The sequence below is a fragment of the Proteus mirabilis ATCC 29906 genome (genome assembly GCF_000160755.1).
Lineage (GTDB): Bacteria > Pseudomonadota > Gammaproteobacteria > Enterobacterales > Enterobacteriaceae > Proteus > Proteus mirabilis.
Window position 1 is genome coordinate 48,939 of record NZ_GG668576.1, and the last position, 57,671, is coordinate 106,609.

56 protein-coding genes, 1 pseudogene and 1 other annotated feature (1 of these 58 only partly in view) are annotated in these 57,671 nt (G+C 38.1%); of the genes and pseudogenes, 33 read left to right on the forward strand and 24 right to left on the reverse strand.

Annotated features, from left to right (window positions below; translation table 11 throughout):
• The first annotated feature begins 133 nt into the window (after positions 1–133).
• Positions 134–871 (forward strand): phosphatase, encoded by a 738-nt coding sequence (locus tag HMPREF0693_RS00260; RefSeq protein ID WP_004242553.1) that lies wholly within the window; start codon positions 134–136, stop codon positions 869–871.
• An 86-nt stretch (positions 872–957) separates the two neighbouring features.
• Here HMPREF0693_RS00260 and cyaB read toward each other — a convergent pair whose 3' ends face one another.
• The 3 genes from cyaB to HMPREF0693_RS00275 all read right to left on the reverse strand — a co-directional run bounded on the left by cyaB (position 958) and on the right by HMPREF0693_RS00275 (position 3,098).
• Positions 958–1,506, reverse strand: coding sequence for a class IV adenylate cyclase (gene cyaB / locus HMPREF0693_RS00265; RefSeq protein WP_004242554.1), 549 nt, complete (start codon positions 1,504–1,506; stop codon positions 958–960).
• Positions 1,507–1,957: 451 nt separating this feature from the next.
• Positions 1,958–2,353, reverse strand: a complete 396-nt coding sequence (locus HMPREF0693_RS00270; protein ID WP_004242555.1) for a DUF2628 domain-containing protein — start codon at positions 2,351–2,353, stop codon at positions 1,958–1,960.
• Positions 2,354–2,663: 310 nt separating this feature from the next.
• Positions 2,664–3,098: a universal stress protein gene (locus HMPREF0693_RS00275; protein WP_004242557.1), complete on the reverse strand. Its 435-nt coding sequence runs from the start codon at positions 3,096–3,098 to the stop codon at positions 2,664–2,666.
• 638 nt (positions 3,099–3,736) lie between these two features.
• On the opposite strand from HMPREF0693_RS00275, the gene ftnA reads away from it, so the two are divergent.
• From ftnA to HMPREF0693_RS00295, 4 genes are all read left to right on the forward strand, one after another.
• Positions 3,737–4,240, forward strand: a complete 504-nt coding sequence (ftnA, locus tag HMPREF0693_RS00280; protein WP_004242561.1) for a non-heme ferritin — start codon at positions 3,737–3,739, stop codon at positions 4,238–4,240.
• A 532-nt stretch (positions 4,241–4,772) separates the two neighbouring features.
• Positions 4,773–5,165: a copper homeostasis periplasmic binding protein CopC gene (copC, locus tag HMPREF0693_RS00285; RefSeq protein ID WP_004242563.1), complete on the forward strand. Its 393-nt coding sequence runs from the start codon at positions 4,773–4,775 to the stop codon at positions 5,163–5,165.
• The gene (gene copD, locus HMPREF0693_RS00290; protein WP_004242564.1) at positions 5,165–6,064 is read left to right on the forward strand and encodes a copper homeostasis membrane protein CopD; all 900 of its coding nucleotides are present in this window, start codon (positions 5,165–5,167) and stop codon (positions 6,062–6,064) included. The genes copC and copD overlap by 1 nt, the downstream gene beginning before the upstream one ends.
• 47 nt (positions 6,065–6,111) lie before the next feature.
• Positions 6,112–6,453 carry a YebY family protein gene (locus HMPREF0693_RS00295; RefSeq protein ID WP_004242565.1) on the forward strand — a complete coding sequence of 114 codons (342 nt, stop codon included), beginning with the start codon at positions 6,112–6,114 and terminating at the stop codon, positions 6,451–6,453.
• 300 nt (positions 6,454–6,753) lie between these two features.
• Here HMPREF0693_RS00295 and HMPREF0693_RS00300 read toward each other — a convergent pair whose 3' ends face one another.
• The 3 genes from HMPREF0693_RS00300 to HMPREF0693_RS00310 form a co-directional block, all read right to left on the reverse strand.
• A complete protein-coding gene (locus HMPREF0693_RS00300) occupies positions 6,754–6,996 on the reverse strand; it encodes a DUF1480 family protein (protein ID WP_004242567.1) in 243 nt (80 codons plus the stop codon).
• A 212-nt stretch (positions 6,997–7,208) separates the two neighbouring features.
• Positions 7,209–9,527 carry a PqiB family protein gene (locus HMPREF0693_RS00305; protein WP_004242568.1) on the reverse strand — a complete coding sequence of 773 codons (2,319 nt, stop codon included), beginning with the start codon at positions 9,525–9,527 and terminating at the stop codon, positions 7,209–7,211.
• A complete protein-coding gene (locus HMPREF0693_RS00310) occupies positions 9,469–10,725 on the reverse strand; it encodes a membrane integrity lipid transport subunit YebS (protein WP_004242569.1) in 1,257 nt (418 codons plus the stop codon). Before HMPREF0693_RS00310 ends, HMPREF0693_RS00305 begins: the two co-directional genes overlap by 59 nt.
• Before the next feature lie 277 nt (positions 10,726–11,002).
• Here HMPREF0693_RS00310 and HMPREF0693_RS00315 point away from each other — a divergent pair, with 277 nt between their 5' ends.
• The 5 genes from HMPREF0693_RS00315 (at position 11,003) to htpX (ending at position 17,883) form a co-directional block, all read left to right on the forward strand.
• Positions 11,003–11,500 carry a GAF domain-containing protein gene (locus HMPREF0693_RS00315; protein WP_004242571.1) on the forward strand — a complete coding sequence of 166 codons (498 nt, stop codon included), beginning with the start codon at positions 11,003–11,005 and terminating at the stop codon, positions 11,498–11,500.
• 95 nt (positions 11,501–11,595) lie between these two features.
• A complete protein-coding gene (proQ, locus tag HMPREF0693_RS00320; protein WP_004242572.1) occupies positions 11,596–12,288 on the forward strand; it encodes an RNA chaperone ProQ in 693 nt (230 codons plus the stop codon).
• A 19-nt stretch (positions 12,289–12,307) separates the two neighbouring features.
• A complete protein-coding gene (prc, locus tag HMPREF0693_RS00325; protein ID WP_004242574.1) occupies positions 12,308–14,368 on the forward strand; it encodes a carboxy terminal-processing peptidase in 2,061 nt (686 codons plus the stop codon).
• A 904-nt stretch (positions 14,369–15,272) separates the two neighbouring features.
• On the forward strand, positions 15,273–16,625 hold the full coding sequence (locus HMPREF0693_RS00335; RefSeq protein ID WP_004242576.1) for an OprD family outer membrane porin: 1,353 nt from the start codon (positions 15,273–15,275) through the stop codon (positions 16,623–16,625).
• A 379-nt stretch (positions 16,626–17,004) separates the two neighbouring features.
• On the forward strand, positions 17,005–17,883 hold the full coding sequence (htpX, locus tag HMPREF0693_RS00340) for a protease HtpX (protein WP_004242578.1): 879 nt from the start codon (positions 17,005–17,007) through the stop codon (positions 17,881–17,883).
• A 324-nt stretch (positions 17,884–18,207) separates the two neighbouring features.
• On the opposite strand, the gene HMPREF0693_RS00345 is transcribed toward htpX, so the two are convergent.
• From HMPREF0693_RS00345 to hxpB, 3 genes are all read right to left on the reverse strand, one after another.
• A complete protein-coding gene (locus HMPREF0693_RS00345) occupies positions 18,208–19,599 on the reverse strand; it encodes an L-cystine transporter (RefSeq protein WP_004242579.1) in 1,392 nt (463 codons plus the stop codon).
• A gap of 241 nt (positions 19,600–19,840) precedes the next feature.
• Complete coding sequence (locus HMPREF0693_RS00350) at positions 19,841–20,407, reverse strand: metal-dependent hydrolase (RefSeq protein ID WP_004242580.1); 567 nt, start codon at positions 20,405–20,407, stop codon at positions 19,841–19,843.
• Positions 20,408–20,664: 257 nt separating this feature from the next.
• A complete protein-coding gene (gene hxpB / locus HMPREF0693_RS00355) occupies positions 20,665–21,333 on the reverse strand; it encodes a hexitol phosphatase HxpB (RefSeq protein WP_004242581.1) in 669 nt (222 codons plus the stop codon).
• A gap of 185 nt (positions 21,334–21,518) precedes the next feature.
• Between hxpB and HMPREF0693_RS00360 the strand changes: the two genes are divergently transcribed.
• Positions 21,519–22,073 (forward strand): YniB family protein, encoded by a 555-nt coding sequence (locus HMPREF0693_RS00360; RefSeq protein ID WP_004242582.1) that lies wholly within the window; start codon positions 21,519–21,521, stop codon positions 22,071–22,073.
• Positions 22,074–22,166: 93 nt separating this feature from the next.
• Here HMPREF0693_RS00360 and HMPREF0693_RS00365 read toward each other — a convergent pair whose 3' ends face one another.
• The 5 genes and pseudogenes from HMPREF0693_RS00365 to HMPREF0693_RS00385 form a co-directional block, all read right to left on the reverse strand.
• Positions 22,167–23,039, reverse strand: a complete 873-nt coding sequence (locus HMPREF0693_RS00365; protein ID WP_004242583.1) for a fructosamine kinase family protein — start codon at positions 23,037–23,039, stop codon at positions 22,167–22,169.
• Between the two features lie 150 nt (positions 23,040–23,189).
• Positions 23,190–24,047, reverse strand: a complete 858-nt coding sequence (locus HMPREF0693_RS00370; RefSeq protein WP_004242584.1) for a metal ABC transporter permease — start codon at positions 24,045–24,047, stop codon at positions 23,190–23,192.
• Entirely contained in the window at positions 24,044–24,955 is a 912-nt protein-coding gene (locus HMPREF0693_RS00375) for a metal ABC transporter permease (RefSeq protein WP_004242585.1), read from the reverse strand. The genes HMPREF0693_RS00370 and HMPREF0693_RS00375 overlap by 4 nt, the downstream gene beginning before the upstream one ends.
• A gap of 2 nt (positions 24,956–24,957) precedes the next feature.
• Positions 24,958–25,846 (reverse strand): annotated as a pseudogene (locus HMPREF0693_RS00380) (manganese/iron ABC transporter ATP-binding protein).
• Positions 25,843–26,751 (reverse strand): metal ABC transporter substrate-binding protein, encoded by a 909-nt coding sequence (locus HMPREF0693_RS00385; protein ID WP_004242594.1) that lies wholly within the window; start codon positions 26,749–26,751, stop codon positions 25,843–25,845. Before HMPREF0693_RS00385 ends, HMPREF0693_RS00380 begins: the two are co-directional and overlap by 4 nt.
• A gap of 390 nt (positions 26,752–27,141) precedes the next feature.
• On the opposite strand from HMPREF0693_RS00385, the gene HMPREF0693_RS00390 reads away from it, so the two are divergent.
• Positions 27,142–27,843 (forward strand): transglycosylase SLT domain-containing protein, encoded by a 702-nt coding sequence (locus HMPREF0693_RS00390; protein ID WP_004242595.1) that lies wholly within the window; start codon positions 27,142–27,144, stop codon positions 27,841–27,843.
• Here the strand turns inward: HMPREF0693_RS00390 and HMPREF0693_RS00395 are convergent.
• Together HMPREF0693_RS00395 and HMPREF0693_RS00400 are read right to left on the reverse strand one after the other, a co-directional pair.
• Complete coding sequence (locus tag HMPREF0693_RS00395) at positions 27,795–28,529, reverse strand: MarC family NAAT transporter (protein ID WP_004242597.1); 735 nt, start codon at positions 28,527–28,529, stop codon at positions 27,795–27,797. The two genes, HMPREF0693_RS00390 and HMPREF0693_RS00395, sit on opposite strands and share 49 nt — an antisense overlap.
• A 106-nt stretch (positions 28,530–28,635) precedes the next feature.
• The gene (locus tag HMPREF0693_RS00400) at positions 28,636–29,232 is read right to left on the reverse strand and encodes a GNAT family N-acetyltransferase (RefSeq protein ID WP_004242600.1); all 597 of its coding nucleotides are present in this window, start codon (positions 29,230–29,232) and stop codon (positions 28,636–28,638) included.
• Between the two features lie 266 nt (positions 29,233–29,498).
• On the opposite strand from HMPREF0693_RS00400, the gene HMPREF0693_RS00405 reads away from it, so the two are divergent.
• Both HMPREF0693_RS00405 and HMPREF0693_RS00410 read left to right on the forward strand, forming a co-directional pair.
• Positions 29,499–29,846, forward strand: a complete 348-nt coding sequence (locus HMPREF0693_RS00405) for a tRNA-binding protein (RefSeq protein ID WP_004242601.1) — start codon at positions 29,499–29,501, stop codon at positions 29,844–29,846.
• Between the two features lie 91 nt (positions 29,847–29,937).
• Entirely contained in the window at positions 29,938–30,624 is a 687-nt protein-coding gene (locus HMPREF0693_RS00410; RefSeq protein WP_012367831.1) for a helix-turn-helix transcriptional regulator, read from the forward strand.
• 5 nt (positions 30,625–30,629) lie between these two features.
• Here HMPREF0693_RS00410 and HMPREF0693_RS00415 read toward each other — a convergent pair whose 3' ends face one another.
• Complete coding sequence (locus HMPREF0693_RS00415; protein WP_004242604.1) at positions 30,630–31,085, reverse strand: PACE efflux transporter; 456 nt, start codon at positions 31,083–31,085, stop codon at positions 30,630–30,632.
• A gap of 449 nt (positions 31,086–31,534) precedes the next feature.
• Between HMPREF0693_RS00415 and thrS the strand changes: the two genes are divergently transcribed.
• The 19 genes from thrS to lplA all read left to right on the forward strand — a co-directional run bounded on the left by thrS (position 31,535) and on the right by lplA (position 50,057).
• Entirely contained in the window at positions 31,535–33,463 is a 1,929-nt protein-coding gene (thrS, locus tag HMPREF0693_RS00420) for a threonine--tRNA ligase (protein WP_004242605.1), read from the forward strand.
• A 3-nt stretch (positions 33,464–33,466) separates the two neighbouring features.
• Entirely contained in the window at positions 33,467–34,006 is a 540-nt protein-coding gene (gene infC / locus HMPREF0693_RS18390) for a translation initiation factor IF-3 (protein ID WP_012367833.1), read from the forward strand.
• Between the two features lie 94 nt (positions 34,007–34,100).
• The gene (rpmI, locus tag HMPREF0693_RS00430; protein ID WP_004242608.1) at positions 34,101–34,298 is read left to right on the forward strand and encodes a 50S ribosomal protein L35; all 198 of its coding nucleotides are present in this window, start codon (positions 34,101–34,103) and stop codon (positions 34,296–34,298) included.
• A gap of 43 nt (positions 34,299–34,341) precedes the next feature.
• Complete coding sequence (gene rplT / locus HMPREF0693_RS00435) at positions 34,342–34,698, forward strand: 50S ribosomal protein L20 (protein WP_004242609.1); 357 nt, start codon at positions 34,342–34,344, stop codon at positions 34,696–34,698.
• A gap of 99 nt (positions 34,699–34,797) precedes the next feature.
• Positions 34,798–34,920 (forward strand) — a sequence feature (Phe leader region).
• Positions 34,799–34,846 (forward strand): pheST operon leader peptide PheM, encoded by a 48-nt coding sequence (pheM, locus tag HMPREF0693_RS19770; RefSeq protein ID WP_120655563.1) that lies wholly within the window; start codon positions 34,799–34,801, stop codon positions 34,844–34,846. Its footprint overlaps the feature before it by 48 nt.
• 102 nt (positions 34,921–35,022) lie before the next feature.
• Positions 35,023–36,006 (forward strand): phenylalanine--tRNA ligase subunit alpha, encoded by a 984-nt coding sequence (gene pheS / locus HMPREF0693_RS00440; protein ID WP_004242610.1) that lies wholly within the window; start codon positions 35,023–35,025, stop codon positions 36,004–36,006.
• Between the two features lie 14 nt (positions 36,007–36,020).
• Positions 36,021–38,408: a phenylalanine--tRNA ligase subunit beta gene (pheT, locus tag HMPREF0693_RS00445; RefSeq protein ID WP_004242611.1), complete on the forward strand. Its 2,388-nt coding sequence runs from the start codon at positions 36,021–36,023 to the stop codon at positions 38,406–38,408.
• A 4-nt stretch (positions 38,409–38,412) separates the two neighbouring features.
• Complete coding sequence (ihfA, locus tag HMPREF0693_RS00450; RefSeq protein ID WP_004242612.1) at positions 38,413–38,709, forward strand: integration host factor subunit alpha; 297 nt, start codon at positions 38,413–38,415, stop codon at positions 38,707–38,709.
• A 282-nt stretch (positions 38,710–38,991) separates the two neighbouring features.
• Positions 38,992–40,026, forward strand: a complete 1,035-nt coding sequence (gene btuC / locus HMPREF0693_RS00455; RefSeq protein WP_004242613.1) for a vitamin B12 ABC transporter permease BtuC — start codon at positions 38,992–38,994, stop codon at positions 40,024–40,026.
• A 1-nt stretch (position 40,027) separates the two neighbouring features.
• Positions 40,028–40,777, forward strand: a complete 750-nt coding sequence (locus tag HMPREF0693_RS00460) for a vitamin B12 ABC transporter ATP-binding protein BtuD (protein ID WP_004242614.1) — start codon at positions 40,028–40,030, stop codon at positions 40,775–40,777.
• Between the two features lie 134 nt (positions 40,778–40,911).
• On the forward strand, positions 40,912–42,057 hold the full coding sequence (gene arnB / locus HMPREF0693_RS00465; RefSeq protein WP_004242616.1) for a UDP-4-amino-4-deoxy-L-arabinose aminotransferase: 1,146 nt from the start codon (positions 40,912–40,914) through the stop codon (positions 42,055–42,057).
• Positions 42,057–43,037 carry an undecaprenyl-phosphate 4-deoxy-4-formamido-L-arabinose transferase gene (gene arnC, locus HMPREF0693_RS00470; protein ID WP_004242618.1) on the forward strand — a complete coding sequence of 327 codons (981 nt, stop codon included), beginning with the start codon at positions 42,057–42,059 and terminating at the stop codon, positions 43,035–43,037. The genes arnB and arnC overlap by 1 nt, the downstream gene beginning before the upstream one ends.
• Positions 43,037–45,019, forward strand: a complete 1,983-nt coding sequence (gene arnA, locus HMPREF0693_RS00475) for a bifunctional UDP-4-amino-4-deoxy-L-arabinose formyltransferase/UDP-glucuronic acid oxidase ArnA (protein ID WP_004242621.1) — start codon at positions 43,037–43,039, stop codon at positions 45,017–45,019. The genes arnC and arnA overlap by 1 nt, the downstream gene beginning before the upstream one ends.
• On the forward strand, positions 45,019–45,912 hold the full coding sequence (gene arnD, locus HMPREF0693_RS00480; RefSeq protein ID WP_004242622.1) for a 4-deoxy-4-formamido-L-arabinose-phosphoundecaprenol deformylase: 894 nt from the start codon (positions 45,019–45,021) through the stop codon (positions 45,910–45,912). Before arnA ends, arnD begins: the two co-directional genes overlap by 1 nt.
• A 7-nt stretch (positions 45,913–45,919) precedes the next feature.
• The gene (gene arnT, locus HMPREF0693_RS00485) at positions 45,920–47,581 is read left to right on the forward strand and encodes a lipid IV(A) 4-amino-4-deoxy-L-arabinosyltransferase (protein ID WP_004242623.1); all 1,662 of its coding nucleotides are present in this window, start codon (positions 45,920–45,922) and stop codon (positions 47,579–47,581) included.
• Entirely contained in the window at positions 47,581–47,922 is a 342-nt protein-coding gene (gene arnE, locus HMPREF0693_RS00490; RefSeq protein ID WP_004242624.1) for a 4-amino-4-deoxy-L-arabinose-phosphoundecaprenol flippase subunit ArnE, read from the forward strand. The genes arnT and arnE overlap by 1 nt, the downstream gene beginning before the upstream one ends.
• A complete protein-coding gene (gene arnF, locus HMPREF0693_RS00495; RefSeq protein WP_004242625.1) occupies positions 47,919–48,320 on the forward strand; it encodes a 4-amino-4-deoxy-L-arabinose-phosphoundecaprenol flippase subunit ArnF in 402 nt (133 codons plus the stop codon). Before arnE ends, arnF begins: the two co-directional genes overlap by 4 nt.
• A 148-nt stretch (positions 48,321–48,468) precedes the next feature.
• Positions 48,469–48,960, forward strand: coding sequence for an NlpC/P60 family protein (locus HMPREF0693_RS00500; RefSeq protein WP_012367837.1), 492 nt, complete (start codon positions 48,469–48,471; stop codon positions 48,958–48,960).
• Positions 48,961–49,037: 77 nt separating this feature from the next.
• Positions 49,038–50,057, forward strand: a complete 1,020-nt coding sequence (lplA, locus tag HMPREF0693_RS00505) for a lipoate--protein ligase (protein WP_004242627.1) — start codon at positions 49,038–49,040, stop codon at positions 50,055–50,057.
• 116 nt (positions 50,058–50,173) lie between these two features.
• On the opposite strand, the gene HMPREF0693_RS00510 is transcribed toward lplA, so the two are convergent.
• The 7 genes from HMPREF0693_RS00510 to alsS form a co-directional block, all read right to left on the reverse strand.
• Positions 50,174–50,542, reverse strand: a complete 369-nt coding sequence (locus HMPREF0693_RS00510; RefSeq protein ID WP_004242629.1) for a helix-turn-helix domain-containing protein — start codon at positions 50,540–50,542, stop codon at positions 50,174–50,176.
• A 580-nt stretch (positions 50,543–51,122) separates the two neighbouring features.
• Positions 51,123–52,325, reverse strand: coding sequence for an L-2-hydroxyglutarate oxidase (lhgO, locus tag HMPREF0693_RS00515; RefSeq protein WP_004242630.1), 1,203 nt, complete (start codon positions 52,323–52,325; stop codon positions 51,123–51,125).
• A 17-nt stretch (positions 52,326–52,342) separates the two neighbouring features.
• Positions 52,343–53,056, reverse strand: a complete 714-nt coding sequence (locus HMPREF0693_RS00520) for a FadR/GntR family transcriptional regulator (RefSeq protein WP_004242631.1) — start codon at positions 53,054–53,056, stop codon at positions 52,343–52,345.
• Positions 53,057–55,024 (reverse strand): TRAP transporter permease, encoded by a 1,968-nt coding sequence (locus tag HMPREF0693_RS00525; protein WP_004242632.1) that lies wholly within the window; start codon positions 55,022–55,024, stop codon positions 53,057–53,059. It abuts the gene before it with no gap.
• Positions 55,025–55,036: 12 nt separating this feature from the next.
• Entirely contained in the window at positions 55,037–56,071 is a 1,035-nt protein-coding gene (locus tag HMPREF0693_RS00530) for a TAXI family TRAP transporter solute-binding subunit (RefSeq protein WP_004242633.1), read from the reverse strand.
• 405 nt (positions 56,072–56,476) lie between these two features.
• The gene (locus HMPREF0693_RS00535) at positions 56,477–56,989 is read right to left on the reverse strand and encodes a DedA family protein (protein WP_004242635.1); all 513 of its coding nucleotides are present in this window, start codon (positions 56,987–56,989) and stop codon (positions 56,477–56,479) included.
• A gap of 168 nt (positions 56,990–57,157) precedes the next feature.
• Positions 57,158–57,671 carry the end of an acetolactate synthase AlsS gene (alsS, locus tag HMPREF0693_RS00540; RefSeq protein WP_004242636.1) on the reverse strand. 1,166 nt of this gene lie beyond the right edge of the window, so only the last 514 of its 1,680 coding nucleotides appear in the window; its start codon lies off the right edge, out of view; its stop codon occupies positions 57,158–57,160.

Below are 57,671 nucleotides of genomic sequence, written 5' to 3' on the forward strand. Positions count from 1 at the left end.
CTCGCCGAGGTGATTCAGACATCAGTCTGAACGCAGTAGGGATCCACGTCCTTTAGGGCGTGGAGGATGTCAACTTTAGAAAAAAAAGGCTATTGTGTCAGTTGTTATAGTATGCCAGAAAAAGGGGAGCTTTATGTATCCAGTTGATTTACATGCACATACCATTGCGAGTACACATGCTTATAGTACGGTTAGCGAATATTTTCAACAAGCTAAAAAGAAAGGGATTAAGCTATTTGCGATTACAGATCATGGTCCCGATATGGATGACGCTCCTCATGAATGGCATTTTTCAAATTTGCCGGTGATCCCCAGAATGGTCGATGGTGTTGGTATTCTTTATGGCATCGAAGCAAATATCAAAAATATAAAAGGTGAAATCGACTGTACTGAGAAGATGAGTAAAAAATTAGATATTGTACTCGCTGGTTTTCATGATCCTGTTATGGGATCACTAGGTATGGTTGATAATACTAAAGCGCTTATTGCAACAATAAGTAGTGGTTTAGTACAGGTGATCACCCATCCGGGAAACCCTAAATATCCTATAGATATTAAGGAAGTCGCAAAGGTTGCTGCTGAGTTCAATGTTGCATTAGAAATGAATAATTCTTCTTTTATACATTCTCGAGTAGGAAGTGAGAAAAACTGCATTGAAATAGCAAAAGCGGTGCTTGATGCCGGAGGTTTAATTGCGCTAGGCTCCGATTCACATATTGCATCATCTTTGGGGAATTTTGAGCGAGTATTAGAAGTATTGGCGGAGATCCAATTTCCACAACAGAAGATATTGAATACATCACCAAGAAAGGTGCTTGATTTTTTACAAGCTCATGGCAAAAAAGAGATCACAGCGTTTCAACATTTTTGAGATAGTGAAAAAGCTTAAAAGCTAGCATTATTAAATGTTAGCTTTTTTCAAGTATCTTATTTGCTCGAGATTGTGCATCGTGTTAGTTAAGCTAACTTGCTTAAAAGTATTGTTTTATAGTTATGATGCTCTTGCTCACTATCATTAAAGCCAAATTGATATGCTAAGTTATGTAACTGTTGTTTATAGTCAGCAAGTTTACTCTCATCATCAGTCATAATAGCAAATTCAGCAAAGTAACCAAGATTGTCTAATTTATCGATAGTGATATGAAATTGCTCTAGAAAGTAGATTTGACGGGATTTTGTATAGTTTAAAATACAGTGATAACCTAATGTTTTAAACATCGAAACCGTTTTTTCTGCATCTTCTATTTTTACTGCTTCACATTGGGCTTGTTCTGGGCCTTTTACAATTAATAAATTGATACCAGAGGGGACCATTTTTCTTACGCACAAACTTATAGAGGGAGCAGGGAAAGGTGTATTGGGATGTTCTAAATACCAATCTGTTTCATCATTTTTCGATATAAATAAAGTTGCTCCAGCGAGTTGTAATGCATCAATAAAATCTTGAGGTCGTTTTAAGTGGTATTTCAATTCTGCTTCAAATTTACCTTGAAAGTGTTCAGACATCTCTTTTCCTTATCAATTGATTATTCAATATAGCATTATTTATTGTTTGTTGTTCATATTAAAGAATAACCCTAAGATTTAACTGGGTTATAAATATTGTTATTAAATTTAAAATATAGCAAATGATAAATTGAATATTGTATAAATAGTGATAAGTGTTTTTTATGTGTTATTTTTTAGTGAAATTATTTATTTTATAAAAATAATTTATGTTTTTGATTTAGGGCCAAATCTTGTATTTTATTTAATATTAAAGTGAAATTCTTAACTAATTAAATGATCACAAATCGCTGGGTAAATTTTTCATATGTGAGAAGGGCGAGGGAAAAGGTGAAAAATGAGGATTAAGCCATAAAAAAAGGGCTACTGATGAGCCCTTTTAGGTAGCAAAAAACACTGATTTTCTGCTAATTTGATTAATGTTAATTTAACTTAACTTATTGATCTATTTTCAGAATACACCGGTGAACGGGTTCCAACCTTGATCATTTTTCTTTTCTTTTAAGTAGTAAGCATAATTAGCTGTCGCCGCCCATAAGAAGTTGAGCACAATACTGACTACATTGAGAATTGAAGGGCTTAGGGAAAGTCCTTCCACGATAAAACTTACCACAATGATAATAGCAACATTAATCCCGAATAAAGTTAATGCTTTACGCCATAAACCAAGGATAAGAAAATAAATAAAGCCAAAGAAGAAAGCCCAGATATTCATCCCAATTAGAATACGCTTACCGAAAGTCAGTGCTTTATATGCAGCCTTGTATTCTGGAGATTTAGGAGAACCATATTTTTCGAAGAAATCAAAACGCTCTTCCCATTTGGCAGAATATTCTTTATTCATCATAATTCCTGTTAGAGGGTCATTTAATTGTAGTCATAAAAAAACGCATTTTTACATAAAGTAACTTTGCAAACAATATAAATTTATTAACATTTTATTAATATATTGTTTTGTATAATAAATATTATCTTACACGCGATATGAGTTTATTTTCATAAAATTCTTATTGTTAAAATGTTTATTTCTTTTTTATAGGAAGAATAAGATTTTGAGACAATAAAATTTTATTCTAAAGAGATTATTTAGATAAAAAAATAAGAAATCAGGTTATTGGCGTAACCTGACTTCTGATAGGAAAAATCTTGGCGTTGAGTTATCGAACAACTAAAACAGAAGATTCTGCATAGCTAACAACGGAAGAAGCTGTCGAGCCTAGTAAGTAGGTTTTCATTCCAGGGTTACGTGAGCCTATCACAATCAGATCAGCTTGGATTTTTTTTGCGGTCTCTAAAATACGGTCGCGTGGGTTACCTACGGAAATATAAGATTGAGATGTACTATTGGGAATTTCAATATGAGATAAACTATCATTTAACGTAGATAATGCAATTTCAATACGCTGCTTATCATTGGCAAGACGGTCTTGGTTGCCAAAAGCAAATCCGACAAAGGACTCATAGCTAGGAATAACAGATAAAAAGTGGATATTTAGTTTATCGGCCATCGCTAATGCTTTGAGATGAGTGACAACTTTATCCAATAAACCAAGCTCAGTAAAATCGATGGGAACTAATACAGTTTTTGTCATAGTGGCTCCTCATTAACCTTTTATATGTTGGGGGCTTTAGCGGGTTGTTATTATATGCACCAAAAATCAGTCGCCTCTTAATATTATCAGTACAAATAGAAAACGGTATAAAAAAATAGAAATATTTTCATTTTTGAGATATTCATATTTATTTTATGTAAAAAGGTTGATCTATCATAAGATTGCTATTGATGGTAGAAAACGTAATAAAAAAGATAATAATAAAGGAAAATATCTTGATGTTTTTAGTAAATATCGATATTCCATATGACAAATTATATTTAATATAAATTAGAGTGTGCAGTTTTAGAGCGTTACTAAATTTAATAGAAGACTATAAAAAGTGAATTTATTTGTTTTTAATAAAATTTATTTTTGAAGAAATGAGTGTAACTAAAAATATCCTTTACATACAATGGGTTGTGTGTAGTTAATATTTATTTTGGCCATAATGGTTAATGATAATCAATTCCATTAATTATTATTTGTTTTTAAGTCACCATAAATGAGATTGGTTTTTATTTTTATTCTCTCTAAAAGTATAAAATATATAAAAAGTATATTTAAATTTACTATATTTTTATTTTTAGCTGTGCATAATATTCATAATGTTAATTTTCATGGTTAGGAAGTAAAATATGTTACATCAAGATATGATCAATAAACTCAATGAACAGCTGAATCTTGAGTTTTATTCAGCTAACCTTTACCTGCAGATGAGCGCTTGGTGCGATGATAAAGGATTTGATGGCGCTGCCAAATTTTTAAAAGCACATTCCCGTGAAGAAATGGAGCATATGCAACGCTTATTTGATTATTTAAGTGATACAGGTGCTATGCCTTTGCTAGGGACTATTGAAGCACCACCCGCTGAATTTTTATCTTTATCTGATTTATTTACTAAAACTTATGAGCACGAGAAGTTTATTACAGCTGAAATTAATAAACTAGCTCACTTAGCAATGACAACACAAGATTACTCAACATTTAACTTCTTACAATGGTATGTTGCTGAACAACATGAAGAAGAGAAGTTATTTAAATCTATTCTGGATAAACTTGCTATGGTCGGTGATGGTGGTAAGGCATTGTTCTTGTTAGATAAAGACTTAAGTGCTCTTTCTACATCCGCACATATTTAAATAATAAGAATAACTATACTGCTGTTTTAACCTGGTTGGCTAAGTGCATATAAGCATTGCTCAGATTAACATAACAAGCTCTACTGTAATCGCACAGTAGAGCTTTTTTTATCGACCCAGTTAGTGCAATATTGCATATCCATATAACTATTTTATATAGACGTAATCGATTTTTTATTTTTCTACTCCTTTAATTTAATCATTTCTTAAGCTTTGCTGATTATTATTTTGTCTATTTTCTGTTCTTTCTATTCTCTAGTTTGAGTCGTCGATTTATAGCCTATTTTAGTTTGGCTTTTAGATTATTTGGTTATGTATTGAACTGTGTAGTGTGTCAATTAAAGTATTATATTTTTGTTAAGTGTAAAAAGGGTGATATTTGAAACAAAAATGGCGCTAAATAAGTTATATTTTGAGTGCTAGTTCACAACCTTTTATTTCAACGATAAAGAAGCGCAGATATTAAAGTCAATTTGCTATAAAATCTTCTTTATCATAAATAGAAAAATCACCTGTAATTTAAGAGGTTATTATGTCATTAAACACACTTAAGACATCATGGGGCAAATTATCCGCCATCGCTGTTTTATTTTTAGGCATGTCATGCCAACAAGCCTTAGCACACGCACATCTAAAATCACAATTACCTGCAGAGGGTGCGGCTATTGAACAAGCGCAAGCACCAAAAGTGATTACACTCGATTTCTCTGAAGGGATTGAGTTGGCCTTTAGTAAAGTAAAAGTCACTGATAAAGAGGGTAAAGAAATTACTGTCGGTAAATTAAGTCTTGATCCCGTTAACAATACAAAATTGTTATTGCCATTAGAAGGTGAATTAGCAGAAGGGAACTACTCTGTAGATTGGAGTGTTGTTTCTGTCGATGGGCACAAAACAAAAGGTTCTTATCAATTTAGTGTAAAATAATGACTCCTGAAGACGTTTATATTTTATGCCGAATTTTTCATTTTGTGGCAGTCATGTTCATGTTCGGACTGAGCTGTTCGGCTGCCATTCTCGCTAAAGAAAAGTTTGTTCCTCTTATTCAAGTACGCTTACGCCCAGCATTGGCGATTAGCACTATCACTGTATTTGTTTCCACTTATTTATGGATGATAGTGCAATCAGGCATTATGGGAGATGGCTGGCAAGATGCTTGGTCGCTAACGATATGGCAAGCTGTATTGGGAACCTCTTTTGGCCAAATTTGGCAATGGCAATTAGTTTTATCCTCTCTCGCATTAATCGCTCTCTTTATTCATCAACGTAGTATTAGAAATATTAGTCTGTTACTTATCTCAACATTGATGCTTGTGCTGCATGCTTTTATTGGCCATAGTGCCATGTTTACAGGTAGTGAAGCCGTAATTTATAAACTAAATCAGAGTATCCATCTTATTAGTGGAGCGTATTGGTTTGGTGGTTTATGGCCTTTTGTTGTGTGCTTACAGTTTTTGCGTAATAAAGATGAATTAGCTGATGGCATGATCAAGCCTATTATTGCCACCATGAAACGCTTTTCATTATTCGGTCACTTCGCTGTTTTATTGGTTATAGCTAGTGGGATTGTGAGTGCCATTATGTTACTCCCCGGTTGGCCTGCGACAACACAACTTTCCTCAGAGTACCAAAGTATGTTATGGCTAAAAATAGCCTTTGTTGCCTTGATGTTAGGATTGGCATTAGTGAATAGGTATGTATTAGTGCCTCATATCCGTAAGAAGAATAACTTTCAATGGTTGCTTATTAATAGTTGGTTTGAGTTATTACTTGGTACTATGGTTATTTTGACAGTGGCCATTTTTGCGATTAACTCACCTGTATAGATTGATATATACTTGTATTAATCTATTTTTTTAAGTGGAAGATAACCATGAAACGTTTTTTATTTGCGGGCATATTGATGCTTTTTTCTTTTCAAACTTTCAGTGCACCAATATCAACAGTCAGTAAGCTTCAGTTTGGTGATGCTTGGCCATTCACCCGTGAAGAAGTCATGCTAAATTGTCGTGCAGATGGTGCTTGGTTTGTGATTAATCCCGCAACTTTAGCTCAATATCCACTTAATAATATTGCCATGGAACAAATGAAAAGTGGCAAAGTTAATGCTCAACTGATTGATAGTATTCTACTTCCTGATCCCAATACACCTGATAAGAAAAAATCACTGGAAGCTATAGAAAGTGCATTTTTGTCTCTTTGTGAAAAAAACTAATCATTTGATTGAGTTGCAATAAAAAAAACACATTTGTTATTTGTTTGATTTAAAAGATAAAAAATGAGTTATTTGATTTTTTATAAAGAATATGAAGTGTGGTAGGGGTGTTTACTGGATCTTTACATATTGTTAGCTATTATTTAACAATAAGGTTGTGAAATAGATGTGGCATAAGCAGTTTTTTACACGCTATTTTCTCATTCAGTATCACTTTTTAGCGCACGGCTCGCAATGAGCCTTTTCCCTAAGCCAGGTAAATGATTTACCTGGCTTTTTTTACGATGCTTTAACATGCGATTAGGCTACTTTTAAAATCCAATGGTGGTTTTCTTTGTCATAGGCATGACGATAAAGCAGAATATTTTTATCTTTCAGTTGCGCAGGAATGCTGGTGTTTTCATCCCATCCATCTAATTGCATACAAAACTCTTTATCATAATCACATGGAATATGAACATAAGTGAGTTGGTTATCGGAAGAGTGTTTCAAAGTAACATCTTCAATTTCATAACAAGCAATTTTTAAGGTTGTTTTATTCATGCTATAGCTCCAAGGTTATGCGATGTTGTATTGTGCTTTCATAGTTTAAGCTTAAAAGTGAACAGCATGGTGAGCACTTTTTAATCGGACAGTTTTAAGCATAGTATAAATGGAAGTCATTTCCAAAGTATTTTTTAGCAATAAAAAAAACGGATCAAATTTTGTGATCCGTTTTAAATAAATGTGTTAAATAAAGTTGATGATATTACCGTTTATGGCTTAGGTATCGCAGTACCCCATTCATTCCACTCTTTTGGCTCTTTAGCATTGAGAATGAAATTCTGCTCTTGTTTTGCTTTAGCCTGGAGTGGGGTTGATGGCGGTGTAGCAAATGTAATGCCACCACGTATAAACTGCTTAAATGTACCGCTGCGGAATACTCCACCAGTTAAACCAAATGAGAAGTTATAACCTGATGAAAGCCAAAACTCTGTGTTATTACGTACCAGATATTGATATTTCTGACTAATTCTAATGTGGATCAATACTCTGTCAGACATATTACCTAATTCTAGTCCGGTTACCGCACCTACTTCTAAACCACGATAATAGATAGGTGTGCCAATTTGCACAGATCCTGCTTCAGTCGCATTCAATACAAGGTTAAGGCCGTCTAGATACCGAGAGTCGGTAATATTTGCCGTTTGTAATTCAAATATGCGGTATACGCCACCATTGCCTGGCTCTGCCTTGATATAAGGCTGAATAAGAGAATCTAAATTATCGAGGCCTGAAGCGGTTAACTCAGGGGTGACTACCGCAAATCGGCTTCCTGAACGTGCAAAAGTTTTCACATATTCAGGGTAGAGTACCGCTGATACACTCACCGCTTTTTTATCCGCAGAAAGGGTTAGCGTTTCCACCTGACCGATATCAATACCTAGATAACGAATAGGCATTCCTTCAGAAAGTTTACTGGCATCGTAGGTTTTTAAAGTAATTTGAGCACCAATGGCTCTAGCACTCGTTTCGCTAGGATAAAGTTTATATCTTGAAACATTGTTATTAATATTTTCAAAGTTATCAAAGCTTATCGCGCCTTTTAAGGCACGGTTTAGCGGCGTTGCTTCTACCGTTAATCCCGCACCATTTAATGAAACCTTCGCAGCACCTTCAGTCCAGAACACACTCTTTTCAGTAAGCAGGTGACGATATTGTTTAGAAATATGGACATCAATATCAAATTCATCCATTAAAGGCCGTACATCGACGATTTCTCCAACTTGGAATTGGTGGTAAAGCACCACGGAACCTTTTTGAATACCCGGTAAACTAGCTGCTTTAAGTGTCAAAGTGACAGGTAACTCATTGCCCTCAATACTTGCTTTAGCATAAAAATCATTGCGATAAAGGCGATATTGTTCTTTAGGGGCGCCTTGGCTACCCGGAATAAGGTGGATACCGCCTTCAAGCCACTCTTGAGGTGTGGCTCCTTGGATCTCAATACCATTTAAGCCCATATTGACGTTAATTCGGCTATTAGCGACAAATTTGCTGTTTTCGTAAATATAGTGTTTATATTCAGGTGCAATGATGGCATCGAAAATAACCCCATCATCACTGATGTTGCGCTGAATAATTTGTCCTATCGTAATGCCTCTAAATAGAATAGGTTGCCCGGCATCTACACCCCAGCTCTCTTCACTGGTTAATGAGATAATTAATCCATCTTCACCATATAAGGCTTTGCCTGCATCCACGGAAGTGGCAGACTGTAGCACAAATTGTTGATTTTCTTGGGCTGGGGGACTATTTTCCGGAGAATCAAAGGCAATAGCACCATTAATTAAAGCAGAAACACTTTCCATTTTAATAGAAGCACCACTCTTTAGATTAAAGTTGCCCTGAAAGCCGGATACATTCCAAAAATGACTATCTTGACGGATCAGATGAGCATATTGTTTATCAATACTCAGCTCGATAAAAATACCTTGATTATCTGGACGTATGGCATAGCTGTAAACTTTACCGACCGGAACTTTGCGATAATAAACTTGAGAGTCGACATTAAGAGAGCCTAAATTATCCGCCGTTAAGGTGATAATTTGTTGGTTTTTATCAATGTTGGCTTTAGGACGAACCTCTTGAGCAACAAATTGAAACTGCTTTTCCCCATCTCCAGGAAGCATACTGATATAGTTGCCTCCCACTAAGGCATCTAATCCCGAAACACCAGAAAGACTGGCTTTTGGGGTAACAAGCCAAAATTGCGTATTTTTACGTAATGCATTAGCAAGGTTTTTTCGAATATCAGCGGTAACAATGACTCGGCGTAAATCATTACTGAGCGTCACGTCCTGTACAATACCTACATCAACACCTTGGTAACGGATAGGTGTTCTCCCTGAAACAATACCAGAGGCTGATTGAAAATCGATGGTGATTTGTACGCCTTTTTCTTGCCAGTGTTGGAAAAGCAACCAACTCGCAATAAAAATAGCGATAACAGGGAGTAACCAAAAAGTCGAAATTTTACGTTTGCGACGTATTTCGGCTTGGGTTGCCTGTGTGTTGTTTTCTTCTTGTTGCATAAGTATCCCATAATAAACGACTATCAAACCATTCAACGGCAAGGATAGTGAGAATGACAGCTGTACCAAAATAAAAAGCTGCAGGTCCCATAGTGAATGTCATTAACTGATCTCGATTAATTAATGACATCATCAGCGCAATCACAAACAGGTCGAGCATTGACCATCGGCCGATCCAAGAGACAAATCGATAAAGTTTCATGCGCAATAGAGGGTGAATACGTGAGTTAAAATGAATGCTCAATAGTAACCCCAGCATAATGATTATCTTAAAGAAAGGCACAAAGATACTGGCAATAAACACAATAATTGCAATAGGTGTATTACCTGAATTAATTAAAGAGAGAACACCAGAAAAAATAGTGTCTTCATTACGCTGGCCATTTAAATAAAAGATTGAGATAGGTAATAAATTTGCCGGTAATAGCAAGATCATCGCTGTAATGAGTGCTGCCCAGGTTTTTTGCAAACTCATTGGTTGACGAGCACTATAGCAAGATTTACATCTTGGGCAATGGCTCGAAGGTGGCTTTTTAAAATGGTAATGACATGCATGACAGGTTGCTGGACTCGTTTTTATCTCTTTTTGCGGATAAAACTGTTGCCATAGTTGATCCATATTAATGTTAATAAGCATTAATAGACTTAAAACCATTAAAGCTGAAAAAGCAACTAAGCCATGACCAATATAGATTGTGGCATAATCGCCTAGTTTTATGGTGGCAACACCAAGGCCAATTAAATAAACATCCAGCATTACCCATTCTTTTAGCTTACCTAACATTAATAGCACGGGACGTAAATTTAGATGTAAACGAGCCCCTAAATGGAGATATAAAATGGCAATGGGTAGACTAAGAGGAGCGGCAACGGCACAAAAGGCAACCATTGTTGCCGTTAATGGAGAGCCTTGTTGTGACATTAAGCGAATACCGTCAAGAACATTGGCTGATATCATGGTCCCTAATAAATGGATCTTGATAAGAGGTTGAGTAAAAGCGATAGACGCGAATATCAGCATGGTGATAGAGAGAATTAACAGCCGGGTTAATGACCAATCACGATAGGTCGCTAACTTGGCTTGACATTGTGGGCAATAGGCGTCTTCGCCGCGCTTGAGGTCTGTAGGAAGTGATACGAGGTGGTCACACTCCTGACAATGTATTGATTTGCTTTCTTTGGTGACTAAATCGCTCATTTATCCGCCTATTTGGTCTTTCTTCTCGCTTATCCTAGCTTAAGCCCAAAAAAAACCTCTATACTCAGTGGGTCACAAATTACCATTTTTATTATATTTACGCTTTTCATTTTACAATAATAAGTATCTGATTTTTTTTGTGTGCTTTTAGTGTGTATTATCGTTTTTTTGTAGACTTATTGAAAAGTCTGTATTCAACCTCAAGATAAAATAAGCTAAATTACAAGATATGTTATCTATTTTAGTTATGCTTTCGTTATGCAAATAGGATCTTCTGATGCCACAATTAAATTTTTATCAGGAACTCACTGATAATTTGTCAGCCTTGTTGTCTGGTGAAAATGACTTTATCGCATCACTTGCTAATACCAGTGCATTGATTTACGAGAAGTTAGACAAGATAAATTGGGTCGGATTTTATCTTAATGATGGTAACTCATTAGTTCTTGGTCCTTTCCAAGGTAAAGTGGCTTGTGTCAGGATTGGTTTTGGAAAAGGAGTCTGCGGAACGGCATTCTCAGAAAACAAAATTCTAAGAGTTAATGATGTGCACCAATTTAGTGGACACATTGCATGTGATAGTGCAAGTCAGTCTGAAATTGTTCTACCTTTAGAGGTAAATGGACAAATTATCGGCGTTCTCGATATCGATAGCCCTATTTTTGGTCGTTTTGATAAAAAAGATGAAAATGGGCTTAAAGCGTTGTGTGACGTGCTCTGCGAGCATTTAAAAACGTGTCATACCGCAAAATATTGTGAATTTTGTGTAAGATAACAGGCGTTTGCCGTAGAAATTGTTGGCAACACTATTATAATGTCGCTTGTTCATGCCTGCGCTGGTTGGCAAAACCGTTGTAATCAGGAAATTTCATGGAAAATCAACCTAAGTTGAACAGTAGTAAAGAAATCATCGCTTTTTTAGCGGAACGTTTCCCTAAGTGTTTTATCGCTGAGGGTGAAGCACGCCCTTTGAAAGTCGGTATTTTTCAAGATCTCGTTGAGCATCTAAAAGATGAAACTCAGCTGAGTAAGACACAGTTACGTTCTGCCTTACGCTTGTATACCTCAAGTTGGCGCTACCTTTATGGTGTAAAAGAAGGGGCTAAACGTGTCGACTTGAATGGTAACGACTGCGGAGAGCTGGAAGCAGAGCATATTGCACATGCTCGTACACAATTAGCCGAAGCGAAAGCGCGCGTTCAAGCTCAACGAGCTGAGCAACGTGCTAAAAAGCGCGAAGCTGAAGGTGATAAGGAGACCAGTAAACGTCCGGCAGCGAAAAAGCCAAATCCTCGTCGTCAAGCACCTAAAGACGGTGAAAAACGACAGCCTCGCCCTCAAAAGCAAGCTAATCAAGCGCCTCGCAAAGCGCCACGCCAAAATACTGAAAAGTTAACCCCAGTCAAAGACATCTCAGTGCTTACTGTAGGTCAATCGCTGAAAGTTAACGTTGGAAGTAGCGTGATGGATGCGACAGTGCTAGAAATAGCGAAAGAGGGTGTACGTGTACAATTGCCTAACGGTTTGGCAATGAATGTACGCACGGAACATTTAAAGTTCTGATACGGAGGCCAACCAGAGCATGAACAAACTTTTAAATGTGGCTTTTGCTATCGGATTAGCGTTAACAGGCACTTCTGCTGTCATGGCTGATAAACCAGCCACGCCAGCCATGGTGACTATTAATCAATTACCGACATTAAAGCAAGAGCCACAACATTCCACAGTGAGTGAACGTGTCACCGCTCGTTTTGAACGTTCCCACTATCGTCAATTCTCGTTAGACGCGAGTTTTTCCGAAAAGATTTTTAATCGTTATCTTAATTTATTGGATTATAGCCATAACGTATTATTAGCGTCAGATATTGCCCAGTTTGATAAAGATAAAACTAAAGTGGGTGAATATTTAAAAACAGGTGAATTAGGTCCTTTATATGATCTGTTTAACCTTGCGCAAAAAAGACGTTTTGAGCGCTTTCAATATGCTTTAAATCGATTAAATCAACCTATCGATCTCACTGGACAAGATAAATTTCAGTTAGATAGAACCAAAGCGCCATGGCCGAAAACGCAAGCTGAATTAGATAAGCTTTGGGATGAAAAAGTAAAATACGACTGGCTAACACTTAAACTCTCTGACAAAACAGACAGTGAAATCAAAGAAACACTGACAAAACGTTATAAAGCTGCATTACGTCGCCAAACACAAAGCCAAAGTGAAGACGTATTCCAAATTATCATGACGGCTTTTGCGCGTGAAATTGATCCCCATACCAGTTATTTATCACCAAGAAATACGGAAGCCTTTGATTCAGAAATGAGCCTTTCATTAGAAGGGATTGGTGCCGTATTACAAATGGATGATGATTATCCGATGATTAATTCCATGGTAACGGGCGGACCGGCTGCTAAAAGTAAAGCGCTAAAAGTAGGTGATAAAATTATCGCTGTCGGTCAACATAATAAACCCATGGTTGATGTGGTTGGTTGGCGCTTAGATGACGTTGTCGCGTTAATCAAAGGCCCTAAAGGTAGCCAAGTTAAACTAGAAGTTATCTCTGATGAAAAAGGGGCGAAGCCAAGAACTATCACTTTAACAAGAGAACAGATCCGCCTAGAAGATAGAGCGGTCAAGTTAACCGAAAAAGTGATTAATGGTGATAAAATCGCTATTTTAGATATTCCTAGTTTCTATGTCGGTTTAACTAATGATGTGAAAACCCAACTACAAAAAGTGGCTAAAGACAATGTATCTGCTTTAGTTATTGATTTACGTGGTAATGGGGGCGGTGCGTTAACGGAAGCTATTGCATTATCAGGTTTATTTATTCCAAGTGGTCCCGTCGTTCAAGTCCGTGATAATAATGGTCGAGTACGCCAGGATTATGATCGTGATGATGTTGTCTATTATAAAGGGCCACTAGTGGTTATCGTTAACCGCTTTAGTGCTTCTGCTTCTGAAATTTTTGCTGCTGCAATGCAAGATTATGGGCGTGCATTAATTGTTGGTGAGCAAACCTTTGGTAAAGGAACGGTGCAACAATATCGTTCATTGACACGAGTTTATGATCAGATGTTAAGTCCTGATTGGCCTAGTTTAGGTTCAGTTCAGTACACTATCCAAAAATTCTATCGTATTAATGGCGGAAGTACCCAATTAAAAGGGGTGACACCAGACTTGTTATTACCAAGCTTTGATAATTCAGAAATGGGGGAAAGCAATGAAGATAATGCTTTACCTTGGGACAGTATTCCACCGGCTAATTATAAGCTGTCTGAGTATTCAGAGAAAATAAAACAAGCACTACCTACATTGACGGATCAACATGCTAAACGCATCGCGAATGATAGAGAGTTTTCATATATCTTTGATGATATCAAGCGCTACAATGAAGCTAAAGCCAAAGGTGAAGATAAGTTTATTATTCTTAATTTTGCAGAGCGCGAAAAAGAGAATAAAGAGCTAGAAGCCATAAAATTACAGCGTATTAACCAACGTCTTAAGTTAGAGGGTAAGCCACCACTAAAATCACTTGATGATTTGCCGAAGGATTATGAAGGCCCTGATCCTTACTTAGATGAAACGGCTAATATTGCGGATGATCTTGCAAAGGTATTAAAACCTAAGAAGTTATTAAATTAAGTTTTTCTACTTAAGAAAGTGATTCAAATTTACCCCCAATAGTTGATTAATCAATTATTGGGGGTTTTTATTTCCCTATATTTGTCTAAAAAAGTATCTGGTATCTAATGCTTTATAATAACCTTAGTTATATCTTTAGTGAGAAAATCGTCTCATACTATTATTTCGCTATTTTTCTCAGTAGTTATATTTAGTTACCAGTAACATAAGGATTCATTAAGATATTTAACTGCTTTTATATAAAAATATTCTTAATATCATGTAATCTAAGTTTTTATTTAAAATCTATTTGATACTAGCTTTGAAAAATATAAATAAATGGAATGCAAGGAGGTTTAGATAAAAAATCTTTTATAAGGTAAATAAAAGCTAGATTTTTATCTATTAAATAAGATAAAAAAATAAATGCCTTATTAAATGTGATTAAATTCACATTTAATGGTTTACTTATTGCAATAAATGTAACATGTTGTGACAATGATCGCTCTAGTTGACATAAAATTACGATAGCATACAGATCATAAAATTTTGTATCATTCTGACATACTAAGGTAATAGTAACAGATTAAAAATCTCACCCAAATGCTAAGTGCAAAATCTCTTCTCATCGGCGCAGTTATATAAACGCTAGATGCGCTAATTTTAGAATAGATTTTCTCATTAAGGATTAATGACTAGAAGGTAAGTTATTTATAATTTGCTTAAGCATTTTATTGCTCAAAAAAGTAAATAACAATGTGGTGAGATGACTACCTAGCATTATTGATGCTAAAAAAATAGCGATTTGGCTTAAGTTTATACAATTTAAGCGAGCGTTACTTTTAGCTAAATATAAAAATAGTACTTTGTTTAACTTATTGAATATAAATAAATTTAAATAGTTATTAACCAGGTTGAATTTAAAATGAAACTAAAAAGAATGGTGTTGTTTATGTTTTCCCCTTGTTTTTTAGCTGTGAGCGCTGCTAATGCTGGGAATTGGGAAAATACAATTAAAGAAAGCTCATTTATTTCTGATTCTGAACTTGAGCTGACTACCATTAATATGTGGAAATACCTAAAAACAGAAAACCGTTTTGATAAACAAGAGCAACGTTATAGAAAACAAGTTGCTAATGCTTGGGGTCAAAACTTCCAAGCTGATTTCAGATCTGGCTATTTAGGTGGCATTCTTGGATTCGATGTTTCTTATTATGGCGGTATTAAATTAGGAGCAAGTAAAGACTTCGCTTCTCGTGCCATATTATATAATGATGATGGTGAAGCAAAAGGCTATAACAAAATTGGTCAACGTTTTGCAAAAGTGAGATTCGATTTAGATCCTGTTTTAATTAATGGTAAAGCGGGTTGGTTTACCTTGAAGAATACAGGTATTTTTACTAACTCACAGCGCTTATCATTAAACAGTTATAACGGTTATTACACTAATACGGCGATGGGTGATTGGAGTTTAGATTTGCTGTATCTCGACGGAAAAGTTATGCGTCGTGATAGCCCAAATATCGATAGAATGTATTTCAGTGATGGTAATGGTGTTAGACATAATATTGACCATGTTATTACTGGGGGAGTTAACTATAATTCCAAACCATTAAAAGTCTATTATTTCTATGGTCAGGCGGATGATGTATTCCGTCAACACGGTTTAGAAACAAAATATAAGTTAACATCAGACGTTACTCTAGGTGGTGTTGTTTATTACCACGATTATGGCAGTGAAGGAAAACGCACATTAACCAATGCCAATGCAGGTAAACGTAACTTTGATAAGGATGCATGGCACTTTGCTGGTACTATGGAATGGCGTATTCCTGAATCAGCGTGGACCATTCGTACGGGTGTGACTTATACCGATGCGAAAAAAGCCAATGGTGTTGGTCAATTTGCGCGTAACCCAATTGGGAATACTCGTGGACGCTTTAACTCACCAGCTTATGCAGATATTGACTATGTGCGTGATGGTGAAGTGATGGGTGCATTAGAAGCTGCATACAAAGTTAACAATGAGTTGTCTGTTGGTGCACGAACTAACTATAGTGAATTTAGTTACTCCGGCGAAAGATTAAAACAAGGGCAGTTTGGCTTATTTAGCTACTGGAAGCCAACGGCTAATCTTTCTATTTCGTTAAGTGGCGGTATTGGTTGGCACCATCAACAAGAAAATGATTACACCACACCAAAACTGTATGATGGTCACTCACGACGTGCTCACTCATTATCAGGCTCTATGACAACGACATATCGTTTTAAAATGTAATTGTTTATAGGGTAAGGGATAACAGAATTCATCCCTGTATAGGTGCATGGCTTGCCTGATGGTAAGCCATGTACAAAAATAGATAAAGCTGGCATCCAAGCCTTTAATCTAACAAAACGCCTTCAATTAATTTATTTTGTTAAAATTTCATCACTAGGCATTTATTTTTGGGCCTATCTTGCCTAGACTGTTATTCCTCCTCTATGTGAAAATAATCCTCCATAATTTAGCTACTAATTACATTTTCTTTTATTAAAATGTAAAGTTATATCGTTTTTAGTAGCAAACAAGTTAAAAGACTTGATAAAATAAAAAAAAGCCTTATTTATAAGATAGTTTTTGCAATGTGGTAATTAGATAAAATAGGAACAGTATCAATATGATGAGGATTGCCTTATTCCTGTTAACAAACTTAGCTGTCATGTTTGTGTTCGGGATCATCTTATCTTTAACAGGTATTCAAGGCCGCAGTGTTCAGGGTTTAATGATCATGGCTGGCCTATTTGGTTTTGGTGGTGCATTTGTTTCTTTACTTATGTCAAAATGGATGGCATTACGATCCGTTGGTGGTCAAGTGATTGAAAATCCAACCTCTGAAGTAGAACGTTGGTTACTTGATACTGTAAGACGTCAGTCTGAGCAAGTGGGGATTAAAATGCCTCAAGTTGCAATCTACGATGCACCAGATATTAATGCGTTTGCAACAGGAGCTCGTCGTGATGCTTCGCTGGTGGCGGTGAGTACCGGATTATTAGCCAGTATGAGCCGTGACGAAGCGGAAGCTGTTATTGCACACGAAATTAGCCATGTTGCCAACGGTGATATGGTAACGATGACCTTGTTACAAGGTGTTGTGAATACTTTCGTGATCTTTATCTCCCGTATCATTGCTCAATTTGTGGCGAATTTTATTTCGAGCGATGAAGAGAGTGAAAACAGTAACGGAAACCCATGGGTATACATGGGCGTTTCTATGGTGCTTGAAATTGTCTTTGGCATTTTGGCAAGTATCATTACGATGTGGTTCTCTCGCTACCGTGAATTCCATGCGGATGCAGGCTCTGCAAAACTGGTTGGCCGTGAGAAGATGATAGCGGCATTACAACGCTTAAAAACCAGCTATGAGCCACAAGAAGAGAGCAGTATGATGGCTTTCTGTATTAATGGCCGTAATAAGTCATTTAGTGAATTATTTTTATCACACCCGCCATTAGATAAGCGTATTGAAGCACTACGTAGTGGCGAATATCTCAAGTAAAAGAAACTATTAGCGATAAATAATTTTTAATTATCAGTTTACAAATGCCAGAGACAGAAATGTTTCTGGCATTTTTGTTGGTGATCCATTAGCTTTAATTAATTCCTACAATCGCTTTTCGTTTTATTTAACAGACCGTTCTGGTTCAGCCAAATATCCTCATCTCTTAATATTTTTATAGGTATTAAGTTAAGCCTCAGAGCTAGTGATGCATGATCATCATATCTATTGATAGATAAAAGGCAGTTAAATTAATATCAAAATAAAAAAGCCAGTTTAAAATTAAACTGGCTTTAAGAGATTTAACTTAATTGTTAATGTGGTTTACTTCACATTAAGTTCAGCTTCTTCTTCCTGATTAAAGATCTCTTTATCTGTTTGGCGCATCATTTGGCTAGTAATAGTACCTGCGGTCATAGAGCCACTAACATTTAATGCAGTACGACCCATATCGATAAGAGGCTCCACAGAAATCAGTAGGGCAACCAGTGTTACAGGTAATCCCATTGCTGGTAAAACGATCAGGGCTGCAAAGGTTGCACCACCACCGACACCCGCAACACCTGCTGAGCTAATGGTTACGATACCCACCAAAGTGGCAATCCAAAGAGGATCGAAAGGATTAATACCGACTGTTGGTGCCACCATAACGGCTAACATAGCAGGATAAATACCGGCACAACCATTCTGACCAATTGTCGCACCAAAAGACGATGAGAAACTGGCAATCGATTCAGGAACACCAATGCGACGAGTTTGTGTTTCGATATTTAATGGAATACTGGCTGCACTCGAACGACTTGTAAATGCAAATGCTAATAATGGTCCTGCTTTTTTGAAGAATTTAATTGGGCTTAAGCCAGTAAATCCAACTAATAAACCATGAACGACAAACATTAAGCCCAGCGCAACATAAGAGGCAACAACGAAGCTACCGAGTTGAATAATGTCATGCAGATTGGAGCTTGCCACAACTTTAGTCATCAGTGCCATTACACCGTAAGGTGTTAATGCCATAACGATACGGACTAACTTCATGATCCACGCTTGTAAGCTATCAATCGCTGCTAATACTTTTTCACCGCGAGGTTTATCTTCTTTAAGCAGTTTTATTGCAGCCATTCCTAGGAATACCGCAAAGATAACTACACTAATAATCGAGGTTGAGCTTGCACCCGTTAAATCGGCAAATGGATTTTTAGGAATAAAAGATAAAATTAATTGAGGTACAGTTAAGTCAGACACTTTACCTATATAATTATGTTGAATAGCGGCTAAACGCTGCGCTTCCTGTTCCCCTTGAACAAGACCTTCCGCTGTTAAACCAAAGATATTGGCTATAACAATACCAATAAGAGCAGCAATTGCCGTTGTAAATAGAAGTGTACCAATGGTTAGTGCACTAATTTTTCCCAATGATGATGCTTGGTGTAAACGTGATACTGCACTTAAAATAGAAGCAAATACCAATGGCATAATAATCATTTGTAACAGTTGCACGTAACCGTTACCAACGATGTTAAACCAAAGGATAGATTCTTTAATAATAGGATCGTGTGCGTCATAGAATGCATGTAACGCCAGCCCAAACACCACCCCAAAGACCAAACCGACAAGAACTTTCTTTGACAGGCTCCACTGACGTTGGCTTAATTTAGCCAAGATGAGTAATAGCACAACAAAGACGAGTACGTTAATAATTAACGGAAAATTCATCTTAACTCTCCAACGAGATTTTTATATATAAATTTGGCGATTGTATGCGATATGAGTTCTTAGGTAATAAGAAAGGATATAACAGCATCAACTCGCTATATGGTAACAGTATTGTTAATAACTTTTTATAATCAATTATTCTTTTATATAGTCGTTTAGTTATAAAAACAAGGAAGATTGGTATAAAAAAGACTAATTAACTATAAATAGATAGAGGAAAGTAGAGAACTGTCAAGGAGAGTTAAAAAGGTGTACGTTTATCGTGGTACATTTGTAACCAGTGATTTATTTGTGTGGGAAGAGAAAAAGTTAGGTGTGGGGGCAGAAATAGTGCACCAACTAAGATGATGACAGAAATAAATCGTTCTCCTTTTTTGCTATTTTTTTTCGCTAAAATCGGTAAGGCAAAACGCATTTTTAGTGGCCATAAAAAAGGTACACCTGATGGTGTTAGCATATCTGCCAGTAGGTGACTTAAGTAACCTAGCAAAAGGGCGTGAAAAAAATCAGCCGAAATCGTGATATAAGGCGCAACTTGTGTTTCCCATAAAATGGCTAAACCACAAAAGGCGAGTAGGCTATGTGTGAAGCCACGATGACCACAGAGTTTTGATAGCGGTAATGAGATTATCCGAAAGAGGCGTCCTAATATAGAGCCTGGATGATCTAAATCTGGTAGTAGTGAACCTAATAAGACAGCAGGGATCATGTGAAACCAATCACCTTGAGCAAGAACGGGGGTTATTTCTAATTTCTGTGCTAAGACGAGTGTTGCAACAGAAAAAAGTAAATGTCCTTCGGCTGTCATTCCTTATCTATGCCTATATGCGGTTTTTACCGCTTGCTGTTCATTTATACAGTGCTTAAGTATAAAAGGTTTTTACAGCAACTAACAGACATAAAAGATAAAAATTGCCTTAATTATTAAGCAATAACAGAAATATTTTATTCGGATGTGTTAAAAATAACCAAATTTTAGATAAGGGATGAGAATTAATATAGAAAAAGGATATCGACAATAAATGATATCCTTCTATAAATTTTTATAGGCTATAACTAAAGTCGTTAGCCTAATAATTGAGATTTGGTTAATTCGTTGAGAGAGGCAATTTTAACATCGGCTAATCCCCAACATTTGTCATTAAACTGCTCCGCTGCAGGCACAACAATTGAGCGCATTCTTGCAGCTTTGCAAGCAATCATACCATTGCGTGAGTCCTCTAAAGAGACACAATTAATGGGTGCGACATTAAGTGCCTTAGCAGCATTGAGATAGACTTCTGGGTGAGGTTTACTGTGCGCTAAATCAGCTGCAGAGACAACAGCAGAGAAGTAATGACGAATATTAAATAACTCAAGTACACGCTCTAGCATAAAATGCGGTGATGCTGAGGCTAAGGCTATCTTTAAACCTAATGATTGACATAAAGATAGGGCATGTTCAACACCAGGGAGCAGCGGTTTTTTATCTTCAATAAGTTGTACAACGCGAGCAATCATTCTCTCTTTAGCTTCTTGTTGTGTTACGCCTTGCCAAGGTGATACTTGATACCAAAGTTCGATAACTTGATCTATTCTTAAGCCGACGGTGTCGGGCATGCTGTCAGCAAGTGATAAATCGACACCTAATTGTGCAAAGACCTCATGTTCTGCTTGTGCCCAAAACGGCTCTGAGTCGATTAGCAAACCATCCATATCAAAAATAGCGGCTTCGATGGGCAATTTAAAAGACATGTTTACTCTCCATAATAAGGTCTATGTTGATGAAAAATGATTGTAGCAAGAGTTGATTGGAAAATCTTTTTTAATCAGTTTCTTATTTCTTTTAAAAAATAAATAGAGAAAATTATAGCTATTAAATTATTGACATATTAGCCGTTAATTAGATTAGGATATTTAGGTGCATATTGCCGAATTCTATGAGTGAGGACAAAATGAGTTATCAACATGCAGGAATATATGCCATTGTAAAACGTGTTATTGGTTGGCTTATTTTTATTCCTGCCTTTATTTCAACGACAGTTTCGTTGATTGAGTTAGCTGCGATGCCAAGAGCAAATGGCGAGGGTGTTAATGCTGTAATTAATGATTTTTTTCGAGTATTAGCAGAAATGGTACAATTTAACACCCCGTGGCTAGACTTTTTTTGGCGTCATTCTCCAGTACCTAACACTCAAATAGGTTTTAGCCAACAGAATATTATCTTCTTTGTGATCTTCTTTTTAATGTTTATTGGCTTAGCACTGAGTGCATCAGGGTTAAGAATGTATCGCCAAGTGAAATATTTAAAGGAAAATATTCAAGATCAACTAATTATTGAACGAGCACTAAAAAGTGGTATTACAGCGCAAGAGCTAGAGCAGAATATAAAATTGCCAAGACATACACTATTTACTCAAGTCATGGTGCTGTATATTTCACCTATTATTGTGATCGCAATTGGTTATTTTCTGCTGAAATTTTTAGGCTGGTAGTTATCTATCACATTGACTTAATTAAAATAAACCTCGCAGGATAACATTTGGCGAGGTTTATTTTTATCTATCGGTAAATAAAATCAGATTGTTTTAGTGTGTGCCGAGCAAATCATCAATGATTTTTCTGGCTGCTAGGTAATCTTTTTCTTCACCGAATAAATGACAGCGATTAAGGAAATAGTAGAGTTGGTAGATAGGCTGGCGTGATAGGAATTTTTCAGATAAAGGCCAGATGCTTTGGTAACCATCAAAAATATTGGCTGGCACAGAAGAGCATAGCGGTAACATGGCAATATCACATTCGCGATCACCCCAATAACAAGCAGGATCGAACATCGTTCCTTCAGATTGACCTATAGCAGCACAATTTTTAGGCCATAAGTTGCCATGTAATAGTGAGGGTTGTGGATGATGATCGGCTAAACGGTGATTAATGATTTGAATGATTTCTTCTATATCACCGAAAACCATCCCTTTCTCTGAAGCGAGTTGCAACTGGATACCGATACGCTTTTCCGAATAGAAGTAATTCCAGCGCTTCTCCCAACCATTTGCTTGAGGTGTGGTATCTATATGGGTATCGAAATCAAAACCATAACGGGGTTGTTCTTCCCATTGATGCAATTTAGCTAACTGTTGACCAAAACAATACGCGCTGTGAGGTGTAAAAGGTTGCACAGGCAGAAATTCTAACAGTAAGAAGCTAGTATCTTTACTATTGCCAATGCCTAATACGCGAGGAATACGGATCGTTTGGCTTTTTGCCAACATTTCAAGCTGTTCTGCTTCATTTTTAAAGGTGGGCAAAAATTCCCGTAGGTTAGATTTTACAAAGACAGGGATCTCACCATATTGAATTTTCCAAGTGTGGTGTATATCACCGCTTGAAAGGTGGTGTTTTTCGCTGATCTTTGCTGAAAATCCTAAATTTGATTCAAGCAAACGACCAATATTCTGCCACATAGATTACACCTCGCAAAGTTGTTTACTTAGTAGACCCAAATAGTAACGAGCGATGTTTATACTATGACAATAACACTTTAATTAAATCAATACAGTATAAAACTAAAAAACGGGATGATTATCCCGTTTTTATAGTAATAAAGATTTTCATTAGGCATTGGCGGGTTTAGTTTGCCGTTTTATTTTTGCCAATTTAATCTGATTACAGAGTAATGCAATAATAAAGAACACCGCTTGCGTGAGTACAATAGAAGGGCCTGTGGCACCGTCAATATGAAAACTGATAAATGTACCAATAACACTCGATATAACAGAAAAAAGGATAGCGAGAGTGATCATTCGAGAGAAGCTTCGCGTTAATAGATAAGCGGTGATCCCCGGAGAAATCAGCATGGCGACCACTAAAATAATCCCAACGGCTTGCATCGAGGCGACAATCGTTAACGCCAAAATAGAGAGTAAGCCATAATGTAATAAAGCGACCGGGAGACCGACAATTCTTGCTTGATTAGGGTCGAAACAATACAACATAAAGTCTTTTTGTTTAACCAGCATAATAGTAATAGTAATTAAACAAATAGCACTAATCTGTATAAGCACATCTGGGGTGATACCTAAGATATTACCAAATAATATATGCATTAAATGTTGGTCAGTATCTACACTAGCGAAGATCACCAAACCGACAGCAAACATACCAGAAAAGACAATTCCCATTACCGTATCTTCTTTTATTCGGCTATGCTCTTTTAAATAACCTGTTGCAAATGAGCAAAATAGGCCCGAAAGAAAAGCCCCTATCGTTAAAGGAATTGCAGTGACATAAGCTAATACCACGCCAGGTAAAACAGCGTGAGAAATAGCATCTCCCATTAGTGACCAACCTTTTAACACCATATAGCAAGATAAAATAGCGCAGGCGATACCAATGATAACCGCGGCAATAATTGCACGTTGCATAAAAGGATATTGAAAAGGTTCAATGAAAAATTCCATTAATTCATTCATAGTTGCACCTCTTCTTGTTGAGTAACGTCTTTTGGATGCTGGGATTGTGAAATAAGTGCTTGTGAACTTTGACGTGCGCGGCGACGGGCTGCCAACATGCCATGTTTAGGCGCAAATAAGAAGGCTAATAAGAAAAGGGCGGTTTGCATTGTGACGATAACGCCCCCCGTAGCACCATTAAAGAAATAACTTAGATAAGCACCAACAGCACTGGTTACTGTACCAATACAAATAGCGATAATAGCGAGTCGTTTAAATTGGTCAGTGAGTAAATAAGCGGTAGCGCCAGGCGTAACCACCATAGCAATAACTAAGATAGCGCCGACCGTTTGTAGCGCAGCAACGGTACATGCACTGAGCAAGGTAAAGAAGATGATTTTTAGTTTTAAAGGGGATAAACCAATAGAGCGAGCATGTACTTCATCAAAAAATACAACTAATAAATCTTTCCACATACAAAATAGAATAAGAAAAGAGACACCAGTAATGATAACGACTTGCCAGACATCTTCGTCAGCAATGCCGAGAATATTCCCTAAAATAATGGTCTGAACGTTGACGGCAGTAGGGTTTAATGAAACCAGCAACAGACCAAAAGCAAAAAAAGTAGAAAAAATAAAGCCAATCACCGCATCTTCACGTAATCGTGTGATGTGACGAATAAAAGTCATTGATAAAGCAGCAAGTAGACCCGTAAAAAAAGCACCCACTGCGTACGGCAACCCTAAAATATAAGCACCGGCAACGCCGGGAACGACGGAGTGGGAGAGGGCATCTCCCATTAATGACCAACCTTTAAGAATAAGGTAAGAAGATAAAAAGGCACAGACAGCACCAACTAAGGCACTTACCCAGATAGCCTTTACCATATAGTTATACTCAAAAGGTTGTAGGAGTAATTCTAGCATGGCTAATCTCCTTGTTTACGCTTACTTTGATGAGCGGGAGTATGTTGTTCATGGTGACCATAGAAAACGGCAGCGCGTTCATCATCAGTAATAACGGTAAGTGAACGTGGATCGTCGTCGTCGTGAAGATCAGGGCCTGATAAGCTGATATGACGCAATACGCCACCAAAAGCATGCTCTAAATTCTTTTGGGTAAAGGTGGTTTCTGTTGGCCCGCTATCAAGCACTGTTCTATTAATTAAAATAACGTGATCACAAAACTCGGGTACACTACCTAAGTTATGAGTTGATACTAATACTAGGTGACCTTCTTTACGCAAGTTACGTAATAATTCAATAATGGCATTTTCTGTTTTTACGTCCACGCCAGTAAAAGGTTCATCTAATAACAGTACGGTGCCTTCTTGTGCCATTGCTCGTGCTAAGAATACCCGTTTTTTCTGCCCACCAGATAGCTCACCAATTTGGCGATGTCCAAGGCCTGATAAGCCGACACGCTCTAAACAAGCTTCAACCACTTCATGATCTTGTTTCGATGGAATACGAAAAAAACCCAATTTTTCCATAACGTCCCATCATCACCACATCAGAAACCAGTACAGGAAAGTTCCAGTCAACTTCCTCTGTTTGTGGCACATAAGCAATCATATTCTGTTTAAGTGCTTGCTGAATAGGTTGATTATTTAATGTTACGGTACCTTTTGAAGGTTTGACTAATCCCATAATGGTTTTAAAAAGTGTGGATTTACCACTACCGTTGATGCCCACTAGGGCACAAATTGTGCCACCAGTGATAGAGAAACTTGCATCATAAATAGCAGTGTGACCGTTGTTATAGGTTACCGTTGCATTATCAACAGTAAGAGTAGGATTTATTTTTTTATCATTCATTGTCCAAATCCTTTCGCAATGGTATCGACAGTAATATTAAGTAGATCAATATAAGTAGGGACTTCTCCACCCGGGGCAGAAAGTGAGTCTACATAAAGAACGCCACCATATTTTGCACCAGTCTCTTTACTCACTTGTTTAGCAGGTTTATCGGAAATCGTACTTTCACTAAACACGACAGGAATATGGTGTTCTCTTACGGTATCAATCACGTATTTTACTTGTTGAGGGGTGCCTTGCTCTTCTGCATTAATTGGCCATAAATACACTTCTTTAAAACCATAATCATTGGTTAAATAGCTAAAGGCACCTTCACTCGTTACTAACCAGCGTTTTTCTTCAGGAATACGCGCTAATCTTGCTCTTAATGGTGCATCAAGTTGTTTAATTTGTTCAGCGTAACGCGCGGCATTTTGGTTATAAATTGCGGCATTATCTGGATCGTGTTCAACGAGCGCTTTACGAATATTTTCGATATAAATTAATGCATTATTAGGCGACATCCATGCATGTGGGTTTGGGTTGTTTTTGTAAGCTCCTTCACGAATAGGCATAGGGGTAATACCTTCAGTGACAACGACCGCAGGCACATTACGTAATTCATTGAAAAAACGTTCGAACCAACGCTCAAGATTTAACCCATTCCATAAAATAAGATCAGCTTTTTGCGCTTTGACAATATCTTTTGGCGTTGGTTGATAATCATGAATTTCTGCACCGGGTTTGGTGATAGATTCAACAACGGCAGCATCGCCAGCAACATTTTGTGCGATATCTTGGATAATAGTAAAAGTCGTGACAACTTTTAGCTTATCTTTTGCCTGTGCAGGGGTTATAAAGAAGATTGAGGCAACTAAGCATAATGCCGTAAGCGAAATTTTATTTACAGAGCGGAACATATCCATATTATATAGCCTTATAATTTTCGTGGAATTCTCTAACTGATAATGATTATCAATATCATTTCAAAAAAGTCAAGTTATCTCTGTGTGAAAATGAAAATAGCTATTTGATAACAGCTGATACTAAGATAACAGCATGTATTTCAATAAATGTTAAGTAAATTGTCGTCTTTCTTTATAAAAATTAACAATCGATGGTAACTATTGGTGTGAAAGGTTGTTTAATACTCACAATTGATGAAATTTACAGCCAAATCATGGCTTACTGCTGGTTAAGGTATCTGTTTTTATGAGAGAAGCTTATCCTTAGTCCATTTTTTTAATGGACAGCGTTAGGTTTGTGTTTTTTAATAATCTCCTATAAAGCATAGGGCGAAATGATGAGGATAACGTGTGAAGACCAACATAATATTTCCTTTGGCAATTTTACTGCTGGCAGGGTGTGCAGATCCCAATCACCAAACGGCGAAAAAAGAGACACCGCGATTTTTAAATAGCCAGCCTGTAGAGCACAGAGTTAATAATGCCTCAATTTCTACTGCTCAATGGAAAAACACCCCTTTTGATGAGCATATTAAACAAGCTTCAGCCCGTTATGGTGTTGATGAAACCTTAATTAAAGCCATTATTCAGGTAGAATCTAATTTTAGGCCAGAAGTGATAAGTAAATCGAATGCGGTTGGATTAATGCAAATAAAGGCATCCACAGCGGGGAGAGATATTTATCAAAATAGAGGAAAAGCAGGGCAACCAACCACCGCTCAGCTAAAAGATCCGGCTACTAATATTGATTTAGGAACTGCTTATATTCAATTATTAAGAGAGCGCCATTTATCTGGGATCTCCAATCCTGAAACACTCTATTACGCGACTATTTTGGCTTATGTGAATGGGGCGGGTGCATTACTCAGAACTTTTGATAAAAATAGAGATGCGGCGATTGCCAAAATTAATGCCATGAGCGCGGATGATTTTTATCGTTACGTTGAAAAAAATCATCCTGCATCTCAAGCACCACGCTATTTAGCGAAGGTCAAAGCAGCCTATCATTTAGCGGATAACTTTTCTGATAAGCTGGCAGCAGCCGCTGATTGAGCTTGTTGTAATAAAGCGGGGAGATCAGCAATGATTTCAAGTACACCATTAATCATAAACTGAACTCCCATGCAAATTAATAAAAATCCCATAACACGAGAAATGGCATCAATACCACTGTGACCGAGATAGCGCATAATACCGGTTGAACCGCGCAGTGAAAGCCAAACAATCAGGCTAATTAAAAAGAAAGTGGTAATAGGTGCTACGTATAATACCCACTGCGCAATATCTGTACGTGAAGGAATTGATGCTGCTGTACTGATGATCATCGCAATTGTTCCCGGCCCTGCGGTACTTGGCATGGCTAAGGGCACAAAAGCAATATTGGGCGCCTGAGGATTTCGATGCGGATTTTTTTCTTCTGAAAGCGGATCGTCCACATTGGGAGTATGGGGAAATAACATACTAAAACCAATAAAAGCAACGATCATCCCCCCAGCAATACGAAGGCCTGGAATAGAGATACCAAAGGTCGTCATTATTACACGACCCGCATAAAAAGCGATGGTCATAATAATAAAAATATAGACACATGCCATAAAGGATTGTTGATTACGCTGTTCCTTGGTCATATTCCCCGACAGACCAAGCCAAAGCGCGACCGTGGTGAGTGGGTTAGTCAGCGGTAGAAGTAAAATAAGACCAAGACCGATAGCCTGAAAAAACTGGTAAACAGAGTACATAGAGTGTAAAGGCTCCTAACAACAGGTAATTAAGGCTACCGATCATAGCAAATAAATAGTAATAATAGTGTTGATATCAAGAAATATTTTTATATTTATAAGAAGGTTATAGGTATTTTTTCATTAACCACTCAAGATGTGTTTTCACCGCTTGCCAATCATAATCGGTAATACTATAGATACAGGTATCTCTGCGTTGACCGTTGGTGGTTAAACGATGATTACGTAATATGCCATCGAGTTTTGCACCTAAACGCTCAATTGCTCTACGACTGGTTTGATTTAAGATATGAGTGCGGAATTCAACAGCAATACATTGCAGATCTTCTAATGCATATTTAAGTAATAGATATTTAGCCTCGGTATTAATACCCGTTCTTTGTACCTCTTTTGCATACCATGTTGAACCAATCTCTACTCGAGGTGTATGGTTATCTACGTTCATATAGGTCGTCACTCCCACCACACGCTCACGGCGTTTATCAATAACGGCAAAAGGAAGCATTACTCCTTGTTTTTGTAATTGTCTTTTATGCTCAATATCTTGTTTTAATGTAGTGACAGAAGGAACTGTGGTAAACCAAAGTTCATCAGGCCTATCTTTAGCAATCAGTTCACGTAATGGTGATGCATGCTCCATGCTTAATGGTACTAAACGTACTAAATTACCTTCTAAGGTAGTCCAGTCTGTTATCTTTCTCATAGGCGATTCTCTAAGTCGGTGTATTAAATAGTTTCAAGGCAAGAATACTTTTTATACATAACAAATTTATTAATTGGTACGCTTATTTTAACGGTGATTAAAAATAGCTTAAGAATTTGTTTTTGTATAAAGAGAAAAGTAACGTCATGAGTGTTTAACAACAGAGAATGACAGCTTAGCAACAGGGCAGGATACCGATGTCATGCTAATCTATACTTATTCGATAATCTTAATGAAGACATAGCAATAAAATAATAGGTAGCAATATGACAGACACCACCAACACCATCGAATGGGATGACTTTTTACGGGTAGAAATGCGGGTTGGCACAATTATAAGTGCTGAAATAAATAAAAAAGCGAAGAAACCCGCTTATGTAATGGAAGTCAGCTTGGGAGAGCTGGGGACTAAACGCTCTAGTGCGCAAATCACCGTGAATTATACTCCTGAAGAGCTAATTGGTCGCCGAGTTTTATGTGTTTGCAATTTTCCTATTAAGCGGATTGCAGGGATCAAGTCTGAGGTGTTGATTACCGGGGCTGCTGATGAAAACGGTGCTATCGTTCTCGCAGAATTTAATTTACCTGTGCCTGATGGGGCTCGTTTAGCATGATCTATAGCTAATTGTCCTTTTCTTTTAACGCTCACAGCGATTTTGTTGTAGTATTTATTTCACTGTGAGCGTTAATGTGTAAGGGGATGTTTTGTTATTACCTGAATTACATTTGCGATGTTATACACAAGATACAGTATCACATCAGCATGAGAATATCTGGCAGATCATCTTTGGCTTAACCGGAACGATGGAAGTTAATTTCAATCGGCAAGATTTTCTTATTTCTCAACAAAACTATTTAATTATCCCACCTACCATCGATCATGCTTTTGCCGGTCATCTCAATAATAAAAATCTTATTTTAGAACTTCCTGTCACATCACAGTGGCGACTGAATGAAAGAGGGGGAATGTTTGCCTTATCACCCGCAGCAATAGGATTATTAGCGTGGGTACATCAATACCCTCAAGCGCCAGAACATCATTCCACTCTCGCACGTCTGCTATTAGCCCAAATGAAAGTACAACCAAGCTGGGGGGATAAATTAGATCTCTGGCTAGAAGATAAACTGCATATGCCATTAACAGCTTCTGATATTGCTGGTGCATTAAACATATCAATCAGTACGCTACAGCGCAAAGTAAAAGCGGAATTAGGCATATCTATTATGCAGTATGTGATGCAAAAGCGACTCGCTAAATCCGCAGAGTTGCTCAAATACACATCATTAACGATTGAAAATATTGCTTTAGCGGTAGGGTATGATTCACATTCGGCTTTTAGCCAAGCTTTTCGTCAATACTTTCATAAAACCCCCAGTGAATATCGACAGTAAACGACTTACTGATGTGGTTGTTTTTCTTTTTTGGGGGCTAGCGAATAAGTACGAGGCAATAATTTATCAAATACTAAGGTAAATAAGTAAGTGTAAATAAAAAAGAAAATTAATATGGTCACCTCCATACTGATTGCTTTTGTAAAGCCAACACTATACCACCACATATATAATGGGATAGTAAAAAAAAATAGACCTAATTCAAAGCTAATAGCATGAGTTAACCGTACTACGACGGTTCGCTTTACAAGTTTTAATTTTAATTCAATAAATTCAAAAAAAGAGTTAAATAGATAATTCCAAATCAGCGCAATAACTGATACAGCGATGGCGACGGGAAGAGAGTTGTTTGAGCCACTTTGGCTTAAAAATGCTAATAATAAGGTGCTTAATAAAATAGCCAATAGTTCAAAGGTAATGGCATAAACTAATTTGCGTAGGCGAGGGGCTAGATAAAACACAAGCTGTACCTTTAATGTTAAATAAAGTCACTGGTCCGCCCCAGAAAAGTAGTATTTTAAAGCCACGGTTTCCGCTTGATGATGATAATAATGAAAATAGATAAAAATATCTATTCTATTTGTTCGTTAAAAAATTAATTATAGCCTATCGTGTATTTTCTATTTTGTATCATATTAGTCATCAGTGACTGTCATTATGATAAGTGAATATGACGGTAGGGAGTAAGCATATTCACATAATTAAAAGGATATATAATTTTTCTTCGCTATGATAACATCACACCTGAGTTATAGCAGTATGCCAAAGCACTTTTATTATCCTAAACACTTTGGTGTACATAACTTGCAGAGTGAAGCAAGTAACTGCTAATAACGTATTAAATTTTAAAGTAAAATTAAGAATGCATGTGATCTTGCGTATGGGTCACCACTGTAACTAAGGATTTTAAATGCCAATTATTACTCTTCCTGACGGGAGCCAACGTCAATTTGAAAATGCAGTCTCTGTCATGGATGTCGCTGCAGATATCGGTCCTGGACTTGCCAAAGCCTGCATTGCAGGGCGCGTTAATGGTGAGCTGGTGGACGCTTGCGAATTAATCGAGCAAGATTCACAACTGGCGATTATTACCGCAAAAGACGATGAAGGTCTTGAAATTATTCGTCACTCTTGTGCCCACTTATTAGGACACGCAATTAAACAGTTATGGCCACAAACCAAAATGGCGATTGGTCCTGTTATCGAAAATGGTTTCTACTATGATGTGGATTTAGATCATTCTCTGACGCAGGAAGATTTAGAAACGTTAGAAAAACGTATGCTAGAGTTGGCGAAAACAGATTACGATGTCATTAAAAAACGCGTAACTTGGGCACAAGCACGGGAAACTTTTGTTGCTCGTGGTGAAGATTATAAAGTCGCTATCCTTGATGAAAATATCAGTCAAGATGCACACCCAGCACTTTATCATCATCAAGAATATATTGATATGTGCCGTGGCCCCCATGTGCCAAACATGCGTTTCTGCCATCACTTTAAATTACAGAAAATCGCAGGTGCATACTGGCGCGGTAATAGCGATAACAAAATGCTACAACGCATTTACGGTACCGCTTGGGCTGATAAGAAACAGTTAAAAGCTTATTTAGAACGTTTAGAAGAAGCCGCTAAACGTGATCACCGTAAAATAGGTAAACAACTTGATTTATATCATATGCAGGAAGAAGCGCCGGGTATGGCTTTCTGGCATAATGATGGTTGGACTATTTTCCGTGAGTTAGAAACATTTGTACGTTGCAAATTAAAAGAATATGATTATCAGGAAGTAAAAGGTCCATTTATGATGGATCGTGTTCTTTGGGAAAAAACAGGTCACTGGGAAAACTACAAAGAGAATATGTTCACTACTTCTTCGGAAAACCGTGAATATTGTATCAAACCTATGAACTGCCCAGGCCACGTGCAGATTTTTAAACAAGGTCTACGTTCTTACCGTGATTTACCATTACGTATGGCTGAATTTGGTAGCTGTCATCGTAATGAACCCTCTGGTGCATTACACGGTTTAATGCGTGTTCGTGGCTTTACACAAGATGACGCACATATCTTCTGTACAGAAGAACAAATTTTAAGTGAAGTAAATAACTGCATCAAATTGATTTATGATGTATATTCTACTTTCGGATTTGAAAAAATCGTTGTTAAGCTGTCTACTCGTCCAGAAAAACGCATCGGTGAAGATGCTTTATGGGATATTGCAGAAACAGACTTAGCAAAAGCCTTGACTGATAACAATATTGAATTTGAATATCAGCCGGGTGAAGGGGCGTTTTATGGCCCTAAAATTGAATTTACACTTTACGACTGTTTAGATCGTGCATGGCAGTGTGGTACAGTACAGCTGGACTTCTCATTGCCAGGTCGATTAGGCGCTTCTTATGTTGCTGAAAATAATGAGCGTAAAGTACCTGTTATGCTTCACCGAGCGGTGTTAGGATCATTAGAACGTTTTATCGGTATTCTAACTGAAGAATACGCAGGATTCTTCCCGACTTGGTTAGCACCACAGCAGGTTGTCGTGATGAATATCACGGATGGACAGGCTGATTATGTACAAAAACTCGTCAAAGAATTGCAAGATGCCGGAATTCGTGCAAAAGCAGACTTGAGAAATGAGAAGATTGGCTTTAAAATTCGTGAACATACTTTACGTCGTGTTCCGTACATGCTTGTTTGCGGTGATAAAGAAGTCGAATCAGGCAAAGTAGCGGTTCGTACTCGTCGAGGTAAAGACCTTGGCAGTATCGACGTTAACGATTTTAAAGAAAAACTTCTGCAAGAAATCAGAAGCAGAAGTCTTCATCAGTTGGAGGAATAAGGTATTAAAGGCGGAAAAAGAATTCAATCAACGCGTCAGAATCGTATCAATGGTGAGATTCGCGCTCATGAAGTTCGTTTAACAGGTTTAGACGGCGAACAGATTGGAGTTGTTAGTCTGAAAGAGGCTCTTGAGAAAGCCGAGGAAGCAGGTGCTGATTTAGTTGAAATCAGTCCTAATGCCGAGCCGCCAGTTTGTCGTATTATGGACTACGGCAAATTCCTCTATGAGAAAAGTAAGACTCTCAAAGAACAGAAAAAGAAACAAAAGGTTATTCAGGTCAAGGAAGTTAAATTCCGTCCTGGTACAGATGAAGGCGACTATCAGGTCAAACTACGCAACCTGATTCGTTTTCTTGAAGATGGCGATAAAGCCAAAGTCACACTACGTTTTCGTGGTCGTGAAATGGCACACCAACAAATCGGTATGGAAATGCTTAATCGCATCCGTGAAGATTTGGATGAACTGGCTTCTGTTGAATCTTTCCCTAATAAGATTGAAGGTCGTCAGATGATCATGGTGCTAGCGCCGAAGAAGAAATAGTTAGGCAATTCAAGTAATAGCGTCAGTCTTTATTGACTGACTGCTATTCGCCTTATTATTTTATGTTATTAACAATGCGAAGTGGATTATAGAAATGCCAAAGATTAAAACAGTACGCGGTGCAGCTAAACGCTTTAAAAAGACTGCAGGTGGTGGTTTTAAGCGTAAGCACGCTAACCTCCGTCACATTCTGACTAAAAAATCAACTAAGCGTAAACGTCATTTACGTCCAAAAGGTATGATCTCTAAAGGAGATTTAGGCCTGGTCGTAGCTTGCCTACCATACGCATAAGTATCAGTTTTTTTAACAGAATTATAGACATTAGGAGTGTTATATGGCTCGCGCTAAACGTGGTGTTATCGCCCGTGCTCGTCACAAGAAAATTTTAAAGCAAGCTAAAGGTTATTACGGTGCACGTTCTCGTGTATATCGTGTAGCTTTCCAGGCTGTTATCAAAGCTGGTCAATATGCGTACCGTGACCGTCGTCAGAAAAAACGTCAGTTCCGTCAGCTGTGGATTGCGCGTATCAACGCAGCAGCTCGTCAGAACGGCATGTCTTACAGCCGTTTCATCAATGGATTAAGAAAAGCATCTATTGAAATCGACCGTAAGATCCTGGCGGATATCGCTGTATTCGACAAAGCTGCATTTGCTGCTTTAGTTGAAAAAGCGAAAGGTGCTCTGGCTTAATTAAGTCAATGGAAGAGGGAGTTAACTCCCTCTTTTATTTTGTCTAAATTTGTGGCTTAATGGTAAAATTCAATAAGTTACATATAATGAGAATGTCTCAATGTTAAATATCGCTTTTTTCCGCTTCTTTTTTTACTTTAGCGCCTAATTTTGGGGGCTTTTGCGCGTAAGAAAAGAAACGAAAAGTAGCGCCGGAGCCTCCATTTTGGAGGCTTTTTTGTTTTCAGTACTCAAACTTGAGTTCAGAAATCAAAAGGGCAATTTTTTAATCGTCATCATTGATAACAACTAATAGACCTCATCAGGTCAAAGGAAGAGGAAACGATGCCACATCTCGCTGAACTCGTTGCTCAAGCTAAAGCAGCTATCGAAGAGGCACAGGATGTTGCTGCGCTGGATTCGGTTCGTGTTGAATACTTGGGGAAAAAAGGTCATTTAACGCTCCAGATGTCCACGCTGCGCGACTTACCCGCTGAAGAGCGTCCAGCTGCTGGAGCGGTCATTAATCAGGCAAAACAAGAGGTTCAGCAAGCACTGAACGCTCGTAAAGAACAAATGGAATCAGCGCTATTAAACGAACGTTTAGCGGCTGAGAAAATTGATGTCTCTTTGCCTGGACGTCGTATTGAAAATGGTGGTCTGCACCCTGTTACTCGCACAATTGAACGTATTGAAACTTTCTTTGGCGAATTAGGGTTCTCTGTGGAATCAGGCCCTGAAATTGAAGATGACTATCATAACTTTGATGCGTTAAATATTCCTGCTCATCACCCTGCAAGAGCTGATCATGACACTTTCTGGTTTGATGCTAAACGTTTATTGCGTACTCAAACCTCTGGTGTACAAATTCGCACTATGCAAAATAAACAGCCACCGATCCGCATTATTGCACCTGGCCGTGTTTATCGTAATGACTATGACCAAACTCATACTCCAATGTTCCATCAAGTTGAAGGCTTAATTGTTGATAAAGACATTAGCTTCACTAATTTAAAAGGAACACTGCACGATTTTCTGAAAAACTTCTTTGAAGAAGATATGGAAATTCGCTTCCGCCCATCCTATTTTCCATTTACAGAGCCTTCAGCTGAAGTTGATGTAATGGGTAAAAATGGCAAATGGTTAGAAGTCTTGGGCTGTGGTATGGTGCATCCAAATGTGTTGCGTAATGTAGGTATCGATCCTGAAGTTTATTCTGGTTTTGCTTTCGGGATGGGTATGGAACGCTTAACTATGTTACGTTACGGTGTCACCGATTTACGTTCATTCTTCGAAAATGATCTTCGTTTCCTCAAACAGTTTAAATAAGGTGGGATTATCTCATGAAATTCAGTGAACTTTGGTTACGTGAGTGGGTAAACCCAGCAATTAGTAGCGAAGAGCTTTCTGAACAGCTAACCATGGCTGGCCTTGAAGTTGATGGTGTAGAGCCTGTTGCCGGTGATTTTCACGGTGTTGTTGTGGGTGAAGTGGTTGAATGTGGACAACACCCAAATGCAGATAAACTACGAGTGACAAAAGTCAATGTCGGTGGTGAGCGTTTATTGGACATCGTGTGTGGTGCGCCAAATTGTCGCCAAGGCTTAAAAGTTGCTGTAGCAACGGTTGGGGCGGTATTACCGGGTAACTTTAAAATTAAAGCAGCCAAACTACGTGGTGAGCCTTCAGAAGGTATGCTGTGCTCTTTTTCTGAATTAGCTATCTCAGAAAACCATGAAGGCATTATCGAATTACCTGCTGATGCACCTATCGGTACCGATATTCGCGAATACTTAAAATTAAATGATAATGCGATTGAAATCAGCATTACACCAAACCGAGCAGATTGCTTAGGTATTATGGGTGTTGCTCGCGATATCGCTGTCATTAATAAAATGACATGCCAAATCCCTGATATGTCACCAATTGCAGCCACTTCTTCAGCGACATTTCCTGTGCGAGTTGAAGCACCACAAGCTTGTCCTCGCTATTTAGGTCGTGTTTTCACTAATGTGAATGTGAAAGCGAACACACCATTATGGATGCAAGAAAAATTACGTCGTGGTGGTATTCGCTCTATCGATCCAATCGTTGATATCACTAACTTTGTCTTACTTGAAATGGGACAACCATTACATGCGTTTGATCTTGACCATGTCGATGGGGCTGTGGTTGTTCGTATGGGCAAAGAGGGTGAAAAACTAACTTTACTTGATGGTAATGAAATCACCTTAAAAGATGATGTACTGGTTATTGCTGATGAAAAACAAGCATTAGGAATGGCAGGTATTTTCGGTGGTGAATCTTCTGGTGTTAATGAAGCAACTAAAAACGTATTTTTAGAGTGCGCATTCTTCTCTCCATTAGCGATCACCGGCCGTGCACGTCGTTATGGTTTACATACCGATGCATCTCATCGTTTTGAGCGTGGTGTTGATTCAGCGCTGCAATATCAGGCCATTGAGCGAGCAACGAAATTATTACTCGAAATTTGTGGTGGTGAAGTGGGGGAAATTATTGATGTCACCAATGACAGCTATTTACCCCATGTCGCTCCTATCAAATTAACACGTGCAAAACTAGACCGTTTATTAGGTCATGTTATTGATGATGAACAAGTTGTTGATTCGTTAACACGTTTAGGTTTTGGCGTCACCGTTGAAAATGACGGGTGGTTAGCCACTGTACCTTCATGGCGTTTTGATGTTGAAATTGAAGAAGACTTAATTGAAGAAGTTGCACGTATTTACGGGTATAACAATATTCCAGATGTACCTTTACGTGCCGATCTGATTATGACAGACCACCGTGAAGCGGATCTGCCATTAAAACGTGTAAAAACCATGCTGGTTGATAATGGATTCCAAGAAGCTATCACTTATAGCTTTGTTGATCCGAAGATCCAAAGCTTACTACATCCTAATGAAGAAGCGTTGATCTTACCTAACCCAATTTCTGCCGATATGTCAGCCATGCGTTTGTCATTGTTGACCGGATTATTAACCACAGTGGTTTACAATCAGAACCGTCAACAGGCTAGAGTTAGGTTATTTGAAGCAGGTCTGCGTTTTGTTCCTGATAATCAAGCAGAATATGGAATACGTCAGGAACTTATGCTAGCTGGTGTGATCGCGGGCAACCGTTATGAAGAACATTGGACTTTAGAGAAGCAAACTGTTGATTTCTTTGATTTGAAAGGTAATATTGAATCAATTCTGGAATTGACAGGCCAGTTAGATGAAATTACATTTAAACCAGCCAATCATTCAGCGCTCCATCCGGGACAAAGTGCTGAGATTTATCTGAGAAATGAATATATTGGCTGTATTGGTGTTGTTCACCCAGAGCTTGAACGTAAACTTGATTTAAACGGCCGTACGGTAGTATTCGAAATACGTTGGGACGCAATCGCAAACCGCAATTTACCGCAAGCGAAAGCTGTTTCACGTTTCCCTTCGAATCGTAGAGATATCGCTGTAGTTGTTCCAAATGATGTGGCTGCAGAAGATATTTTAGCTGAATGTAAGAAAGTTGGCGGAAATCAAATAGTTGGCATAAACTTATTTGACGTGTATTGTGGTAAGGGAGTAGCGGAGGGTTATAAGAGCCTCGCTATTAGCTTAATCTTGCAGGATATCGAGCATACTCTGGAAGAAGATGAGATTGCTGCCACAGTCAATACCTGTGTTGCAGCATTGAAACAGCGATTCCAAGCATCCTTGAGGGACTAGACCTATGGCGCTTACAAAAGCTGAAATGGCAGAAAATCTGTTTGAAAAACTTGGCGTTAGCAAACGCGATGCAAAAGACCTTGTAGAAGCCTTTTTTGAGGAAGTGCGTCGTTCTCTGGAAAATGGAGAACAGGTGAAGCTGTCTGGATTCGGAAACTTTGACCTACGTGATAAAAATCAGCGCCCAGGTCGTAACCCGAAAACAGGGGAAGATATTCCTATTACAGCCCGCCGTGTTGTAACTTTCCGCCCGGGACAAAAGTTAAAAAGCCGGGTTGAAAATGCGACACCAAAAGAGTAATACTTAAACACCAAAACGGCTTTCTATTGAAAGCCGTTTTTTTTTCGACTTACTTCTACGATTTACTCCTTCTATTTTTCTTTTGCTTATCTGTGATAGCGCCTAATAGTCATTTTATTGTTTAAATAAGATGTGCTTGAGGGGAATAATCATTGGTTTAAAATTAATCATACTGGAAGGTTTATTTCCTTAGGATAGAAAATTATATTTTCTTCATTGAAAGGGACTGTGTTATGTTGCCCTACATTTATTAGCAATATATTTATAAAAATAGCGTAATTTATGGGCTATTTACTAAACAATATGAATAATCAATATGATGATCCGCTTAATCAATTACGACACAAACAGCAAATTAGTGATAAGCTAAAACTCACTTTGCTGGTGTTAGTTTTATTTGTTCTTATTGTTATCTCACTTTCAGCCGGTGAAATTTGGTTATTCCCCAATAAATGGCTCACTGAAGAAGCTAGTTTATTTATTTGGCAAATTAGGCTTCCAAGAATATTGGCTGTGATGATGGTTGGCGCAAGCTTAGCGATTGCTGGTGCCATTATGCAGGCAATCTTTGAAAATCCGTTAGCAGAGCCGGGACTTTTAGGTGTAAGCAGTGGTGCGGGTGTTTGTGTTGTGTTACTGATTGTTTTCCAATTAGGAACTGCATACTGGTTAATAAGCAGTGCCGCGATATTAGGGGCTTTGGGGATCACCTGCTTATTAATGTTTTTCTCACAAATAAAAAAACTATCTAATGCTCAATTATTATTAATAGGCGTAGCATTAGGGGTATTAGCAAGTGCTGTTATGACTTGGCTGGTCTATTTTAGCTCTGCGTTAGATTTAAGACAATTAATGTACTGGCTTATGGGGAGCTTTAGTGGCATTGACTGGCGTCACCAAATATTATTTTGGGCATTACTTCCAATCATCACACTTCTTATTTGGCAAGCCGATATTTTAAATTACCTTTCTCTGGGGAGTTTTGAAGCCAAAAAACTCGGCATTTCTGTGATTATATGGCGTAATTGGTTTATTTTAACCGTTGGTTTATTAATTGGTTTTAGCGTTGCTCTAGCCGGCGCAATTAGTTTTGTCGGGTTGATTGTACCGCATTTATTACGATTGTCTGGTATCACACATTATAAAACCTTGTTACCGGGCTGTGCTTTAACGGGAGCGAGTTTACTGATATTCGCTGATTTAATATCAAGGCTGATGTTAAATGGCGCAGAAGTCCCTATTGGCGTGATAACTGCCACCTTAGGCGCACCTCTTTTTATTTGGTTATTAGCCACTAAACAGATGGAGCGCTTATAATATGGCACAATTAAAACTATATAAATTAGCTGTCAATAAAAGACTATATGGTATTACTGAACAAGTTAATGATGGCGAACGCATTCATTTAATTGGCGCGAATGGGGCGGGTAAAAGTACGTTGTTAATGGCCATTGCTGGTGAAGTTTCATACGTTGGAAATATATTTTTAAACGAAACTTCAATGAGGGATTATAAAATTGCCGAACTTTCTAGAATACAAAGCGTTGTTAGACAACAATCGTTAGCTTTGCCATTTATGCCAGTGTTTCATTATCTTTCTTTATCCTATCAGTTATCAAAAATGGATATTCAAGAATTGAATGCACTATTAAGCGATTTTCAAATCAATAAATTATTGTCAAAAAATATTCATCATTTATCTGGTGGGGAATGGCAACGCGTTCGGATTGTTGCCACTTTTATACAATTATGGTCAAGCGATGATTTAACAGGAAAATTAATGATGCTTGATGAGCCGACAAATAATTTAGATATTGTACAACTTACTTTATTGGATAAATGGCTAGATAAATTTTGTCTACAAGGTGGCAGTATTATTATGAGTACTCATGATTTGAATCATTCTTATCTAAAAGCAGATAAGTTATGGTTTATGTTAGAGGGAAAAATAATCAACTCTGGTGACTCAGCACTTTTGTTGGATGAAAATTTATTATCTACTACATTTAATACTAAGATTAGATGTAATAGATCAGCAAATAGTGTAATTTGGCAAGTAATAGAGTGATGTTATTGAGTCAGAGTCTGCGCATCGGAAATTATTAAGCCTTCTTTAAGGCTTTCTTAATAACAACGGGTGCTGTGAAACAGCAAATTGTATATAATTAGTTTTTATTCATTCATTAATTAGGCTACATTTTTATGAGTCACTTTCTTCCATTCTCCCGTCCTGCTATCGGGGATGAAGAGATTAAAGCAGTTGAAAGCGTTTTACGCTCCGGCTGGATCACAACAGGTCCCCAAAATCATCAGCTAGAACAAGATTTTTGTGAAAAATTTGGTAGCAAACATGCTATTGCGGTTTGTTCTGCAACAGCGGGTATGCATGTTGTTTTGATGGCGATGGGAATAGGGCCTGGTGATGAAGTTATTACACCTTCCCAAACTTGGGTATCAACTATCAATATCATTACGTTATTAGGCGCAGAGCCAGTAATGGTCGATATTGATCGTGACACATTAATGGTTAGCGCTGAATCGGTAAAAAAAGCGATTACCCCAAGAACCAAAGCAATTATCCCTGTGCATTATGCCGGAGCGCCTTGTGATCTTGATGCACTCAGAGCGATTGCTGATGAGGCTGGCATTCCTCTAATTGAAGATGCAGCACATGCGATAGGTACTCGATATAAAGATGAATGGATAGGTGAGAAGGGAACTTCTATTTTTTCTTTTCATGCCATTAAAAATGTCACTTGTGCCGAAGGTGGATTAGTTGTTACGGACGATGATGAATTAGCCAATCGAGTCCGTTGCTTAAAATTTCATGGTTTGGGTGTTGATGCTTTTGATCGTCAAATTCAAGGACGTAAACCTCAAGCGGAAGTCGTTGAGCCTGGTTATAAATATAATCTCTCGGATATTCATGCTGCTATCGCGGTAGTGCAATTAAGTCGCTTAGAAGAAATGAATGCTAAACGTGCTGAGTTAGTTGCCCTTTATCGTGAAAAACTTCAAGATTCACCATTGGAAATGTTAAGTGTGCCGGAATATCCACACTTACATGCTAACCATCTCTTTATGGTCAGAGTTGATAAAAATGCCTGTGGTATCGATCGTGATACATTTATGGAAAAACTCAAACAAAAAGAGATTGGTACAGGGCTTCATTTCCGTGCTGCGCATACACAAAAATACTATCGTGAGCGCTACCCTTCGTTATCCCTTCCTCAATCAGAATGGAACTCTGCAACGTTATGCTCGCTGCCGCTGTTTCCTGATATGAGCAATAAAGATGTTATTCGCGTTGTCGATGCGATCAATGAAATTCTTTCGGAGCATATCTAGTGTCAACATTTGAAAAAATCAATAAAGTATCAGTCGTTATTCCCGTTTATAACGAGGAAGAGAGTCTCCCACAGCTTTTAGAGCGAACAATCAAAAGCTGTAAACAGTTAGAACAAGAGTATGAGCTGATCCTTGTTGATGACGGAAGCAGCGATAATTCAGCAAAAATGCTAGAAGAAGCTGCCAACATTGAAGATAACCATGTTATTGCGATTATTTTAAATCGCAACTATGGTCAACACTCCGCTATTATGGCGGGTTTTAACCAAGCTGATGGGGATTTAGTCATTACCTTAGATGCTGATTTACAAAACCCACCAGAGGAGATCCCCCGTTTAGTGGCAACCGCAGAAGAGGGGTATGATGTTGTCGGAACTCGACGCCGTAACCGTCAAGATTCGTGGTTTCGTAAAACGGCCTCTAAAATGATTAATGCCATGATAACCAAGGCAACAGGTCGTTCAATGGGGGATTATGGTTGTATGTTAAGAGCATATCGTCGTCATATTATTGATGCGATGTTGCAATGCCATGAGCGTAGTACTTTTATCCCAATTTTAGCGAATACCTTCGCTCGTCGTACGATTGAAATTGAAGTCGCTCACGCTGAGCGTGAATATGGTGATTCAAAATACAGTTTCTTAAAACTCATCAATTTGATGTACGACTTATTAACCTGTCTGACAACTGCACCATTACGTTTATTAAGTGTCGTAGGTAGTGTGATTGCTGTTGCCGGCTTTTTACTTGCCGTATTACTGATTGTACTACGACTTATTTTCGGTGCAATTTGGGCGGCAGACGGAGTGTTTACACTCTTTGCTATCTTATTCATGTTTATCGGTGCGCAGTTCGTTGCAATGGGTCTATTAGGTGAATATATAGGCCGAATTTATAATGATGTAAGAGCGCGTCCTCGGTATTTTATCCAAAAAGTGGTTGGCGTTAAAAAACCCAACAAAAATCAGGAAGAAGACTAATGAAAGCAATAGTATTTGCCTATCATGATATTGGCTGTGTTGGTTTAAAAGCACTTGAAAAAGCGGGTTTCGATATTCAAGCTGTATTTACCCATACTGACGATCCTAACGAAAATCATTTCTTCTCATCCGTAGCGCGTGTTAGCGCAGAAATGGGATTAACCGTGTTTGCTCCAGAAAACGTTAATCATCCATTATGGATTGAGCGTATTCGTGAGATGAAGCCAGATGTCATTTTCTCTTTCTATTATCGCCATATGCTAAGCGATGAGATCCTGAATTTAGCACCTAAAGGTGCATTTAATTTACATGGCTCTTTATTACCTAAATATCGCGGTCGTGCACCTATCAATTGGGCCATTGTCAATGGTGAAACTGAAACAGGTGTCACTTTACATAAAATGACGGCTAAAGCAGATGCTGGTGATATCGTTGCACAAGAAAAAGTAACGATTGAAGATACTGATACTTCATTAATTTTACATGAAAAAGTCAGAGAAGCTGCGGCGAAATTAATGGCTCATACGTTACCGCATATCGCCTCAGGTAACTATTCAACAACAGCGCAAGATGAAAGCCAAGCAACTTATTATGGTCGTCGTTGTGCTGATGATGGTTTAATTGACTGGAATGCAGATGCTAAAACGGTTCATAATTTAGTTCGTGCCGTTACTGAACCATACCCAGGTGCTTTCACTTTCTTAGGTGAGCGCAAAATGATTATCTGGCGCGCACGTCCAGTGGCAGATAACCAAGGTAAACGTCCGGGTACTGTTATTTCAACTGAGCCTTTAGTTATCGCATGTGCGAAAGGTGCAATTGAAGTTATCACAGGTCAAAGTGAAAATGGTCTTTATGTTCAAGGCAGCCGTTTAGCCACTGAAATGGGGATCGTGACAGATGTACGCGTTGGACCAAAAGCAACAGCACAAGTGAAACGTCGTCAACGTGTACTGATTTTAGGTGTCAATGGCTTTATTGGTAACCACCTAACTGAGCGTTTATTAAAAGATGGTAACTATGATATCTATGGTATGGATATCGGTTCATCAGCAATTGAACGCTTTATTGGTAACCCTCGTTTCCACTTTATTGAAGGTGATGTCAGCATTCATACAGAATGGATTGAATATCACATCAAGAAATGTGATGTGATCTTGCCATTAGTAGCGATTGCAACACCGATTGAATATACCCGTAATCCATTACGTGTATTTGAATTAGATTTTGAAGAGAACTTAAAAATTGTTCGTTATTGTGTTAAATACAATAAACGTATTATTTTCCCATCCACATCAGAAGTATACGGTATGTGCGATGATAAAGAGTTCGATGAAGATAATTCACGCTTAATCGTCGGTCCTATTAATAAACAACGTTGGATTTACTCTGTTTCTAAACAGTTATTAGACCGAGTTATTTGGGCTTATGGTGCTAAAGAAGGGCTGAAATTCACTTTATTCCGTCCATTTAACTGGATGGGGCCACGTCTTGATAACTTAAATTCAGCGCGTATTGGTAGCTCTCGTGCAATTACTCAGTTAATTTTGAACTTAGTGGAAGGTTCACCGATTAAACTGGTTGATGGTGGTGAGCAAAAACGTTGTTTCACTGATATTAATGATGGTATTGAAGCATTATTCCGCATTATTGAAAATCGTGATAACAAATGTGATGGTCAGATCATCAATATCGGTAACCCAACTAACGAAGCAAGTATTCGTGAGCTAGCAGAAATGCTGTTAGATTGCTTTGAAAAACATGAGTTACGCGGTCACTTCCCTCCATTTGCTGGCTTCAAGAAAATCGAAAGTAGCAGTTACTACGGTAAAGGCTATCAAGATGTTGAACACCGCAAACCAAGCATCAAAAATGCTGAGCGTCTATTAGATTGGAAACCAACTATCGAAACACGCCAAACGGTAGAAGAGACATTAGACTTCTTCTTACGTGGTGCAGTTGAAGAGTTAGGTAATAAGTAATGAAGAAAGTTGGCTTGAGAGTCGATGTGGATACTTATCGGGGTACAAAAGAAGGTATTCCACAATTGCTGGATGTCTTTAACAAGCATAACATTCAGGCCAGCTTTTTCTTCAGTGTCGGTCCAGATAATATGGGGCGCCATTTATGGCGCCTTTTAAAACCGAAATTTCTGTGGAAAATGCTAAGGTCGAATGCCGCTTCATTATATGGACTGGATATTCTATTAGCCGGTACGGCGTGGCCGGGTAAAAAAATTGCCAAAAATTTAGGCTATTTGATGAAACAAACCCAAGATGCGGGGCATGAAGTCGGATTACACTCATGGGATCATCAAGGTTGGCAAGCTAAAGTAGGCCGTTGGTCAACAGAAGAATTAATGCAACAGGTTCGTTTAGGTGTAGAAGCACTGGAAAAAGCACTTGAAAAACCTGTAAAATGTTCTGCGGTTGCTGGGTGGCGTGCTGATGAACGTGTTCTAATGGTTAAAGAAGCTTTCCAATTTGACTACAATAGTGATTGTCGGGGAACGCATCCATTTAGGCCAGTTCTAGAAAATGGTTCTATCGGTACAGTGCAAATTCCAGTAACATTACCAACTTATGATGAAGTGGTCGGTACTAAGGTAAAGGACGAAGATTTTAATCAATTTATTATTGATGAAATCAAAAAAGATCAGGGTATACCTGTTTATACTATTCATACCGAAGTTGAGGGAATGTCAAAAGCGGCTCAATTTGAGCAGTTATTGGCAATGATTGCAAACGAAGGCATCGAATTCTGTCCATTAAGCCATCTACTACCACAAGATATAGACATGCTTCCGATGGGTAAAGTTGTCCGATCTGACTTTCCAGGTCGAGAAGGCTGGTTAGGGTGCCAACAAGAGGTCTAACAAAACTATGTTGAATAACCGGGCGAGTAAAATCGGGGCCATCCTCTTGGCTCTTTTTTTTGTTCTTACCTACTTATTTCCATTGAACAGCCGGTTATTATGGCAACCTGATGAAACACGTTATGCGGAAATTAGCCGTGAAATGGTGGTGAGCGGGAACTGGATTGTTCCCCATATGCTTGATATCCGCTATTTTGAAAAACCAATAGCAGGTTACTGGATTAATAATATTAGCCAGTTAATATTTGGCCACACCAATTTTGCCGTACGCTTTGGTTCAGTTATTTCTATCCTATTAAGTGCGCTACTTATTTATTTATTAGCACGGATGATGTGGCGTAATCGCCAAGTCGCTTTTGTGGCTAGCTTAATTTATTTATCCATGTTTTTGGTGTTTAGCGTCGGAACTTATAGCGTACTTGATCCGATGTTAGCGCTTTGGGTTACGGCAAGTATGGTGTGTTGTTTTTGGGCGTTGAAAGCAACCACGGTAAAAACGCGTATACTGGCATGGATAACGCTAGGTTTAGCTTGTGGTATGGCCTTTATGACCAAAGGCTTTTTGGCATTAGCTATCCCTGTTATCGTGATGATCCCTGTAACCCTTTACCAAAAACAGTTCACTCGGATGTTACTCTATGGTGTGCTTGCTGTTTTAAGTGCGGCGTTAATTAGCTTGCCGTGGGTTTTAGCGGTGGCGAAGGCTGAGCCTGATTATTGGCACTATTTCTTTTGGGTTGAGCATATCCAGCGTTTTTCTGGTGATGATGCTCAGCATAGTTCCCCTTTCTGGTATTACATCCCTATAATTTTACTGGGTGTTATTCCTTGGCTTGGATTATTACCAGGGGCACTAACTAGTGCATGGAAGAAGCGCCGTAAGCGTCCTGAACTCTTTTTCTTACTATGTTGGTTTGTAGTACCTTTCCTATTTTTTAGTATCGCGAAAGGTAAATTACCTACTTACATGTTGCCATTTATGGGACCGTTGGCGATGTTAATGGCCAAATACGGTGTAGACTGTGCTAGAAAATTTAAAATGAAAGCACTGCGCATTAATGGCTATATTAATATTTTTATTGGTGTTGCTGCTGTTGTTGCGATATTAATTATTCAATTGGTTTCTTCTAAACCTATCTATATGCCTTATGAATGGTCAAAATGGGTATTAGCGATTGTCGCTTTCTCATTATGGGGCATCATTGGTTATCTCTGCTCTACATTAAATGGTAAACATTGGCTATGGGCAGCCTCTTGCTCTTTAGGGGTAAGCTTATGTATTGGGCAAGCCATTCCCAATAGCTCTATTGATGGTAAATTACCGCAAGAGTTTATTCGCCAAAATATCGATACCCTCAATGCGAGCAAATATATAGTCAGTAACAGCGTTGGTGTGGGGGCTGGATTAGCTTGGGAATTGCAACGTAGCGATATCTACCTTTATGAGAGAACAGGGGAATTAACCTATGGAATTGAATATCCAGATTCTCAACATAGATTACTAAAACCTGAAAGTTTTGAGCAATGGTTAGAAAATGCCAGAAAAGAAGGTAATGTCTCTGTGGTGATCACTTATAAAGATCCGAAGAAACTGGCGCAGATGCCACGACCTGAAGAGTTAGTGACGAATCGTCGTATGGCTATTTTGACCTATGAGAAACGTAAGTAATGGCCTTTTTTTTGTTACTTATTGTTAGTTTGCTAACCTGTATTGGCCAAGTTTGTCAGAAACAAGCAGTGGTGAGTTGGCAAAATAATTCAACCACTAAAGCCAGAAAGACGATTTTCTGGCTTATTACTGCCATCGCTATGCTAGGCTTTGGCATGTTATTTTGGTTACGTTTACTGCAAATCCTCCCACTTAGTATTGCTTATCCGATGTTGAGTATTAACTTTATTGTCGTCACTTTGATAGGCCAATTTATCTATAAAGAGACGGTTAATGTGAAACATTGGGTTGGTATTGCCTCGATTATGTTAGGTATTGTGTTAATGAGTATGCAGTCATGAAAACCGGTTACTTATGGGCCATCGCCAGTGCATTATTAGTCACAGTTGCACAACTACTGTTAAAAATAGGTATGTCAGAATTACCTGATCTGCAATTAGAAAAACAGTGGTTTGATCTTCATTGGTTATGGGCAAACATAATACCTATCAGCGTTGTTTTCGTGGGACTGATTGGCTACGTACTGTCAATGGTTTGTTGGTTATTGACTTTACGTACAATTCCCCTAAACAAAGCTTATCCACTCATCAGCCTTAGCTATGTCTTTGTTTATATTCTCGCGGTAGTTTTACCTTGGTTTCAAGAAACGCTGTCGTGGTCTAAAACAATAGGTATCATTTTTATTATGCTAGGTGTTTGGTTAATAAGCCAAAAAACGGAGCAAACAACATCGCATTAGCTTAACTTAGAGAGTGTTATTTTCTCTTTAAAGTGAGCTATTGTGCGATTGACACTATCAATGCTTGTGTATTCACCTTCAATCACTTGTTTTTACGTAAAAAAGCAGATAGATTTTAAAATCTATTGTCAATAATTGGGTGGATGCAATGAGAAAGCCTACTTTTTATTCTTTCTTACTCTGTATTATTCTGCTAGCTGGATGCTCATCGAGTCCCTCTAAGCGTCTCCCACCCGCGCCCCCGTTAAAAACGCAACTTTCTGATCCTATTATGGTCATTGTGCAATTAAAATCTCAGCTAGAGCAATGGTATGGTACGCCTTATCGCTATGGTGGCATGAGCCCATCAGGTATTGATTGCTCAGGGTTTGTGTATAGGACTTATAGTGATCGTTTTGATATACAACTGCCAAGAATGACTATCGATCAAACTAAATATGGTACACAAATTAGTAAAAGTGATTTGATGCCTGGTGATTTAGTATTTTTCAAAACAGGAGGAGGGGATAACGGGCTTCATGTTGGTATTTATGATACTGACAATACCTTTATTCATGCTTCTACCAGTAAAGGCGTTATTCGTTCATCATTAGATAATGCCTATTGGAAAAAAACTTTCTGGCAGGCTCGTCGATTGTAATTTTGTGCCATTGAAGGCGCTAACCTACTGAGTGTTATGCTATCTTATAGCTAACTTTTTTCATATAGGGATATCTTATGTCAGGCAAATTGCGTCTACTTCTTTCTGAGTCTTATGATCCATGGTTTAACCTCGCGGTTGAAGAGTGCATTTTTAAACAGATGCCAGCTGATCAACGAGTCCTTTTTTTATGGCGTAATGATAATACGGTGGTGATTGGTCGAGCACAAAACCCATGGAAAGAGTGTAATACCCGAAAAATGGAAGAAGATGGTGTGAAATTGGCGCGTCGCTCAAGTGGTGGCGGTGCAGTATTTCATGATCTAGGTAATACCTGTTTTACCTTTATGGCAGGCAAACCCGAATATAATAAAACTATTTCGACGCAAATTATTTTAGATGGGTTATCGAAAGCCGGCATACAAGCAACGGCATCAGGACGAAATGATTTAGTCGTACCATTGGCTGATGGTGAAAGAAAAATTTCTGGCTCTGCCTATAAAGAGACAAAAGATCGTGGTTTTCATCATGGTACTTTATTAATTAATGCTGATTTATCTCGTTTAGCTAACTATTTAAATCCAGATCCGAAAAAACTACAGGCGAAAGGGATCACCTCGGTGCGCTCTCGTGTCACTAATTTAGTGGAATTAAAACCCGATATAACTCATGAAAAGTTATGCCAAGCGATTACTGACAGTTTTTTTGACTATTATGGTGAGCGTGTTGAAGCTGAAATTATTTCACCACAAAAATTACCTGATTTACCGGGTTTTGCAGAAACATTTGCAAAACAAAGTAGTTGGGAGTGGAATTTTGGTCAAGCGCCTGCGTTTTCACATCTATTAGATAATCGCTTTAAATGGGGTGGTGTTGAGCTGCACTTTGATATTGAACGCGGTACGATTATTAGAAGCCAAATTTATACCGACAGTTTAGATCCCGCACCATTAGAAAAGTTATCGCAGATGTTAGTTGGACAGCGTTATGCTTCTGGATCGATGAAAAGACTATTAGCGCAATTAATAGAGCAGTACCCAAATAACCAATCAGAGCTTGAAGAGCTGCAACAGTGGCTTGTTCATGCGCTTTCTTAATTGATTATTATCTATTTAAGAAAACGACTGACAATAAAATGGTTTGATATAATAAACAAAGCGGGAAAACATGATGTTTTCCCGCTTTGTTTTGTCAGTCAATACTTCTGGCTATATTAGCTATTTTCACATGACATAAAACGACGTGTATCTGGTAACTCACCATGTTCTCTAAATTTAGCTGGTGTAGTGTTGAAGTGTTTTTTAAAGATACGAGTAAATGTTGCTTGGGAACTAAAGCCATACATCAAAGCAATATCTAAAATGGACATGTCTTTTTCTTGTAAAGACTTTGCTGCTTCCAATAAGCGACGTTTACGTACATATTCGCCTAATGTGCAACCTTTAAAATCTTTAAAAATACGTTGCAAATGCCACTTGGAGTAGCCACTTTTATTTGCAATCGTATCAATCTTTATACCCTCATTACGTTGTAACTGAGTTTCTAACCATTTCAGAATATCATTAACGACATTTTCAGCCATAAAAACCTCCCACAATAGGTGGGGACATAGTGCCCAATTAAATAGAATAGTAACGTATGTTATTTGTAATCTATTTTAAGCATAGAGGAAATAATAGGTAGGCAAAAAGTGCTTTTTATGATTGATAATCATTATCAAAGCAATAGGAGTAAGTAATAAACAATGATTGATAGATAGTCTATCAAAAAGAAAGTGATAAGTTTTATAAAATTGGCGCATTTTATTTTATTGAATTTACTCTATTATTTAGCAATCGCTAAATTTTGTTATAGCTGTTGTTTTGTAGACTGTTATATTTTTTGATAAAAAATCAATTAAATCATTGATGAAGATGTATTTCAAATCCAATTTTATTGGTTGAAATCGTTTTTTTAATGATTAATATTTCTAATTAAAATAAGTATTGATACTTGGTTGTTTAAAGTGCTTTTATCAATATATAAAGGCTAATATAAATCTGTCAAAAAACGGTTATTGCATAGGGGGAATTGTAGACAGAAGCAGAAGATAAAAGCAGATATACTAAATAAGCTCACTCACAGACAACGGGAGACACTCTGCGAGTGAGACGAAAGATTTTTTATAATAAAAAATGCTCTCTTACAATTTCACGACCAATTTCAATCGATGCTGTTGCGGCAGGAGAAGGGGCATTACATACATGTAATGAACGTTTGCCTTTAACAAAGTGAAAATCATCAACTAATTTTCCTTCGCGAGTTAAAGCTTGGGCGCGTACACCTGCCGGGCCTGGGTGAATATCTGCTTCACGTAGAGCAGGAATAAGCTTTTGTGCATTTTGGGCAAACAGCTTACGTGAATAGGAACGACGTAATTCGGCCATCCCTTCACCTAAATAATTTCCGGCTATTTTCCAAAATCCTTTATAGGTTAGTACTTCAGTGAGATCTTTTAAGTCAATATCACTTTTCTTGTAGCCTTCACGTTTAAAGGCTAATACGGCATTAGGGCCTACGTCACGATGCCCGTTATACATACGTGTAAAATGGACACCTAAAAATGGGAAATCAGGATTCGGCACAGGATAAATAAGATGATTAACTAAATAATTTTTATTTGAGTTGAGCATAAAATATTCGCCGCGAAAGGGAACTATCTTCATGCCGGTATCGTAGCCCGCCATTTTTGCTACCCGATCACTAAATAATCCAGCACAATTAATCAGCCACTTTGCGGTAAATTGTGTTGTGGACGTGGTGACTGTTACCGTTTCGTCCGTTTCATTAATCGCATTTACTGCTTGGTTAAAGGCAAATACTCCACCTCGAGCTTGAATGATTTCAACGTGTTTGGCGGCAATTTCCGGATAGTTGACAATACCGGCATCAGGAACAAGCAAAGCAGCAATACCATTAACATAAGGCTCTCTGGCTTTTAGCTCGCTCTCGGTCATTTTAATCACTTCAAGGCCATTTTGTATTCCACGTTGATAGATATTTTCTAATGCTGGTAGCTCTTTTTCATCAGTTGCCACAATCACCTTGCCACAACGATCGTAATAGAGATGATGCTGTTTACAAAAATTGTAAGTCGTGATGTTACCTTGCTTAGCGAGTCTTGCCTTTAGGCTTCCTGGTGTATAGTAAATCCCCGAATGAACAACATTGCTGTTATGGCCACTTTGATGAACGGCGGGGCCAGATTCCTTATCAATCACCAGTACTTTAAGCTCAGGTTGGCTTTCTTGTAATGCACTGGCAACCCCTAATCCTACTAATCCTGCACCGATGATAATTACGTCATAAGTCATAATACTACCCATATAATCCAGTATAAGAGTTAATTTTTTTCTTGTTGTAAGCGCTTTAACTTTCCACGTACATTGGCTAAATGAAGACGCATTTTGTGGCTAGTTTCATCACTATCTTGTTGTCTTATTGCTTCAACAATAGCTTCATGCTCTGCAATAACACGCTCAGTTTCGGCAATACGTCCTTTATTTTGGCTTAAGGAATACATCAATACGCCAAGATAAAGCTCATGTAAGTTATCGAGGATGCGCACGAAAAAAGGATTATGTGAAGCAACCATAATGGCACGATGAAATTGATAATCTTCTTGATGACCAATGTTGTTGTTTTTCTGCGTGGCTAAGATAAAGGCCTGATGTGCTTGCTCTATCGTCAGCAATTCTTCTGGTGTTCGACGTAAAGCGGCAATGGCTGCCGCTTCATGTTCAATGACCTCACGCATTTCAAGCAGTGATTCAATTTCTTGAGGACAAGCAATTTCCATCACAATAGGTTCGTATTTACTCAAGATAGAGTGGTCAATAACGCGTCTACCGCCTCCTTGGCGTGACGTAATAATGCCACTCGCTTCTAATACCCCTAATGCTTCTCTGATGGGAACTCTGCTAACGCCAAAGGCGTCAGCGAGTACATTTTCAGACGGTAGTTTTTCACCAATAGGATAGGTCCCGTCATAAATATTTTGCTTAATTTGATCAAGAATTTGTTGCGACGCTTTTTGGCGTGAGATCTTTTTTATCATCTAGTTTTCTCCAGATACTTGCCCTACATTGACCAGCTGTTTTTTAGAGCGCAACAGATGGAAAGCGCCAGTAAGTAAGATCAACGCCATACCTAATAAATCGGTATATAGTCCGGGCTTAATCATTAAAATAGCGGCCGCTGCAAAGGCGATACGTTCAAACCATGTTGTTTTGATTATCCAAAAATTCGCAGTGGCAATACTTAGTGCATAAATTCCCACTAATGCACTAATGACCATTAACCCGATAGAGATAACACTTAAATTATCACCTTGCATCAGTAATGCAGGGTTATAAACTAAAATAAAAGGAATAATAAAACCAGGGAGTGCTAAACGTACCGCATCCCATGAAGTTTGCATCGGATCGGCTCTCGCAATACTTGCTGCCGTATAGCTTGCTAGGGCGACCGGAGGAGTAATATTGGATAACGCGCCAAACCAGAAGACAAAGAAATGAGCCGCTAAAGGCATCACACCGGCTTTAATTAAAATAGGTGACACTGTAACGGCAACCACGATATATAGAGCAGTTGATGGTAAGCCCATACTTAATACAATACAGACTAACATCACAACCAGTAAGATCATCCATAATGTATTGTCAGTCATAGAGACAATATTAAATGCTAAGGTCGCACCGATACCGGTCATGGTAACAACACAAATAATCACACCAATGGCAGCACAAGCGATAGTCACTTGTACCGAGCCACGAGCCGCTTCTGCTAAAGCATCAGCCACTTTAGTTAATGTCATTCGTACCGTTTTATCAGGTGTTAGCCAGCTGGCAACAATAATGGTTAAAATACCAAGAAAACCCGCATAAATAGGAGTTTTACCCATTAATAGCGTGCCAATTACAATAATTAAAGGTAATAGTAATAAACCGCGTGCTTTTAATACCGCTTTAACTTGTGGAATATTCTCTTTGCTAAGTCCTTTTAAACCTTGTTTTTTCGCTTCAATATCAATTGCCATGATCAAGGCCGCGTAATAGAGCAACGCAGGAATAATCGCGGCAATAACAATCGTGGTATAAGAAATTCCCAAAAAGCCCGCCATAATAAAAGCTGCCGCACCCATAATTGGTGGCATGATCATTCCACCTGTAGATGCAGTAGCTTCAACGGCACCCGCAAAACGTGATGTTAAGCCAATGTTTTTCATTAATGGAATGGTAAAGGTTCCCGTAGTGGCTACGTTGGCGACCGCGCTACCACTTAATGAACCTGTTAATGCTGATGAAATGACGGCAACTTGAGCAGGCCCCCCACGGCGACGTCCCGCCATGGCTAGCGCTAAATCATTAAATAGTGCTGTGGCACCACTAACACTTAAAAACGAACCGAATAAAATAAATACCACGATAGCGGTAGAGGCAGTAGAGAGTGTAATACCAAAAATACCTTCACTGGTCATAAATAAACGATATAACAGTCTCTCTACAGAAAATCCTGCATGACCAAAAATACCCATAAAGTATTGGCCAAATAGGGCATAGATAATGGCGAATGTGGCTAGGCTAGGAATAAAATAGCCCGTTGTTCTTCTTGCTGCTTCAAAAAGAACAATAATGCCAAGAATTGCCATCGCATAATCCATTGTGTTGGGAATACTTTTTCTTACCACATGGAGATCAACATAGTTAAAGAAAAAATAGCCATAGCTGATTAATGTTAAAGCGATAAAAAGATAATCCCAGCCATTAAATTTTGCGGTAGAAAATCGTTTAGAGAATGGAAATAAAATAAAACCAAGGATCAAAATACCACTAAGAAAAATAGTATTACGATAAAACTCTTGGGTGTTGGATAAGGCATTAGAGTAAATAGCATACAACGAAATGAATATCGCCAGCGTGGTGGTGATTTTTAAATAGATACCGGTAAGGTGACGAGTGCCTGAGCTAGCTTCTTTATCTAATGCTGGTGGCTCTACCGGAGTTAGGTGGTCATTATTAGTCATAACTCACTCCTGTTATTTATTATTAGTTTGCGTTTGAGCTTCAGGTGGAATTAAATAGTCAGGGATATCTAATCCAATTTCTTTGTAATAACGATAAGCTCCAAGGTGTAATGGCACAGAAACACCTTTTAACGCATTTTCGGTGGTGATGTATTTTGCAGCACTATGTACTTGATGAACTTCTGGTAAGTTTTCAAACATGGTTTTAGTCAATTCATAAACTAACTGGTCATCAATACTTGTGGTTGTCATTAAGATATTAGGTTGTGCAATGGTGTTTACTTTTTCTGCTTGGCGAGGGTAGGTATTTGCTGGTATTTCAAAGCGAAACCAAGAGTTAGCAATATGATTAATATCATCAAGTTGCTTATCAGTCACTTCAAGTAATTTGGCATTAACACCACTGGCATACATATCGGTAACCGCAGAGGCGGGAACACCCGCAGGTAATGCCCCCCCATCAAGGCGTCCATCACGCATTGCTGAAACAGTATCTCCATAACCAAGATATTCAGGAGTGATCTCTTTTTTAGTTAAATTCACACCTTTAAGAATGATAATGGTCGATTGTTCAGTGCCACTGGCTTGTGGCCCGACAGAGAAGCTGGTGGCACGAATATCATCCAATGTTCCTGTTTTTACTTTGTCATTCATTAAGACAAAGTGCTCTACATTTGGCCAAAGCATTGATATAGAACGTAGATTTTTTTCAGGTTTGCCTTCAAAATTACGTACACCTTCGTAAGCTTCCACAGCTAATAGACTTTGTAGAATAGAAAGCTGAGCTTCGTTTTGTTGCATTAAATAGATATTTTCAATTGAGCCAGCAGAGGACTGCCCTGTGACTTGTATTCCTCTATCCTTGAGGTGGGTGCTCCAAACATTGGCTAAACCGACTCCCATCGGGTAATAAGTTCCTCCTGTTGAGGCCGTTGCTACAGAGAGAAATTGCTTATTGGCATTCTCTTTTTTGCCGATCATTGCTAGTGATACAACAGCAATAACAGCAACAATACCGATGGCAAGCTTTGTTTTTCTTATTCTCATGATGTTGTTCCTGTACATAAAAACGCAGGTGAATATTTCACATCAACTTGTATACAACATGACAACTTTTATAGGTAAAGGAAGGTTACGAAATTGTGAACTGGGTTGATTAATTTGATACGTGAATGTAACAAATTGTGATCATGATGGTAATTATGTAAATTATATCCATAATCAAGGGGTTTTTATCAAGAAGACAGAGAAAATATCGATAACTTGGGGTATTTGAAAAATAATTCACTAAAAAATAAATTAATAATAGATTTTCTAAAATAAATAACTATTTACATTAAAGGAATAAATAAGAGCAGAGAGGGGCGAGAAAACAATAATTAACGGGTATGGCTAACAAATAAATATCAAAATTAGTCAATTAAAGATAATAAATAATTAAAAATTATTATTTTATAATGAGATGGAGATTACGCCATTGGCTATTAAAATAAATACTCCTGACCACACTAAGGCTGAAACAGCACTTGTTAGATAAATACCATAAATGGGGAGTTTTAATAAACCTGCGCTAAAAGGCGTAAGGTAGCGAAACACAGCTAAAAAGCGTGAAATAAAAAGAATAAAGAATGCTTTATTTTTTAACAGTTGTTGTATACGTAAGATCTTTGTTTGATAGCGGGTAACCCATTTATTTAAGCGAGGGAAATAATAAATGGAACGTCCTAACTGATAACTCGCTATAGATCCTAATAAGGCACCTAAACTAGTTGCTAACCAAAGTAAAATAGGCGAATGGAAGGGCAAGCAAACCCCAAATATTAAGATCAGCATTAACGATGCGGGAGGTAAAAAGGATGAAATACCAATAGTAGATTTTCCCGCAGTGAGTAGGGTAATAGTAAAAAATAAAGCGATAGGAGAAACATGACTTAATGTGTCAAGCATTGAATGGAGTATCTCCATTTTATTCTCCTTTGATAATATTTTGCCCCTTTAGTATAGAGTGCATCTTTATACCAGACTGTCCGTTAGCCTAGCAAAATTTAATGGTCAGAAAAAGTAAGTCAAGAGCTTGTAAATAAAATGCCCCTCCATTTTAATGACTAATCCGTTAACTGGAGGGGCTTATTACTAAATAATTAAATTATAATTAATGTGCTTCATTAATTTATCGTTATCACGATAATCAACAGGAATGGCTAACACAGCAGGACCATCAACAGCTATCGCTTTACGTAAGGTTTCACGAAGTTGAGATGCGCACTCAACAGAAAATCCTTTAGCACCAAAAGATTCTGCATAGCGTTTAAAATCAATGGGACCAAATTTTACGCCAGAAGGACGGCCATATTTTACCTCTTCTTGCATCTCCACCATATTATAAGCATTATCAACCCAGATAATATGCAATATATTGGTATTAAGACGAACTGCGGTTTCTAGCTCCATTGAAGATTGCATAAATCCCCCATCACCAGAAACAGAGATAATTTTATCGCAAGGACGTACAAAAGAAGCGCCTATTCCCCAAGGTAATGCAACTCCCATGGTTTGTTGGCCATTAGAAATTAGCATTTGTCTCGCTCTAAAACTATAAAGGTAACGTGCAAGCCAAATATGAAAACTCCCCATATCAATACAAAGA

Coding starts and splice junctions, on each gene's coding strand:
- HMPREF0693_RS00260 (WP_004242553.1), top strand. CDS start 134: ATGTATCCAGTTGATTTACATGCACATACCATTGCGAGTACACATGCT.
- cyaB (WP_004242554.1), bottom strand. CDS start 1,506: ATGTCTGAACACTTTCAAGGTAAATTTGAAGCAGAATTGAAATACCAC.
- HMPREF0693_RS00270 (WP_004242555.1), bottom strand. CDS start 2,353: ATGATGAATAAAGAATATTCTGCCAAATGGGAAGAGCGTTTTGATTTC.
- HMPREF0693_RS00275 (WP_004242557.1), bottom strand. CDS start 3,098: ATGACAAAAACTGTATTAGTTCCCATCGATTTTACTGAGCTTGGTTTA.
- ftnA (WP_004242561.1), top strand. CDS start 3,737: ATGTTACATCAAGATATGATCAATAAACTCAATGAACAGCTGAATCTT.
- copC (WP_004242563.1), top strand. CDS start 4,773: ATGTCATTAAACACACTTAAGACATCATGGGGCAAATTATCCGCCATC.
- copD (WP_004242564.1), top strand. CDS start 5,165: ATGACTCCTGAAGACGTTTATATTTTATGCCGAATTTTTCATTTTGTG.
- HMPREF0693_RS00295 (WP_004242565.1), top strand. CDS start 6,112: ATGAAACGTTTTTTATTTGCGGGCATATTGATGCTTTTTTCTTTTCAA.
- HMPREF0693_RS00300 (WP_004242567.1), bottom strand. CDS start 6,996: ATGAATAAAACAACCTTAAAAATTGCTTGTTATGAAATTGAAGATGTT.
- HMPREF0693_RS00305 (WP_004242568.1), bottom strand. CDS start 9,527: ATGCAACAAGAAGAAAACAACACACAGGCAACCCAAGCCGAAATACGT.
- HMPREF0693_RS00310 (WP_004242569.1), bottom strand. CDS start 10,725: ATGAGCGATTTAGTCACCAAAGAAAGCAAATCAATACATTGTCAGGAG.
- HMPREF0693_RS00315 (WP_004242571.1), top strand. CDS start 11,003: ATGCCACAATTAAATTTTTATCAGGAACTCACTGATAATTTGTCAGCC.
- proQ (WP_004242572.1), top strand. CDS start 11,596: ATGGAAAATCAACCTAAGTTGAACAGTAGTAAAGAAATCATCGCTTTT.
- prc (WP_004242574.1), top strand. CDS start 12,308: ATGAACAAACTTTTAAATGTGGCTTTTGCTATCGGATTAGCGTTAACA.
- HMPREF0693_RS00335 (WP_004242576.1), top strand. CDS start 15,273: ATGAAACTAAAAAGAATGGTGTTGTTTATGTTTTCCCCTTGTTTTTTA.
- htpX (WP_004242578.1), top strand. CDS start 17,005: ATGATGAGGATTGCCTTATTCCTGTTAACAAACTTAGCTGTCATGTTT.
- HMPREF0693_RS00345 (WP_004242579.1), bottom strand. CDS start 19,599: ATGAATTTTCCGTTAATTATTAACGTACTCGTCTTTGTTGTGCTATTA.
- HMPREF0693_RS00350 (WP_004242580.1), bottom strand. CDS start 20,407: ATGACAGCCGAAGGACATTTACTTTTTTCTGTTGCAACACTCGTCTTA.
- hxpB (WP_004242581.1), bottom strand. CDS start 21,333: ATGTCTTTTAAATTGCCCATCGAAGCCGCTATTTTTGATATGGATGGT.
- HMPREF0693_RS00360 (WP_004242582.1), top strand. CDS start 21,519: ATGAGTGAGGACAAAATGAGTTATCAACATGCAGGAATATATGCCATT.
- HMPREF0693_RS00365 (WP_004242583.1), bottom strand. CDS start 23,039: ATGTGGCAGAATATTGGTCGTTTGCTTGAATCAAATTTAGGATTTTCA.
- HMPREF0693_RS00370 (WP_004242584.1), bottom strand. CDS start 24,047: ATGAATGAATTAATGGAATTTTTCATTGAACCTTTTCAATATCCTTTT.
- HMPREF0693_RS00375 (WP_004242585.1), bottom strand. CDS start 24,955: ATGCTAGAATTACTCCTACAACCTTTTGAGTATAACTATATGGTAAAG.
- HMPREF0693_RS00385 (WP_004242594.1), bottom strand. CDS start 26,751: ATGGATATGTTCCGCTCTGTAAATAAAATTTCGCTTACGGCATTATGC.
- HMPREF0693_RS00395 (WP_004242597.1), bottom strand. CDS start 28,529: ATGTACTCTGTTTACCAGTTTTTTCAGGCTATCGGTCTTGGTCTTATT.
- HMPREF0693_RS00400 (WP_004242600.1), bottom strand. CDS start 29,232: ATGAGAAAGATAACAGACTGGACTACCTTAGAAGGTAATTTAGTACGT.
- HMPREF0693_RS00405 (WP_004242601.1), top strand. CDS start 29,499: ATGACAGACACCACCAACACCATCGAATGGGATGACTTTTTACGGGTA.
- thrS (WP_004242605.1), top strand. CDS start 31,535: ATGCCAATTATTACTCTTCCTGACGGGAGCCAACGTCAATTTGAAAAT.
- rpmI (WP_004242608.1), top strand. CDS start 34,101: ATGCCAAAGATTAAAACAGTACGCGGTGCAGCTAAACGCTTTAAAAAG.
- rplT (WP_004242609.1), top strand. CDS start 34,342: ATGGCTCGCGCTAAACGTGGTGTTATCGCCCGTGCTCGTCACAAGAAA.
- pheS (WP_004242610.1), top strand. CDS start 35,023: ATGCCACATCTCGCTGAACTCGTTGCTCAAGCTAAAGCAGCTATCGAA.
- pheT (WP_004242611.1), top strand. CDS start 36,021: ATGAAATTCAGTGAACTTTGGTTACGTGAGTGGGTAAACCCAGCAATT.
- ihfA (WP_004242612.1), top strand. CDS start 38,413: ATGGCGCTTACAAAAGCTGAAATGGCAGAAAATCTGTTTGAAAAACTT.
- btuC (WP_004242613.1), top strand. CDS start 38,992: ATGGGCTATTTACTAAACAATATGAATAATCAATATGATGATCCGCTT.
- HMPREF0693_RS00460 (WP_004242614.1), top strand. CDS start 40,028: ATGGCACAATTAAAACTATATAAATTAGCTGTCAATAAAAGACTATAT.
- arnB (WP_004242616.1), top strand. CDS start 40,912: ATGAGTCACTTTCTTCCATTCTCCCGTCCTGCTATCGGGGATGAAGAG.
- arnA (WP_004242621.1), top strand. CDS start 43,037: ATGAAAGCAATAGTATTTGCCTATCATGATATTGGCTGTGTTGGTTTA.
- arnD (WP_004242622.1), top strand. CDS start 45,019: ATGAAGAAAGTTGGCTTGAGAGTCGATGTGGATACTTATCGGGGTACA.
- arnT (WP_004242623.1), top strand. CDS start 45,920: ATGTTGAATAACCGGGCGAGTAAAATCGGGGCCATCCTCTTGGCTCTT.
- arnE (WP_004242624.1), top strand. CDS start 47,581: ATGGCCTTTTTTTTGTTACTTATTGTTAGTTTGCTAACCTGTATTGGC.
- arnF (WP_004242625.1), top strand. CDS start 47,919: ATGAAAACCGGTTACTTATGGGCCATCGCCAGTGCATTATTAGTCACA.
- HMPREF0693_RS00500 (WP_012367837.1), top strand. CDS start 48,469: ATGAGAAAGCCTACTTTTTATTCTTTCTTACTCTGTATTATTCTGCTA.
- lplA (WP_004242627.1), top strand. CDS start 49,038: ATGTCAGGCAAATTGCGTCTACTTCTTTCTGAGTCTTATGATCCATGG.
- HMPREF0693_RS00510 (WP_004242629.1), bottom strand. CDS start 50,542: ATGGCTGAAAATGTCGTTAATGATATTCTGAAATGGTTAGAAACTCAG.
- lhgO (WP_004242630.1), bottom strand. CDS start 52,325: ATGGGTAGTATTATGACTTATGACGTAATTATCATCGGTGCAGGATTA.
- HMPREF0693_RS00520 (WP_004242631.1), bottom strand. CDS start 53,056: ATGATAAAAAAGATCTCACGCCAAAAAGCGTCGCAACAAATTCTTGAT.
- HMPREF0693_RS00525 (WP_004242632.1), bottom strand. CDS start 55,024: ATGACTAATAATGACCACCTAACTCCGGTAGAGCCACCAGCATTAGAT.
- HMPREF0693_RS00530 (WP_004242633.1), bottom strand. CDS start 56,071: ATGAGAATAAGAAAAACAAAGCTTGCCATCGGTATTGTTGCTGTTATT.
- HMPREF0693_RS00535 (WP_004242635.1), bottom strand. CDS start 56,989: ATGGAGATACTCCATTCAATGCTTGACACATTAAGTCATGTTTCTCCT.